The organism is Lysinibacillus sp. NPDC056185 (assembly GCF_047737915.1).
Taxonomy (GTDB): Bacteria; Bacillota; Bacilli; order Bacillales_A; family Planococcaceae; genus Lysinibacillus.
In genome coordinates, this window is record NZ_JBLLLQ010000007.1 from 124,154 (window position 1) to 166,628 (window position 42,475).

General features: G+C 37.8%; 45 protein-coding genes. 8 read left to right on the plus strand and 37 right to left on the minus strand.

The annotated features are described in order from the left end of the window. Window positions 1–443: hypothetical protein (locus ACMZ42_RS09605; RefSeq protein ID WP_415731315.1), on the plus strand; the 443-nt coding region annotated here is incomplete at its 5' end. 4 nt (window positions 444–447) lie between these two features. Here ACMZ42_RS09605 and ACMZ42_RS09610 read toward each other — a convergent pair. From ACMZ42_RS09610 to ACMZ42_RS09715, 22 genes are all read right to left on the minus strand, one after another. Then, window positions 448–705, minus strand: coding sequence for an HPr family phosphocarrier protein (locus ACMZ42_RS09610; RefSeq protein WP_370083594.1), 258 nt, complete (start codon window positions 703–705; stop codon window positions 448–450). 281 nt (window positions 706–986) lie between these two features. Continuing rightward, entirely contained in the window at window positions 987–1,934 is a 948-nt protein-coding gene (gene whiA, locus ACMZ42_RS09615; RefSeq protein WP_049668978.1) for a DNA-binding protein WhiA, read from the minus strand. Between the two features lie 65 nt (window positions 1,935–1,999). Continuing rightward, entirely contained in the window at window positions 2,000–2,983 is a 984-nt protein-coding gene (locus ACMZ42_RS09620) for a gluconeogenesis factor YvcK family protein (RefSeq protein WP_415731316.1), read from the minus strand. 4 nt (window positions 2,984–2,987) lie between these two features. Next, window positions 2,988–3,881 carry an RNase adapter RapZ gene (rapZ, locus tag ACMZ42_RS09625; RefSeq protein ID WP_370083598.1) on the minus strand — a complete coding sequence of 298 codons (894 nt, stop codon included), beginning with the start codon at window positions 3,879–3,881 and terminating at the stop codon, window positions 2,988–2,990. A gap of 9 nt (window positions 3,882–3,890) precedes the next feature. Further along, the gene (locus ACMZ42_RS09630) at window positions 3,891–4,358 is read right to left on the minus strand and encodes an NUDIX domain-containing protein (RefSeq protein ID WP_370083600.1); all 468 of its coding nucleotides are present in this window, start codon (window positions 4,356–4,358) and stop codon (window positions 3,891–3,893) included. Between the two features lie 686 nt (window positions 4,359–5,044). Then, window positions 5,045–5,989 carry a thioredoxin-disulfide reductase gene (gene trxB / locus ACMZ42_RS09635; protein WP_370083604.1) on the minus strand — a complete coding sequence of 315 codons (945 nt, stop codon included), beginning with the start codon at window positions 5,987–5,989 and terminating at the stop codon, window positions 5,045–5,047. A gap of 100 nt (window positions 5,990–6,089) precedes the next feature. After that, the gene (locus ACMZ42_RS09640) at window positions 6,090–7,613 is read right to left on the minus strand and encodes a tetratricopeptide repeat protein (RefSeq protein ID WP_415731317.1); all 1,524 of its coding nucleotides are present in this window, start codon (window positions 7,611–7,613) and stop codon (window positions 6,090–6,092) included. Window positions 7,614–7,703: 90 nt separating this feature from the next. After that, window positions 7,704–8,321 (minus strand): bifunctional phosphoribosyl-AMP cyclohydrolase/phosphoribosyl-ATP diphosphatase HisIE, encoded by a 618-nt coding sequence (gene hisIE / locus ACMZ42_RS09645; protein WP_370083607.1) that lies wholly within the window; start codon window positions 8,319–8,321, stop codon window positions 7,704–7,706. After that, window positions 8,318–9,079 carry an imidazole glycerol phosphate synthase subunit HisF gene (gene hisF / locus ACMZ42_RS09650; RefSeq protein ID WP_370083609.1) on the minus strand — a complete coding sequence of 254 codons (762 nt, stop codon included), beginning with the start codon at window positions 9,077–9,079 and terminating at the stop codon, window positions 8,318–8,320. Before hisF ends, hisIE begins: the two co-directional genes overlap by 4 nt. Continuing rightward, window positions 9,073–9,705 (minus strand): imidazole glycerol phosphate synthase subunit HisH, encoded by a 633-nt coding sequence (hisH, locus tag ACMZ42_RS09655; RefSeq protein ID WP_415731318.1) that lies wholly within the window; start codon window positions 9,703–9,705, stop codon window positions 9,073–9,075. The genes hisF and hisH overlap by 7 nt, the downstream gene beginning before the upstream one ends. Then, on the minus strand, window positions 9,702–10,301 hold the full coding sequence (hisB, locus tag ACMZ42_RS09660; RefSeq protein WP_415731319.1) for an imidazoleglycerol-phosphate dehydratase HisB: 600 nt from the start codon (window positions 10,299–10,301) through the stop codon (window positions 9,702–9,704). The genes hisH and hisB overlap by 4 nt, the downstream gene beginning before the upstream one ends. A gap of 4 nt (window positions 10,302–10,305) precedes the next feature. Next, window positions 10,306–11,580, minus strand: a complete 1,275-nt coding sequence (gene hisD / locus ACMZ42_RS09665; RefSeq protein WP_415731320.1) for a histidinol dehydrogenase — start codon at window positions 11,578–11,580, stop codon at window positions 10,306–10,308. A gap of 54 nt (window positions 11,581–11,634) precedes the next feature. Next, window positions 11,635–12,258, minus strand: a complete 624-nt coding sequence (gene hisG / locus ACMZ42_RS09670) for an ATP phosphoribosyltransferase (RefSeq protein ID WP_370083617.1) — start codon at window positions 12,256–12,258, stop codon at window positions 11,635–11,637. Continuing rightward, window positions 12,251–13,423 carry an ATP phosphoribosyltransferase regulatory subunit gene (locus tag ACMZ42_RS09675; protein ID WP_415731321.1) on the minus strand — a complete coding sequence of 391 codons (1,173 nt, stop codon included), beginning with the start codon at window positions 13,421–13,423 and terminating at the stop codon, window positions 12,251–12,253. The genes hisG and ACMZ42_RS09675 overlap by 8 nt, the downstream gene beginning before the upstream one ends. 205 nt (window positions 13,424–13,628) lie before the next feature. Further along, the gene (locus ACMZ42_RS09680; protein ID WP_415731322.1) at window positions 13,629–13,844 is read right to left on the minus strand and encodes a hypothetical protein; all 216 of its coding nucleotides are present in this window, start codon (window positions 13,842–13,844) and stop codon (window positions 13,629–13,631) included. A 105-nt stretch (window positions 13,845–13,949) separates the two neighbouring features. Then, entirely contained in the window at window positions 13,950–14,492 is a 543-nt protein-coding gene (locus ACMZ42_RS09685; RefSeq protein WP_415731323.1) for an acyltransferase, read from the minus strand. A 4-nt stretch (window positions 14,493–14,496) separates the two neighbouring features. Beyond that, on the minus strand, window positions 14,497–15,138 hold the full coding sequence (gene ppaX, locus ACMZ42_RS09690) for a pyrophosphatase PpaX (protein ID WP_415731324.1): 642 nt from the start codon (window positions 15,136–15,138) through the stop codon (window positions 14,497–14,499). A 12-nt stretch (window positions 15,139–15,150) separates the two neighbouring features. Continuing rightward, the gene (lgt, locus tag ACMZ42_RS09695) at window positions 15,151–15,972 is read right to left on the minus strand and encodes a prolipoprotein diacylglyceryl transferase (protein ID WP_415731325.1); all 822 of its coding nucleotides are present in this window, start codon (window positions 15,970–15,972) and stop codon (window positions 15,151–15,153) included. A gap of 233 nt (window positions 15,973–16,205) precedes the next feature. Further along, a complete protein-coding gene (gene hprK, locus ACMZ42_RS09700; RefSeq protein ID WP_323654922.1) occupies window positions 16,206–17,141 on the minus strand; it encodes an HPr(Ser) kinase/phosphatase in 936 nt (311 codons plus the stop codon). 200 nt (window positions 17,142–17,341) lie between these two features. After that, window positions 17,342–17,662 carry a cytochrome c551 gene (cccB, locus tag ACMZ42_RS09705; RefSeq protein WP_415731326.1) on the minus strand — a complete coding sequence of 107 codons (321 nt, stop codon included), beginning with the start codon at window positions 17,660–17,662 and terminating at the stop codon, window positions 17,342–17,344. A gap of 52 nt (window positions 17,663–17,714) precedes the next feature. Beyond that, window positions 17,715–18,563 carry a YitT family protein gene (locus tag ACMZ42_RS09710; protein WP_370083419.1) on the minus strand — a complete coding sequence of 283 codons (849 nt, stop codon included), beginning with the start codon at window positions 18,561–18,563 and terminating at the stop codon, window positions 17,715–17,717. 543 nt (window positions 18,564–19,106) lie between these two features. Further along, entirely contained in the window at window positions 19,107–20,336 is a 1,230-nt protein-coding gene (locus ACMZ42_RS09715; RefSeq protein ID WP_415731327.1) for an EAL and HDOD domain-containing protein, read from the minus strand. 414 nt (window positions 20,337–20,750) lie between these two features. Between ACMZ42_RS09715 and ACMZ42_RS09720 the strand changes: the two genes are divergently transcribed. From ACMZ42_RS09720 to ACMZ42_RS09735, 4 genes are read left to right on the plus strand one after another with little or no spacing between them, the layout of a single operon-like run. Next, on the plus strand, window positions 20,751–21,125 hold the full coding sequence (locus ACMZ42_RS09720; RefSeq protein WP_415731328.1) for a GntR family transcriptional regulator: 375 nt from the start codon (window positions 20,751–20,753) through the stop codon (window positions 21,123–21,125). Then, entirely contained in the window at window positions 21,122–22,015 is an 894-nt protein-coding gene (locus tag ACMZ42_RS09725) for an ATP-binding cassette domain-containing protein (protein ID WP_415731329.1), read from the plus strand. The genes ACMZ42_RS09720 and ACMZ42_RS09725 overlap by 4 nt, the downstream gene beginning before the upstream one ends. After that, entirely contained in the window at window positions 21,999–22,727 is a 729-nt protein-coding gene (locus ACMZ42_RS09730; RefSeq protein WP_370083423.1) for a hypothetical protein, read from the plus strand. The genes ACMZ42_RS09725 and ACMZ42_RS09730 overlap by 17 nt, the downstream gene beginning before the upstream one ends. Continuing rightward, the gene (locus tag ACMZ42_RS09735) at window positions 22,724–23,419 is read left to right on the plus strand and encodes a hypothetical protein (RefSeq protein WP_370083424.1); all 696 of its coding nucleotides are present in this window, start codon (window positions 22,724–22,726) and stop codon (window positions 23,417–23,419) included. Before ACMZ42_RS09730 ends, ACMZ42_RS09735 begins: the two co-directional genes overlap by 4 nt. A 59-nt stretch (window positions 23,420–23,478) precedes the next feature. Here ACMZ42_RS09735 and ACMZ42_RS09740 read toward each other — a convergent pair whose 3' ends face one another. From ACMZ42_RS09740 to ACMZ42_RS09775, 8 genes are all read right to left on the minus strand, one after another. Beyond that, entirely contained in the window at window positions 23,479–24,126 is a 648-nt protein-coding gene (locus ACMZ42_RS09740; protein ID WP_370083433.1) for a VTT domain-containing protein, read from the minus strand. 455 nt (window positions 24,127–24,581) lie between these two features. After that, window positions 24,582–26,129 (minus strand): fatty acid--CoA ligase family protein, encoded by a 1,548-nt coding sequence (locus ACMZ42_RS09745; RefSeq protein WP_370083425.1) that lies wholly within the window; start codon window positions 26,127–26,129, stop codon window positions 24,582–24,584. Between the two features lie 451 nt (window positions 26,130–26,580). Further along, window positions 26,581–28,515 (minus strand): FtsX-like permease family protein, encoded by a 1,935-nt coding sequence (locus ACMZ42_RS09750; RefSeq protein WP_370083426.1) that lies wholly within the window; start codon window positions 28,513–28,515, stop codon window positions 26,581–26,583. After that, complete coding sequence (locus ACMZ42_RS09755) at window positions 28,487–29,263, minus strand: ABC transporter ATP-binding protein (protein ID WP_370083427.1); 777 nt, start codon at window positions 29,261–29,263, stop codon at window positions 28,487–28,489. The genes ACMZ42_RS09750 and ACMZ42_RS09755 overlap by 29 nt, the downstream gene beginning before the upstream one ends. A gap of 12 nt (window positions 29,264–29,275) precedes the next feature. Further along, window positions 29,276–29,710, minus strand: a complete 435-nt coding sequence (locus ACMZ42_RS09760; protein ID WP_415731330.1) for a hypothetical protein — start codon at window positions 29,708–29,710, stop codon at window positions 29,276–29,278. Between the two features lie 11 nt (window positions 29,711–29,721). After that, on the minus strand, window positions 29,722–30,705 hold the full coding sequence (locus ACMZ42_RS09765) for a sensor histidine kinase (RefSeq protein WP_415731331.1): 984 nt from the start codon (window positions 30,703–30,705) through the stop codon (window positions 29,722–29,724). Further along, complete coding sequence (locus ACMZ42_RS09770; protein WP_370083430.1) at window positions 30,705–31,409, minus strand: response regulator transcription factor; 705 nt, start codon at window positions 31,407–31,409, stop codon at window positions 30,705–30,707. Before ACMZ42_RS09770 ends, ACMZ42_RS09765 begins: the two co-directional genes overlap by 1 nt. Window positions 31,410–32,047: 638 nt before the next feature. Then, window positions 32,048–33,040 carry a lipoate--protein ligase gene (locus tag ACMZ42_RS09775; RefSeq protein ID WP_415731332.1) on the minus strand — a complete coding sequence of 331 codons (993 nt, stop codon included), beginning with the start codon at window positions 33,038–33,040 and terminating at the stop codon, window positions 32,048–32,050. A gap of 144 nt (window positions 33,041–33,184) precedes the next feature. Between ACMZ42_RS09775 and yhfH the strand changes: the two genes are divergently transcribed. Together yhfH and ACMZ42_RS09785 are read left to right on the plus strand one after the other, a co-directional pair. Next, complete coding sequence (yhfH, locus tag ACMZ42_RS09780; RefSeq protein WP_132362068.1) at window positions 33,185–33,310, plus strand: protein YhfH; 126 nt, start codon at window positions 33,185–33,187, stop codon at window positions 33,308–33,310. Window positions 33,311–33,514: 204 nt separating this feature from the next. Then, window positions 33,515–34,039 (plus strand): hypothetical protein, encoded by a 525-nt coding sequence (locus tag ACMZ42_RS09785; RefSeq protein WP_415731333.1) that lies wholly within the window; start codon window positions 33,515–33,517, stop codon window positions 34,037–34,039. On the opposite strand, the gene ACMZ42_RS09790 is transcribed toward ACMZ42_RS09785, so the two are convergent. The 6 genes from ACMZ42_RS09790 to ACMZ42_RS09815 form a co-directional block, all read right to left on the minus strand. Then, window positions 34,036–36,225: a YhgE/Pip family protein gene (locus ACMZ42_RS09790; RefSeq protein ID WP_415731334.1), complete on the minus strand. Its 2,190-nt coding sequence runs from the start codon at window positions 36,223–36,225 to the stop codon at window positions 34,036–34,038. The two genes, ACMZ42_RS09785 and ACMZ42_RS09790, sit on opposite strands and share 4 nt — an antisense overlap. Window positions 36,226–36,340: 115 nt before the next feature. Further along, on the minus strand, window positions 36,341–36,913 hold the full coding sequence (locus ACMZ42_RS09795; RefSeq protein ID WP_370083685.1) for a TetR/AcrR family transcriptional regulator: 573 nt from the start codon (window positions 36,911–36,913) through the stop codon (window positions 36,341–36,343). A gap of 121 nt (window positions 36,914–37,034) precedes the next feature. Continuing rightward, on the minus strand, window positions 37,035–37,562 hold the full coding sequence (locus tag ACMZ42_RS09800) for a FixH family protein (protein WP_415731335.1): 528 nt from the start codon (window positions 37,560–37,562) through the stop codon (window positions 37,035–37,037). Window positions 37,563–37,565: 3 nt separating this feature from the next. After that, window positions 37,566–38,954: a sensor histidine kinase gene (locus ACMZ42_RS09805; RefSeq protein ID WP_415731336.1), complete on the minus strand. Its 1,389-nt coding sequence runs from the start codon at window positions 38,952–38,954 to the stop codon at window positions 37,566–37,568. After that, a complete protein-coding gene (locus ACMZ42_RS09810; RefSeq protein ID WP_370083691.1) occupies window positions 38,951–39,634 on the minus strand; it encodes a response regulator transcription factor in 684 nt (227 codons plus the stop codon). Before ACMZ42_RS09810 ends, ACMZ42_RS09805 begins: the two co-directional genes overlap by 4 nt. Window positions 39,635–39,636: 2 nt before the next feature. After that, on the minus strand, window positions 39,637–40,596 hold the full coding sequence (locus tag ACMZ42_RS09815; protein WP_370083693.1) for a YncE family protein: 960 nt from the start codon (window positions 40,594–40,596) through the stop codon (window positions 39,637–39,639). Between the two features lie 193 nt (window positions 40,597–40,789). Here ACMZ42_RS09815 and ACMZ42_RS09820 point away from each other — a divergent pair, with 193 nt between their 5' ends. Next, the gene (locus ACMZ42_RS09820) at window positions 40,790–41,869 is read left to right on the plus strand and encodes a glycosyltransferase (RefSeq protein WP_415731364.1); all 1,080 of its coding nucleotides are present in this window, start codon (window positions 40,790–40,792) and stop codon (window positions 41,867–41,869) included. A 265-nt stretch (window positions 41,870–42,134) separates the two neighbouring features. Here ACMZ42_RS09820 and ACMZ42_RS09825 read toward each other — a convergent pair. Beyond that, window positions 42,135–42,475, minus strand: a 341-nt coding sequence (locus ACMZ42_RS09825) for a hypothetical protein (protein ID WP_415731337.1), incomplete at its 5' end; no start/stop codon positions are given.

Genomic DNA, 42,475 nt, shown 5'->3' on the forward strand with positions numbered 1-42,475 from the left:
GTCTTTCCGTCGCTCTGACTTTTCCTTCCGTCACTTCGGCCTTTCTTTCCGTCGCTTTGACTCTTCTTTCCGTCTCAGCCTTTTACTTCCGTCGCTTCGACTATTCTTTCCGTCGCTTTGGCCATTCCTTCCGTCGCTCTGACTTTTCCTTCCGTCGCTTTAGCTCTTCTACCCATCATTTCAACGGTTCTATCCTGACTTTGGCCTTTCTATCCACGACTTTGGCTACTCTATCCACGATTTTGCCTACTCTTTCCACGACTTTGCCTACTCTATCCATCATTTTGACGTTTCTATCCACAACTTTGGCCTTTCTTTCCCTCGTCCCATCCTTACTTCCCATCGCTTTGACTCTATTTTCAGGACCTATTTATTCGGTGCAAAAGCGCAAAAAAACTGTCCAACATGTAAGTTTTACTGTTTGGACAGTTTTTGCATCATAGTTTTTTAATCTTCTTTTTCGATTAGTGCTGCTAATGCTGTAACCGCTTGCTCAGCATCGTTGCCATCGCCACTAAGTACAACCTCTGTTCCTTTTGCAATGGCTAAGCTCATAACACCCATAATGGATTTAGCATTTACTTTTTTCTCGTCTTTTTCCAGAAAGACATCGGCGCTAAAACGATTTGCTTCTTGTACAAATAGTGCTGCTTGTCTAGCTTGTAGTCCTAATTTTAATTTCACATGGACTCTTCTCTCGGTCATTCTTAAAACTCCCCTTTACTACCGTTCATCTATTATTTTTATCTTACCTTACTTACTAGCAAAAGAACAAGACACGAATCAATTATGCCTCCGCATAATTGCCGGCTTTCGGTACGACAGACATTTGTAACTGCCGCTTCGCTTTCGTTACATAAAACATTTGTAACTGACGTTTCGCTTTCGTTACATAAAACACCTGTAGCTCACGCTTCGCTTTCGCTACAGATAATAATTACTGAAAGAAGTTAAACATCACATTCATACCTGAAAAGTATGAAAATTTAACCACCAATTTTTTCTCCGCTTCTTAATGCATCGGCAATTTCATCTATTTTCCGTAATCGATGATTGACACCGGATTTACTAACCGTTCCACTTGATACCATTTCACCAAGTTCTTTTAGTGTTACATCTTGGTATTCTACGCGTAATCGTGCAATTTCACGCAGTTTTTCTGGCAATTGATCTAGGCCAATTGAATTTTCAATAAATCGGATATTCTCTACTTGACGTAATGCTGCGCCTATTGTTTTATTCAAGTTCGCTGTTTCACAGTTAACTATGCGATTAACACTATTTCTCATGTCGCGCAATATGCGAACGTCTTCGAATTTCATCATTGCTTGATGCGCTCCAACAATATTAAGAAAATCAGAAATTTTTTCTGCTTCTTTTAAATAAGTTACAAAGCCTTTTTTTCGTTCAATTGTTTTTGCATTTAGCTCAAATTCATTCATTAAATCCATTAAAGCCTCGCCATGCTCTTTATATAATGAATAAATTTCTAAATGGTAGGCCGATGTTTCTGGATTGTTGACAGAGCCACCAGCTAAAAACGCACCCCGTAAGTATGCTCTTTTTTGACCACTCTTTTTAATGAGCTTCCGAGAAATAGTATGATTAAATTGAAAGTCGTCTGAGATGATTTCTAAATCAATCAGTAGCTCACGGGCACCTTCTCTTACGCGGCAAATGTATACGTTATTTTTTTTCAAACGCATTTTTTTTCTAACAAGTAACTCTACATTATATGGATACAGCTTCTTCATAATCGTATAAAGTCTTCTTGCGATTGCAGCGTTTTCAGTTTGTACGTCTAAGCTTAACTGTTTATTAGCAAAGGATAATGAACCATTCATACGAATTAGGGCAGATACTTCTGCTTTCATACAATGATTGTCCGCTTCTATTTGAGTTAACTCTTTTTTCGTTTCAGAAGCAAAAGACATATCACGCCCTCCTTTCAACTTTTTGTTCTATGTATATGTTCATCTTATCATATACAATAAGCGCTTTATGGTTCACTAACTTCTTGTTTATAGATATTTGCGTAATCTACAAGCCATTTCGCAACGTTTGTAGCATTATGACGCACCGTCCCATCTGGGCGAATCGTGGCAATATCTCGTTGAATAACCTCTAATCCCATACTTTCAAGCTTTGCAACGTCAAATGTTACTGGTTCAGCACACTCTTCCTTATAAAGCTCTTTTACAGGATGAGGAAGTTTTACATCATTTACCAATATAGAATCAATGAAGGAGTCTTCCACATGCTTATATATAGCTTTAACATGATCGCCTGCTGTATAGGAAATGGTTTCACCTTTTTGAGTCATTAAATTACAAACGTAAATTTTTCTTCCTTTAGCCTTTACAACAGCATCTCCTATTCCTTTTACAAGGAGGTTTGGAATAATGCTTGTATATAAACTTCCTGGACCAATTAAAATATAGTCAGCACGATGAATTGCTCGAATAGCCTCTGGTAACGGTTTCACGTTTTCTGGAACTAAAAAAACACGACTAATTCGTTTTTTAGCCTTTGGAATTTTAGATTCCCCTTCAATGATTGAACCGTCCTCAAGTTCAGCATGTAAATTTATCTTTTTATTGGCTGCTGGTATGACGCGACCATGAACCTTTAAAACCTTTCCCATTTCACTAATAGCATGGTTAAAGTCCCCAGTAATATCTGTTAAAGCAGTCAGCATTAAATTACCTAATGAATGCCCACGTAAATCTTCCGATGCAGAAAAACGGTATTGAAACATTTGCTCTACAAGCGGCTCAACATCCGATAACGCCGCGATCACATTACGGACATCACCTGGTGGTGGAATATCATAGTCATCTCGTAAGCGTCCCGAAGAACCACCATCATCTGCTACTGTCACAATTGCAGTAATATCAAATGGGTGGTGCTTGAGCCCTCGTAGTAACGTAGAAAGCCCCGTACCACCACCAATTACAACAAGCTTTGTTCGCTTCTTTCCCATTCACTCAATCCTTTCTACGATTGATGTCACGATGTGTAATAACAGTGTTTTCCTTCCCAGCTAAATATGCCCCAAAATACTCTGCTAATGTTACTGAACGATGCTGTCCTCCAGTACATCCAAAGGCAATGACAAGTTGTGATTTGCCCTCTTGTCTATAGAGTGGAATCATAAATTCAAACAAATCCGTTAGTTTCTGAATGAGTGTTTGCGTATCTTCAAGTGCCAGAACATAAGAAGAAACCTCAGTTTGTAATCCCGTTTTATGGCGTAACTCTTCTACATAATATGGATTTTTTAAAAAACGGACATCAAATACTAAGTCGGCATCTATCGGCATACCATGTTTAAATCCAAAAGACATGATATTTACCGAGAAAATATTATCAGCATCACTGGCAAATTCTTTAGCGATTTTTTCACGTAGCTCTTTAGGCTTCATATTAGATGTATTATAGACAAATTTAGCGCGACCTTTTACTTCGGATAAAAGCTTACGTTCTTGTTTAATGCCATCTAATGGCAAACCATTTACAGCTAATGGATGTGCACGTCTTGTCTCTTTATAACGTCTAACTAAAGCTGCATCATCTGCATCTAAAAATAAAATTCGTGCAACTATATCGCCTTCTTTAAGAATATGGTCGAGAGCGCCGATAAGAGAATCAAAAAAGTCGCCACCACGCATATCCATGACAGCTGCTATACGTGTAATATTTTTACCAGAATCCCTTAGTAAGGTTAAAAATGTTGTGAGTAGCGCTGGTGGTAAATTATCAATACAGTAATACCCTAAATCCTCAAAGCTTTGAATAGCTACTGTTTTCCCAGCTCCAGACATTCCTGTAATAATAACCAATTCATGTGTACCTTTTGGTCCTTCAACCACCACTGTCATGCAGCTCCTTTATTGTTCAATTGATATTTGTATTTTCTCATGCAGTAATTCAAAATCAGTTGTGTATTCAAATGTACCGTACTGAATGCCTGTTTGTGAGATAGCAAATTGTAAGTTTGTACGATCACCTTCAGCCATTGGCAAATGTTTCAAATCCTCTACTGGGTGCCATGCAAGTTTGCCTTCTCTAGTTTCTTTAAACGGTACTCCTTCTACATCCTTTGCAACAAATGTATAAAGCATCCATTCGTCCACTACCTCATTATTTTCTTTAATAACCATCGTATAAACACCTTTTAAATGAGCATTTATTGGTGTGACATTTGTTTCTTCTTTAAACTCACGTACTGCAGCCTCATAAATCGATTCACCGCTCTCCATTTTACCGCCAGGAGCTACGAACCAGCCACGTCTCGGCTTCTGAAGTAATAACACTTGACCGTCTTTTACGGCTATTAAATTTGCAATCCTTTGCATAGGCACACCTCTAATCTCTTTTGCATTCTACCTTTTATTATAGCAAGACCAAACAAGGTTTGTCCTCAATTCTAAACTTTACTTCATTTGCAATTTTAACTTCATCGATACTGTTTTTAACCTCTACTCAAACATATGAAACTCCGCCATAAAAATTTCCGTTCATAACAAAAATAGGTTGCTCCACCTAATTTGGTGGAAACAACCTACTCAACAAAATAAAAGGGGGATTGCTAATTACAATTTATATATTACACCTTTTATATGTCATTCAAGTTACAACTATATTAAGACCGTATTAAAATTGTATTTTTTTCCTTAAAATAACGATCTTGGGCTAATCACCGTAACGTGTGGTTGATTTCCGTTCCGACCGGGCGCTTTGCCGCTGACGCTTCGCTTTCGCGCAGAGCAGAGCTTCCTGGGGGCTTCCGATGAGCCGCTTCGTTGCTGTCGCTTCGCTTTCGCACAGAAAACATCCGCTTCGCTGCAGGGTCTCGGGCCAACACGATGTTGGTCACGAAGGCGTTATCACAGGATGTGATGGTTTTAGCCTTCGTTCCTCTATTGCTAATCCCCGAGGAGTCGCCCAGTCTCCACTCCAATCAACTTATATAAATGACATACATTTCAAAAAAATGTCATCCACAACTCTGGTGATGAAACTGCCTTTAGCAATGATCACTTTAAGCATTAATTTTTTCTAATAATTCTTCCACATAGTGCTGTACTGCTTGTGCTGCGATACTTCCGTCACCTGTCGCTGTAACGATTTGACGAAGTGATTTTTCACGTACATCTCCAGCAGCGAAGATACCTGGTACTGTCGTTTCCATATTATCATTTGTCAAAATATAACCAGCCTCATTTAAAATACCTAGAGACTCAAATGGTTTTGTTAATGGGAGCATACCAATGTATACGAATACGCCATCAGTAGCAAAATTAGATTCAACACCATCTACAGTTGATTGTAATGTTACACTTCCAACTTTACCGTTTGCCTCATTAATTTCTTTGACTGTTGCATTCCAAATGAAATCAATTTTTTCGTTAGCAAAGGCACGATCTTGGAGAATTTTTTGTGCACGTAATTTATCACGACGGTGCACAATTGTTACTTTATCAGCAAAGCGAGTTAAATAAACGCCTTCTTCAACAGCTGAATCTCCGCCACCTACGACAACAAGATTTTTTTGTTTGAAGAATGCACCATCACATACTGCACAATAGCTGACACCGCGGCCACCAAGTTCTTTTTCGCCAGGCACGCCCATTTTTTTATACTCGGCACCTGTAGAAAGAATAATTGCTCGTGTTTTATATTCTTTAGCACCTGAAATTATTGTTTTATATTCCTCACCATCAATAATTTCTGTTACATCGCCATATGCATACTCTGCACCAAATTTCTTAGCATGATCGAACATTTTTGTAGATAGCTCAGGCCCTAAAATTGTATCAAACCCAGGATAGTTTTCTACTTCTTCTGTATTTGCCATTTGTCCGCCAGGGATTCCACGTTCAATCATTAAAGTTGAAAGGTTGGCACGTGATGTATAAACAGCAGCAGTCATTCCAGCTGGACCTGCACCAATTATTACTACATCATAAATTTTTTCTTCTGACATAAATACTTCCCCCTAAACAGATTTTTTACTTTTTTATAATAATGTTAGTATGTTCATCGTATGTGAAAGTAAAAAGTTATTCAACTATGTTGCTCACGGTCTAATTATGAGTGTCTGGTAAAAACATTAAAATTTCTTCAATATACTTCGATAAAGTTGACACTGATACTCCGTATTGCTGAGCAATCTCTTTTTTTGTAACCTTGAGCATTCTGGAAGAACGAAATAAGTAATCATTTGCTCCTGCAATAGCTGCTGGATTTGTAAAACGATAATTGTTCATCAATGCTTGCTCACAAAGCACAAACCACATTTGGAACATTGGTGCAATTAATGTCGTTAGCTTTTCATACTGTTCTAGTAAAATTTCTGGCACACTTACTGCTCGTATAAAGCTAGCCTCTACTTTGTTTTTCATATCAAATTGATGTTCTAGTGCATAAGCGAGGAATAGCTTTTCATACGCATTAAATTGGTCAACATCTATCCATTTTGGATGCGCAATAATTTCCTGTTTATGTGCTGTACAGCTTAGTAAAAACAACCCAAATATCCGTTCACTTGTATATTCGCTCTCTAGCTTTTCCACAATATAATCACGGTCATGTTCTAATGCATCAAGTGAATAATTGTTTTCTTCTTGACGCCACGGTTCAAAGCCTTCTTTATCGGGATCCAGCTCAAGTAGCTGCCCCCATGTACTCTTTGAAATTTCTTCATGTCCTGAGAAATAAGCGGCATGTGATAACCAAAAGTAAAAGCCAGCATCGCCTACATAGCCTCTTTTCTGCATGCTACGCAACCATTTAAATGCTAAATCATATTGTCCAACGAGCGCTAATGTAGCACCCAGCTTGTAGCGGTGTTCCCATAAGTATGGCTGAATTTTCACAAGTATTTCTAAAAGATCCTTTAAATCTTCTTCATTTTTTTCATAGTATGCGATAACCGTTAAATTACATAGTGCATGTAAATTCCCTTTATTTTCGCGTAATACAGTGTTTAGCAGAGCTTTCGCTTGTTCTGCTTCACCCACATAAAAATAGGCAAGGGCTAAGTTGTTATAAGCTGACCAAAAATCTGGTCTGTCTTCAATTAAGTCTTCTAGCATTTTAATAGCTTCAGGGAAATCTCCCTTTTCCATACAACGTCTTGCCTGTTCTTGTCGATATAAGTCTTCAGCAGAACCTTCAAGCTCCTCAAAATCATCCTGCTCAAAATCAACAAACTCTAATATTTCAGCAGCTTCATCTGCATAGGCACCTTCTGGCTCTAATTGTAAATATTGCTCTGCAAAGCGCTTAGCGTCATGTATGATACCGATACATCCTGAAACCTCTGCCATGTAAAAAATAATTTCTGGATTATCTTTATCTATCTGATAGGCACGACGAAGAAGATCATACGCTTCCTCAAAACGTTGACCCTCTAACTCTATTATCGCTAATTGTAATAAAATCATCGGATCATCAGGACTTAAATCAACTGCTCGCTGTAAATATTTATAGGCTTTATTCATTTGTCCGCTATTCATTGCTTGAATTGATTTTTTATAATAATAGTCGCCTGTTGGAATGAACGACACTATATTCGTTTGATTCTCTTTTTGACGTTTCTTTTCCAAAACATTTCCTCCGAAACAAGAAATAAGGAACGTATTATACGTTCCTTTACACAGTAACTTCTATTATAGCATACAATAAGCAATATGCCGTTATTTCTCCTCGTGACGTTTTTCTAACACATGTAACACGTCATAAACACTTACTTTTTGCTCTTGTAGTAACACTAATAGGTGATAAATTAAATCGGCAGACTCCCACTTCACTTCTTCTGCATCGCGATTTTTTGCACCTATGACAACTTCAGTTGCTTCTTCTCCAACTTTTTTACAAATTTTATCGATACCTTTATCGAATAAATATGTAGTATACGCCCCTTCTGGCATTTCTTGCTCGCGTTTTTCAATGACCTTTACGAGTTTAGAAATAATCTCAACAGATCCTACCTTGTCATTTTGCTGAATAATCTCCGTAAAGCAAGAAGTTGTTCCATTATGACAAGCCGGTCCAGCAGGAATTACTTCCACAACTAATGCGTCACTATCACAGTCCGCCTTAATAGATATCACTTTTTGCGTATGACCACTCGTTGCCCCTTTGTGCCAGAGTTCTTGACGTGAACGTGAGAAGAACCATGTTTCTCCTGATTCAAGTGTTTTCTCTAGAGATTCTTTATTCATATACGCTACAGTTAGTACTTCTTTTGTATTAGCATCTTGTACAACCGCAGTGACAAGACCTTTTTCATCAAATTTAATGCTGTCAATCATCTTATTGCCACTCCTTTTTCACGTAAGTATTCTTTTACTTGTGCTACGCTCGTTTCTTTGTAATGGAAGATGGATGCGGCAAGTGCTGCATCTGCATCGATATCTTCAGCTAATACTTCGTAAAAATGTTCAGCATTTCCTGCACCGCCGCTTGCAATAACAGGAACTGTCACAGCCTCTCTCACAGCTTTTGTTAAGGCTAAATCAAAACCAGATTTCTCACCGTCCTGATTCATACTCGTTAATAAAATTTCACCTGCACCTAAGCGAACCGCTTCCTTCGCCCATTCAGTTACTCGCCATGTTGTTTTGTTTCGGCCCCCATGCGTATAAACCATCCATGTGGCATCTTCTTCGCTATAGCGGGCATCAATAGCTACAACAATACATTGCGCACCAAAAAAGTCAGAACCTTCTTTAATGAGCTCTGGTCGCTCTAAAGCAGACGTATTCACTGATACTTTATCGGCACCTGCACGTAAAATGCGTTTCATATCATCTAATGTACGAATTCCACCACCTACTGTGAATGGAATGGCTAATGTAGCTGCAGTTTGCCGTACGACATCCACCATTGTTTCACGTCCTTCATGCGATGCCGAAATATCTAGAAACACAAGCTCATCTGCCCCTTGTTCATCATAAAACTTTGCAAGCTCAACTGGGTCACCCGCATCACGTAATGACACAAATTGTACACCTTTTACAACACGTCCCTCTTTCACATCAAGACATGGAATAATGCGCTTTGTTAACATGATGCCACCCCCTTCAACCATTGCTCTAATAAATGCACGCCTAGCTCACCTGACTTTTCGGGATGGAACTGCATGCCCGTAATAGAGCCATTTGCCACAATGCCAGGAACCTTAATACCATGATAATCCGCATAAGCGACAAGCTCCGTTTCATCGATATCAGTTGCATAAAATGAGTGCACAAAATAAACATGCTTTGCCGTTACTTCACCATTTAACCAAGAAGGACGCTCTGTCACTACGAGCTCATTCCATCCCATATGCGGTACTCGATACTCCTGCCCAGCGTTGTCACCAGTAAATCGTTTAATGCTTCCTTTAAAAAAGCCTAGACCTTTCGTTGGGGCTACCTCTTCACTTTGCTCAAATAATAATTGCATGCCTAAGCAAATTCCAAGAAGTGGTCGATTTTCTGCTTTCACCTTGTGTAAATATTGATCTAAATTCGTTTCAGCTAAACGTTTGATAGCATCTGGAAACGCTCCAACACCAGGAAGCAACAGTGCATCTGTTGTATCTAGCACTTTTTCATTAGCCGTGACAACAACCTCACAGCCAAGTCGTTTTAATGCCTGTTCAACGCTAAATAAATTCCCCATGCCATAATCAATAACACCTATTTTCACGTTAACAGCCCCTTAGTCGATGGTACACCTTTAACACGTGGATCAATTTCCACTGCTGCGTCAATGGCACGTGCTAACGCCTTAAAAATAGCTTCAATAATATGATGTGTATTATGGCCATAAGGTACGATGACATGAACATTCATCCTAGCCTCGAGTGCAAACTTCCACAAAAATTCATGTACTAATTCAGTATCAAAGCTACCGACCTTTTCCTTCAACTGTGGTACACGATATTCTAAGTGCGGACGATTCGAGCAATCCACCACGACCTGTGCAAGTGCATCATCCATTGGCACAAATGCTGTGCCGTAACGCTTTATTCCTTTTTTATCACCGAGCGCTTCGCGAATAGCTTGGCCTAATACAATTCCGAGGTCCTCTGTTGTATGATGATCATCTATATATGTATCACCATTGGCTTCTATCGTCCCATCAAAAAGCCCATGTTTGATAAATAAGTCAAGCATGTGATCCATAAAGCCAACACCCGTTTTAATATTTGCCTTCCCTTCACCATCTAAATCGATGGCTACCGAAATTTGTGTTTCGTTTGTCGTACGTTCAACTTTTGCATATCGTTTTTTTCCAGTCATTGTACTACTCCTTTTCCCATCCACGCGATTCGACTGCACGTGCATGGCCTTCTAAGCCTTCCATACGTGCTAGACGTGCAATTTTCGGTGCGTTTTCTGCCCAAGTTTTTTCACTATAAAAGACGACGCTCGATTTTTTCACAAAATCATCGACGTTTAAGCCACTTGTAAAGCGTGCAGTGCTATTCGTTGGAAGCACATGATTTGTCCCTGCGAAGTAATCACCAACTGGTTCAGAGCTATAACGACCGATGAAAATACCCCCTGCATGTCGTACTTGCTCAGCTACAGCCTCAGCATTTTTTGTGACAATTTCTAAATGCTCAGGTGCTAGAGAATTAATGGCCTCTACGGCATCTGCCATCGTTTCAGCCACATAAATGGCACCAAAGTTTTCTATAGATGCACGTGCGACCTCTTCACGCGGTAAAGTCGTTAATTGCTTCTCCACTTCATCAGCTACTTTTATAGCCAATTGCTCAGAAGTCGTTACTAAAATGGCACAAGCCAATTTATCGTGCTCAGCTTGTGATAAAAGATCAGCCGCGATTTCATCAGCAAATGCTGTGTCGTCTGCTATCACTGCAATTTCACTTGGGCCAGCAATCATATCAATCGCTACCTCACCAAAAACCTCGCGTTTTGCTAATGCTACAAAGATATTTCCTGGACCCGTTATTTTATCAACTGGAGAAATTGTCTCTGTGCCATATGCAAGAGCCGCAATCGCCTGAGCTCCACCGATTTTATATATTTCTGCTACTCCTAAAATATGCGCTGCAGCTAGTACGCCTGGAGGTAATTTTCCATCGCGACCTGCTGGAGATGTAATAACTATGCGTTTGACACCAGCTACTTGTGCAGGAATAACGTTCATCAAGACCGAAGATGGGTACGCTGCTGTACCACCAGGAACATAAAGACCTACTGCATCAAGCGCAGTAATTCGTTGCCCAAGCCATGAACCATCTTTAAGCTCTAAGCGATAACCTGAGCGCTTTTGCTGTTCGTGATAAAAGCGAATATTTTGAGCTGCTTCTGTTAAATCTGCATAAAGCTGTTGATCAATTGCATATGCGCCCTCTGCTATTTCTTCCTTCGTTACGCGTAAATGATTAGGGGCAAAGCCATCCCATTTTTCTGTATAAAAACGTATGGCTGCGTCACCTTGTGCACGAACGTCTGCTAATACTTGACGCACAACCTTTAACTGTTCTTCATTTCCACCTTCAAGTGGTCTCTTTAAAGAAATACCTTTTGCTAGCTTTGTTATTTTCATAGGATTAATCTCCTTTAAATCTAGGAATGTGCCTCTTCCAGACAGTAGACATTTTTATTTAACGCATTTTTTCAAACGTTTCACAAGATCGATAATACGGTCGCTCTTCATGCGATAGCTTACGGGATTGGCAATTAATCGTGATGATACGTCGGTAATAAATTCATACTCCACTAAGCCATTTTCTTTCAGCGTCCGGCCTGTTGAAACAATATCGACAATTCGATCTGCTAAGTCAATCATGGGCGCCAATTCAATCGAACCATTTAGCTCAATAATTTCAACCTGCTCTCCAATACCCTTATAATATTTCATTGCAATATTAGGATATTTTGTCGCTATTCTCGGTGCAATTTCATTCATCGTCGTATTAGGTAAGCCCGCTGATGCGATATAACAAGTACTTATTTTTAAATCCAGTAATTCATGAACTTCTCGTTGCTGTTCTAACAAAACATCTTTACCTGCAATACCAATATCCGCTACACCGTGCTCAACATAAACAGGAACATCCATCGGTTTTGCTAATATAAAACGAATTTTCTCTTCTGGAATTTCAAGCATTAATTTACGAGACATTTCGACTTCTTCTGGTAAATTAAAGCCAGCTTCTAAAAGCATCTGATATGCCTCGTCAAAAATGCGTCCCTTCGGCATAGCAATCGTTAATTCATTCACCGTCAACGTCCTCCTGTCCCACAACAACTACTTCTGTAAAGTGTGCTAAAAAAACTGCTTCATCGACAAGGCTAGTCCTTAACTGTAAGGTAACCTGTTTACCAGCTGCTCGTAGCGTCTGTACCTTGGCAAGAGCCGCTTCAAATTGTTCTTCTTCAAATAGTACGACTGTAGCTTCTTGTCGTTCATCAGATTGCGCATCAATTGTTTCTAATAGGCGGTCAACACGAATACTAAATCCTGTAGCACCTACTTTTGAGCCAAATACCTCCAGCAATCCGTCATAGCGTCCCCCATTGCCTAATGGAAAACCACTGCCGGTTGCAAACACTTCAAATAACATGCCTGTGTAATAGCTCATGTGACTAGAAAGTGTAAAATCAAAGGCTACATAATCCGCTAAGTTTGCCATTTCAAGTAGCTTATCGAGCTGTTGCATATATTCTAATGCGTCATTTTTCCGCACATATTTTTCAATATCTTGAATTTCTTTTAAATGTATTGCTTCTTCAATAAATTGCAATAATGCATCGGATTTTGTTTTAGGTAAATCAAATGATTCTACCGCTTCTTCAAACCCTACGTAATTGCGTTGCACAAGCAGCGTCCGAAGTATATTTTGTTGTTCAACGCTTTCTGTATAATCTTGTAAAATGCAATTTAATATACCTGCATGACCGATCGTCACTTTAAATTCCGTTAATCCAAATTGCTTTAATAACTCCATTGCTGTAACAATAACCTCAGCATCCGCAAATACAGAATTGTCTCCAATTAACTCAATCCCCATCTGATCAAATTCTGCTGGACGTCCACCTTCCGCTTCTTGTGCTCGAAAGACACTAGCAAAATAAGCAAGGCGTAAGGGAATCATCTCTTTTAATAATTTCGATGTTGCTACACGTGCAATCGGTGTTGTCATATCAGGTCGTAGTACTAACGTATTGCCCTGGCCATCTACTAATTTAAATAATTGCGCATTGGCTATCGCTGATGCTTTGCCGACTGTATCAAAATACTCTACTGCAGGCGTTTTAATAAATTCATAACCTCTTCTGCATAAAAAATCTCGCCCTGTATTTCTTACAGCCTCTACCTTTTCAAAAATTTGCGGAAATGTATCGCGCATTCCAAGTGGTTTTTCAAACATTTTAATCGACGACAATTTTGACACTTCCTCACGTTTCACTTTAACTCACTAGAGTATTAGAGAATTAGATTATGAAAGAATTCTAACTTATTTCTTCTTGCTAGTCAATGCAACTTCGTTCGAATTATCGAATAATTTCAATACTGATTATTCTGTTAATTATACTCGAAAATAAATAAATTGAAACTTTATTCAGCAGAAGAAGCGAGCTTTTCTCTCCTTAAACTTGTAAACCTTTAGACAAAAAACTATGTGAATCTTTTTGCTCCTTGGCAGGTGGATGTCGATAAATTTCAGAAGTTGGGTGATAAAACATGAAAGTTAGTAGATAAATTTCAAAAGTTGGGCGATAAAACGTGAAAGTTAGTAGATAAATTTCAAAAGTTGGGCGATAAAACTCAAAAGTTGAATGGCATTCTGTTAAAACGTATGTCATGTGAGCCCCTCGTTTTGCCAGAGAGTCATACTTTAATTTCATTGATACAATTGTTTTCAACAAAAAAACACTGTGCACGGTAAAGCATGCACAGTGTAGATTTTATTATTTTTTAGGCGTGCACCATTCCACTATTTCATCGCGTTTGCGCTCCGCCATTTGTTCAGCTGTATAAATAATTTGCATAGGATTACCGCCTGCTAGACAGCCAGCTGGTACATCCTTATGCACCAGGGTTGCAGCTGACACAATCGCACCGTCACCTATCGTAACACCTGGTAGTATCGTTGAATTGGCACCAACCATCACTTCGTTGCCAATATGAACATCTCCTAGACGATATTCCTCTATTAAATATTCATGCGCCAAAATAGTCGTACTGAAGCCTATAACGGTATTGTCACCGATATGAATACGTTCTGGAAACATTGTATCTGGCATAACCATTAAAGCTATGGAAGTTTGTTCACCAATCTCCATTTTCAAAAAAGTTCGATACAACCAGTTTTTCACACGTAAAAATGGTGTGAAGCGTCCAATTTGAATGACAACGAAACACTTCATCACCTTCCAAAAGGACACCGTATCATAAATATTCCAAAGCGAGTTTGCTCCTTCGACACGGTAGCGTTCTGTTTTACGTGCCATTTACTTACCCCGCTTTCACAATTTCAAATAAATCCGTCATATGATGCAGCATATATTCCGGCTTGAATTGCTGTAAGTATTCCTCACCTTTAAAAGCCCATGCGACACCAGCTGCTCTAACTCCAGCATTGTGCGCGGCCTCAATATCGTGAGAATTGTCACCAATCATAATCGCGTCTTCCTTGTTTATACCAAGGCGGTCAAGCGCAAGCAAAACTGGCTCTGGATCAGGCTTTACATTTTTTACATCATCCGTACCAATACGGATATCAAATAAATGACCTGCACCTAGTACAGATAGACCACGATCTATCATTCCATTACGCTTTGTAGACACAATCGCTAACTTGATACCCATAGCCTTTAATTGCTCTAAAGTAGATACAACATCAGGATATTGAGTGACAAGCTCATCGTGATGTAATTCATTATATTCACGATATTTAGCAACCATTGCATCCTCTTCACCAGGAGCAATGTCGGTAAATGTCTGTTTTAAGGACGGCCCAAGAAATTTCAGGCAATCTTTTGGCGAATATTGCCCGGGAAATCGCTCATTTAAAACATGCATAAATGTTTGAATGATTAAATCATTTGTATTGAGTAATGTACCATCAAAATCAAATAGTAATGCCTTTACAGTCATGCTTTGCACCCCTTATTTATTATCTAAATACTTTACTGCAGGTTTTACTTTTATACGTCGGTAAATAATCGCACCAAGCCCTACTACAATACCTACTATTGAAACAACCTGAGCTGAGCGTAAATCTCCTACTAAATATAGGCTATCTGTACGCAAGCCTTCTATATAGAAGCGACCTATTGAATACCAAATTAAATAGCCGAAGAATATTTCACCACGATTTAAATTTACTTTGCGTAAAACTAATAAAATAATTAGCCCAATGAAATTCCAGACGGATTCATATAAAAAAGTAGGATGTACGTATGTTCCTAATTCTTCAACATACATTTGATTAATAATCCAATCCGGCAGCATTAGATGTTCTAAAAATTGACGTGATACTGAACCACCATAAGCCTCCTGGTTCATAAAATTTCCCCATCGGCCAATTATTTGTCCAATTAAAATACTCGGTGCCGCAATATCCGCAACTCGTAAAAAGCTAATATTTCTTCTACGAGTGAATATGTAAGCTGTCAAAAAGGCGCCAATAAGAGCACCATGAATAGCGATACCACCATTCCAAATTTCAATAATCTTCCCTGGGTTTTCGCTATAATAATCCCAACGCATCGTTACATAGTAAATACGTGCACATATTATAGATATAGGAACAGCCCATAGTAATAGATCTGCAAGAAAATCCTCTGGTAAGCCTCTCTTAACAGCCTCTCTTTGTCCTACAACATAAGCTAAAATAATACCCGATACGATTAGTAACCCATACCAACGAACAGGGATAGGTCCTAAATGGAAAGCAATCGGATTAATTTGTAATAATACTAAGTCCATCTTATGCTCCTCTCAAAATCAATTCATTGCATTTGCAAATGAATCCTAATCAATTATGCCTCGGCATAATTGTAGCTTTCGCTACAGATAAACAATGCGGCGGATGTTTGTACACCCACTGAAAAGTAACTTAAAACCGCATTCATCTCACCACCTATAAAGGCAGGAGACTTCTGTACCTGTCGCTGCGCTTTCGGTACAAAAAACACTCGCTGAAAAAAAGTTAAAAACGATTAGTCATCCAACTCATCCGCCGATGAGATTACTTCATCTAATCGTCTAGAAAACTCCTCGGCTGCATTAACACCCATCTTTTTCAAACGATAGTTCATTGCTGCTACTTCAATAATAACAGACACGTTACGTCCAGGTCTTACGGGAATCGTTAACTTTGTTAATTCCGTATCAATGATTTTCATTTTTTCTTCCTCTAAACCTAGACGATCATATACTTTTTCTGGATCCCATATTTCTAATTCGATAACTAATGTGATACGTTTGTACGGTCGTACCGCACTTGCTCCAAAGAGTGTCATAATATCGATAATACCAATGCCTCGAATTTCGAGTAAATGTTCTAAAAGAGGAGGTGGACTCCCAATTAAAAAATTCTCTGATTCCTGACGGATCTCTACACAATCATCAGCCACTAAACGGTGCCCCTTCTTGACAAGCTCTAGTGCTGTTTCACTTTTCCCTACACCACTTTTTCCGATAATTAGCACACCGATACCGTATATATCAACTAAAACTCCGTGAGCAGCAGTCATTGGTGCTAAGCGACCTTCTAAATAGTTAGTTAGCCTACTCGAAAATTTCGTTGTTGTCATATGCGTTTTAAATACAGGTACATGTTTTTCATTAGACGCCTGTATAAGTTCCTTAGGTACCTCTAAATCACGAGAAATAATAATAGCTGGTGTATCCTGCGAACACAATAGACGCATGCGCTCCAGTTTCACATCTGAAGGCAGCATTTCAAAAAAAGATAGTTCGGTCTTTCCTAGCAATTGCACTCGATTTGCAGGATAATGCGTAAAATATCCCGCCATCTCAAGCCCAGGTCTTGAAATATCACTAGTAACAATCGTTCTTCCTATTCCTTCCTCACCAGCTAATAGTTCTAACTTAAATTTCTCCATAACGTCTCTTGTTAATACTACGACCAATGTTTAGTAGCCTCCATTCAAAGGAATTGAATATGTTTTGTCCTGCGTTAACTAGCAATCAGCATAATGATTGCAGTTTCACCTTATTTTAGCATGTCTATGTATAAAAGAAATGTATTTACACTCTGTCTGCCCTGACTAAAAAATCTACAAAATATAAAAAACTAGCGGTTCTCCAGCCCGCTAGTTTCATTATCGCTTTATTTTTGAGTAGCTAACCATTTGGCAACTGCTTCTGCATCTGCACCTTTAACAAGACCAGGAGGCATTGTACCTTTACCATTTTCAATAACGTTTAAAATTTCTTTTTCTGTTAAACGAGAGCCTACATCGCTAATTTTTGGTGCATTATTTTGGCCTTGTAGCTCGCCACCATGGCAAGTAATACAAGATTTCATAGCAATTGTTTCGCCATTTGGAGTAGTAGTTTTTGTACCTTCAGTTGAATTTGTTTTACCTCCGCCACAAGCAGCTAAGAAGATTGCTGAACCAATCGCTAATGTTAACATTGCCTTTTTCATTAGGGCCCCTCCTAAAAGTAAATAAGTATCTTTCCCCGACATTATACCAAATTTATGCACGTTTGAAACCTTCTCCTAACACCTCATAAGCATCAGAAACGATAACAAACGCTGATGGGTCAACGCTTTTAATGAGTTGTTTCAGCTTTGTGAATTCTGTTTGGTAAACAACAACCATCAATACTGGTCGTGCTTCTCCTGTATAGCCACCTATAGCAGGCAACTCTGTCACTCCCCGATCAATCTCAGCATAAATGGCATCACGCACTTCATCTTGTTTCATCGTAATAATGTAAACCATTTTAGACTGACTCAAGCCGAGTTGAATAATATCAATCGTTTTTGTAGTGACATAAAGTCCTATCAGGGCATACAAACCTTTCTCTAAGTCAAAAACAATTGCTGCACTAATCGCGATAATCCCATCAATTAAAAGTACACTTGTACCAAGCGATATGCCGGTATACTTTGTAATTATTTGTGCTAGTAAATCAGTGCCACCAGTAGAAGCATTCCCCTTAAAGACAAGTCCTATTCCTAAACCGACCACAATTCCCCCAAAAAGTGCACCTAGTAAAGGATTATCTGTCCAAGGTCCCCAACTGTTCGTTAGTAATACAATAAACGGTAATGTTATTGTTCCAATAAACGATTTGATTCCAAATTTTTTCCCAAGTACTACTACACCTGCTATAAATAATGGAATATTGAATGCATATTGTACAAAACCTGGATTCCAACCAAATAAACCGTGTAAAATTGTACTAATCCCGCTTACTCCACCAGAAGCTACTTGATTGGGCAGTAAAAATACATTGAAGCCAATCGCAATAATTGCTGCTCCTACTATGACGTACATATACTCCAAAATGCTTTCCCTTACATCACGAATTTGACTCATTTCCCCCACCCGCTCCAACTATCAGAATCTTTTAAATACGAGATGATTATAGCAAATAGTCTTCGCATTGAGAACTTCGTCTTGATGAAGGAACATGTATTTTTACAATTTTGTTCATCACCATAATGTGTGGTTGATTTCCGTTCCGACTGGGCGCTTTTTTGCTGACGCTTCGCTTTCGCACAGAGCAAAGCTTCCTGGGGGCATACGATGAGCCGCTTGGGCCACACGATGTTGGTCACGAAGGCGTTATCACAGGATGTGATGCTTTTAGCCTTCGTTTCCCTATGTGCTCGCTGCAGGGTCTCATCTGTGACGCTGATCCCCAAGGAGTCGCCCAGTCTCCACTCCAATCAACTATACACATGGCATAAGTTTTAACAATGTCATCCCCTACTATAAATGATGAGCCCAATAATGTATAAAACATAAAAAAATAAGCTACCTTAAAAAGAATTTTAAGATAGCTTATTTTTTACTTTTCACTAAAATATATACTTAACTGCAAATTCTACTATAGGACATTAAGAGCAAATCCTTGATTTATAAAGATTTTTCTGCCCACTCCATTGCTTCATTGTATAAAAGATCAATATTTGTAAAATTCATATTGAGCTGAGGAGCTAATTTTTCTAAAGTAGACCAGTCTAACTTACCTAACGCGATACTGAATTCCAGATAAGGTGTCATTTCAGTTTGATTACCTAAAAGCGTTTCTATTATTTCTTCTGAAAAAGGTAGCTGCTGTAAAATAACATCCAGCGGTCTTTGCAACAAAGTGTCTATCAACGAAAACATCCCGACTAAAAAATATTCAGAGAAGTTTTTCTTGTAGGATAGCTTGGCTAATTTCTCACATACTTTTGCTCTAAATAAAGAAGTTCGCATGACTTCTTTAAAAAGATCACTCTCAGCATTTCTGTCAATTTCTCGCATTGCCAATAAATAAATCCACTTTCGTAAATTTGAAACGCCGAGTAATATAATTGCTTGTTTTATCGAACGAACCTTGGATTTAGACCGCAGCTCTGAATTATTAACCATTTGCAATAATTTATACGTTAAAGAAATATCACGCTCGATGTTATCAGCTAATAATTGTATATTAGGTTCCTCTTCTTTTAATAGCGTAATAATATATAAATATTGAATAGTATTAGCAGGTATATCTGTAGCTGTAATTATTTGAGGTTGTTCAAAAAAATAGCCTTGAAATAATTCATAGCCAGAATGCTTTGCCACTTCAAATTGATTTCGTGTCTCGACCTTCTCAGCTAGCAGTTTTATGTGAGGGAAATTTTCTTTCACTTTATTTTCAATTTCCATGCGCTCCAGTAATGGTGATAATAAAAAATCAACTTTTATAAAATCGATATAAGGAAATAACTCATCATAAACTTGTACTTCATCATCCAAAATAAAATCATCTAATGCTATTTTGAACCCATACGATTTCAGCTCAATGACTCTCTCGACTAACTGAGTTGTAATAGGGACATCTTCTAAAATCTCAATAACAACTTGCGATGGATTTAAATATTCATGTATGGGACTCATAAGTAAGTTTTCTGTAAAATTAACAAAACTAGGTTTACCTTTTGTTACCTCTTCAATGCCAATTGAAAGAAATGAGTTTACTAGTACATCGATTGTTGCAGCATCTGAATCGACTATCGGAAAAGCATTCACGTTTTTGCTACGATATAATAATTCATACGCAACGACTTGTTCATGAAGGTTAAAAATAGGCTGTCTTCCGATAAATACTTCCATTTCATCGCCCCCCCCATTTCTCCATAATCTAGTAATTAATATTATAGCACCTTTCATTACTCTCTGCTTACCATTCAAATAACTGTCTAAAAGTCGCCTAACATTCACTAACATTCTATACAAGACATTGATTTATCACTTTTATGACGCTATCCAAGGAGTAACCCCGCCGTACACCAATGCTCTTTAACCCCAACTTTCGGTGACTAGCCCCTAAAAATCATTACCTAAAACACCAAACTACTCATATTTCATTTATTCCTTTTCCAGAGAAATCTATTTCAATTTCATTTAATCCTTTTCAAATATTTTTGTAAAAAATTTCATTTCATATTGACATTTTCCAATTTTAAATATACAGTACATTACAACACTAATGTACTATGTTACGTAGGAATGAATGGAGGTTTTTCGATGCACGTTCATCTAGATGGTACAACACCGATTTATATTCAAATTGCTGAATGGCTACAGCACGAAATCATCGCCGATCGATTACAGACAGACGCGAAGGTCTATTCACAATACCAACTAGCTGAATTATTTAATATAAATCCTGCTACAGCTGGTAAAGGGCTGACAATTTTGCTTGAAGAGCAACTTATATATAAAAAACGGGGGTTAGGTATGTTTGTCGCTACGGATGCAAAGGAACGAATTTTATTGAAACGTCGAAACGAAATATTGACGAAAATGGCACAAGAGATCGTATTAGAGGCAAAACGTTTACTTGTATCTGATGAAGAATTGCTAGTGCTTATTCGTAAAACGCAGGAGGGATTGGAATGAATATAATTCAATGTGAGGCGTTATCTAAAAGCTTTGGACGCCATAATGCACTACAGCGCGTAACCTGCGCTATTGATGCAGAAAAAATTATCGGCATTATTGGTCGCAACGGTGCTGGTAAGTCGACATTACTTAATATTTTTGCTGGCTATATAAAGCCTACAACTGGATCATGCAAAGTGTTTAATGAAAATCCCTTTAATAATATTCAAACTGCTGCCAATATGATTTTTATCGATGATCGATTAAGCTTCTCTGATTACTTGTCGCTCGAAGATATTCTAAAGATGGGTGCTGATTTTTATCCTAATTGGCAAAATGAGTTAGCTTATCGCATGCTCGATTATGCAGGTATAGATCTCACAGTAAAGCATCAGCAACTTTCTAAGGGTCAATTAGCAACCTTTAACCTTGTTTACGGATTAGTAAGTCGCTGTGCACTGACAATTTTAGACGAACCGATGAATGGCATGGATGAAGTGATTCGTACAGATTTTTACAGGGCGATTCTAAAGGAATACCTAGCCTTTCCACGAACATTTTTAATAACTAGTCACCATTTGCAAGAGATGGAATCTATTTTAGAAGAAATTTTATTGATAGATGAAGGCTCAGTCATTGCCCACGCGCCATTGGATGAATTTAAGGAACAGCTTATATCACTTAGCGGACCAAGTGATGCACTTGCGGATCTGCTGTCCGAGACAGAAGTTTACGCACAAAAAATTGTGACAGGGATGACCACAGCAATAGTAGATGCTAGTAAACTTTTTGTCTCAGAAGAAATACTTCGAGCAAAAGGCATTACGGTATCATCCCTTACTGCAAGTGACGTGTGCAAGTATTTAACAAGTAAAAAAGGAAGTGATATTGATGCAATCTTTGACTAATCTTTCACTGAAAACCATTGTAAAAAAACAGGTGAAATGGAAAGCAAAATTATATATTTCTGCCCTTAGTTCCTTAGTTATTGTACAAATCATTATTGGAATTTTAACATCTAGCTCAGGGAGTGGGTCTTCTGGTCATGGAGGAGGAAATTTATATGTTCAGTTCTCTATTTACTCACTCGATATCTTTCTTATTGTTACAGCAATTTGGGCATTTATTGTAGCACTTCTCTTTACGACAAAAGCGTATCGTATTGATGACTTATCCGTTATTTCTAGTCGAACATCTAGTGCCATAGCCAATATATTTGTCATGATTATTTACAGTTTTATTGCGGTCATCATTATGATTTCGACTTACTATTTACAAGTATTCGGAGTTTTATTAGTGGAAAAAAAATCTTTTGTAATAGAAAATCTATTTATTTCACCATCAATATTACTACTATGTTTCAGTAGCCTCTGTTTATTTGGCGCAATCGGCCTACTATTAGGTACCAGCTTCAAGGGGCCAGCAGTGTTCAAAATATTTGTATCTACTTTTATGCTGCTTGGCTTTATATTATTTTTTATGTCACCACAGTCTATAAATCTTAGGTCATTAATAATGTTATCCAATCTTATGATTAGTGTTCTTAATTTGCTTATGGCTCTACTATGCTTTAGCCTCACTATTTGGATTGCTGATAAATCGGAGGTGACTCGCAAATGACGGCGACTACACTATTCTTTTTTACTACAATACTACTTGTAATTGCTATTTTTCTAATACTGAGTAAATTAATGAAAAAAGTTAAAAATATTTGGACCCCTAAGCGTATTATAATTGGCATTACTAGCTATATCGTACTTGGACTTACTGCCTTCCTTTATATTAGCTTTTTTTCAGAATCAAAAATACCAATACTTTCTCCTTCTGAAATTAAACAACTTGAGAAAAAATTAGATCAAATACAAAAGTACGATCAAGAAGACGATTCTTCTTATTTAACAGAGGAGTACAAAAAGAAAACGTGGGAGCTAAGATATGAAGGAGATACATTACCTGTTGTTATAAATGAAGGTGACAGTGGTTCAAACATTAATATTCGAGTGCGTTATAATGACAACATCGAATCTGGAAAAGCTCTTGTTACCTATTATCAATTCCCTGTCATTATAGAAGGTATTGATCTTGATGACGAAGTACCGTTACCTAACGTATACGTGGCGGAAAACCAATTATTTATTGAATCTCTTTCTAGACAACAAGTAAGTTATTTTCGTATAAATGCAACATTAGGTATTTTAGATATGAATCGTGAGATAGAACGTGAACACGCAATGAACTATTCCTATTCAAATGTCGTCGTTATCGACATTCCAAGAAGTACAGTTTTGGAAGATTCCCAAGGTCTTTTTTAGATAGCAAAAAAACAAGGACAGTCCTCAGTGATTTTTTATCACTTTTAGACTGTCCTTTTTTATTTTCTACTAGTTTTTGATTTAATAGCACCAATAACAGCTGGTACAACTGAAATCAAGATAATTAATATAAGAACCGTTGAGAAGTTATCTTTAATAATCGGAATATTACCAAAGAAATAACCTAGTAATGTACAGCTGAGTACCCATAACACTGCACCTAAAACATTATACATAATGAAGTAGCCATACTTCATTTTACTAGCCCCTGCAACAAATGGTATGAATGTACGGATGAAAGGCATAAAACGCGCGATGACGATCGTTTTTCCACCGTGTTTATTAAAGAACTTTTCTGCCGCTTCCATACGTTCTTTTTTTACGACTCTACCAAGGAAGCTCTTTGGTGGAATGGATGTCCCTACTTTATGACCAATATGATAGTTCATCGTATCCCCTAAAATTGCAGCCGCTAAAAACACAGGAATTAATATCCACATATTAAATGCGCCCATTGCTGCTGCTAATGTACCACTTGCAAAAAGCAATGAATCACCTGGCAGGAATGGGAAAATTACGACACCTGTTTCAACAAAAACAATTGCAAATAGAACAAAATAACTCAAATTACCAAACTTATGAATGATTTCCTCTAAATGCACATCAATATGCATAATAAAACTAATTAACTCCTTGATGAGTTCTATCATTTTTCCGTATGCTCTCTTTCAATTAAATTTTCTAAAGGCTTTGACGTAGCTAGACACCAAAGGGTTCCATTCTTGTTTACTGTCTATAGTGTTACTTCTCCCTCACTATATGACAAGCCTTTATAAAGTATGTAGATTTCACAAGTTTGATTTTATCACTTACAGACATACACACTCAACTTATTTAAATAAGTTGCCATGCTTTTTTACATTGCTGTAATATTGGCCAAAGTGATGCTTCAATCAATGGGTGTTCTTCGTCCTTCACTAAACTAACACCCTGCTACTACGTTTGCACTGCGCTTTCGCACAGAAATTGTTGCCCCTAATCAATTGAACTTGTACGGGCAGTTGATCTCCCACTTCTATTTATTCCTTCTCTTAAATCTTGAAAGGTGAATCTATTATAGGGATAAAAAAAGCTACTATTTTTCAATAGTAGCTACTGTTTCTTATACTTTTTCTTTTAATGTACGACGCAAAATTTTTCCTGTCGTATTTTTCGGTAATTCATCCAAAATCTCAATTACTTTAGGAACCTTGTATTTCACCATATGCTTTGCACAGTATGCGAGAAGATCTTCTGTTGAAGTTGCATCTGCATCTTTTAAAACAACATATGCATGAACTGCTTCACCTAGGTTAGGGTCAGGGTAACCTACAACTGCCGCTTCAACGATATTATTATGCGCAAATAGTACTTCTTCAACCTCTCTTGGATAGACGTTAAATCCGCCTACAATAATCATATCTTTTTTACGGTCAACGATGTAGAAGTATCCTTCTTCGTCAACTCTAGCTAAGTCTCCAGTGTATAACCAGCCATCACGTATAGCCATCGCTGTTTCTTCAGGTAATTTATAATAGCCCTTCATAACATTTGGCCCTCGTACAATTAGCTCCCCTACTTCTCCAACGGGCACTTCCTGACCATTAACATCCACCACCCTATTTTCAACATTGGAAATGGATGTCCCAATAGAACCTGCCTTACGCTCACGATCCAATGGATTAAAGCAAGTTACTGGTGAAGCTTCCGATAAGCCAAAGCCCTCTGAAACACGCACATTAAATTTCTTCTCGAAATTATGTAATAGTGCTACCGGTAAAGACGCGCCACCTGAAATTGCTAAACGTATTGTTGAGAAATCTTCAGGGTTGCTTTCAGGTAATTGATACAAGAAGTTATACATAGTTGGCACACCAGCAAAGACTGTTGCCTTTTGTTCCTTCGTTAATTTAAAGATTTCAGTTGGACTAAAACGTGGTACAAGTAAAACCGTTGCTCCACTCAATAAAGGCGCATTGGCTACGACAGTTAACGCAAATACATGGAAAACTGGTAACGTAGCAATAATACGATCATCTGCTTTATAGCCTAAATAATGTGCTACATCTCGTGCATTTGAATAGATATTTTTATGAGTCAGCATTGCACCCTTTGGAGTACCTGTCGTTCCTGAAGTATACAAAATAATTGCATTATCATCGTCAGCTACTTCTACTGGTTGGAAAGAGTCCGATGCACTAGCAATTACTTGTGAAAATAAATGAATTTTTGCCTTTGCTTCTTCGGATAAAGTCGCTACTTTTTCAGCAACATCTGCTGTTGTTTCACAAACAACAAATGTTTTTACTTTTGGAAAAGCATGTACACCCATTTCTACTAATGGAAGAAGTGCATCAAGTGCAATTACAGCTTTTACATCACCATTATGCAAAATATATGAAATTTCATCCGGTGTATAGATTGGATTAACAGGAATTGCCGTTGCCCCTAAACGCATTGTTGCATATAACGCAATTAAATAATGTGGTGTATTGCCGAGTAAAAACGCCACATGGTCCCCTTTTTCTACCCCTAAATCTTGTAACCCCTTTGCAAAACGACCAACCGTGTGTTCAAACTCACCGTACGTCGTATCTTTCCCCATAAAATGATACGCAATTTTATCCGGTTGCTCTAATGCTTGTTGACGAACGCTTGAAACTAAATTCAATTACACCATCCCCTTATCGTATCAATTTCGCCTTGGCGTAATTGAGGTCAGGATTTTGAATTGTGCCTAGGCCTGCACGAGGGCCGACACGATGTCGGTCATTTCGGTAATGCCACAGGACGTGGCGTTATTACCGATGCAGGTCAGTTAGCCGTTTTCGCAGGATACGAAGGTTTTAGGCTAACATCCTTTAAGCATTCCTTTGAAAATCCGTGACATCCGCCGGAGGCTTTATCTTCATTCAGTAGATGCATGGACATCCCTTAAAAAGGAATCACACCCGAATCCATCTCACCAACCCTGAGGTGGAAGTCTTCTACTGAATAGAGATAAAATGAATCATTATTCAGTAATATTATATAAGAAACACATCTAAAAGACAACGAAACTTTTTATTTCATGTCGTAAATTACGTCAAATAATTCATTTTTTTCTCCATCGCACATTTTGATTACGAACGAATATGCGAGATGTATCGCCAACGAATCAAATAAAAATAGACTACTTGTATTAAAACAAAAAACCCAAAAGCAAAGACAACTTCTTTGACAATGGAAATATTAGCAATATCCTTTAAGATCCCTTGAACCATAAGAAAAGCAAAGGCGCTATGCATCATTGCAACACCCCATGGCAAGAAAAATTGTGGGAATAAATGTCGATTTACAAGCTTTTTGAGCTCTGTATCTGTTAAGCCCATGCGCTTTAAGACATCGAATTTACGCTTTTCTCTTTCAAGAGAAGTATGCAGTTTAAAGTAAACGAAGCTACCTGCTGCTAATAAAAATACAGTTGCTACTAAGACCCCTACTAATGTGAATAAAGAGTAAGTAGCTAATACATAAGAATAATCTAACCCTGCATTTACAAAGAAAAATGGGCTAAATCTATTCTTCTTAGAAAAATATTGAGATCCTTTTAACTCTTCTATGTCTTTGCCGATATCTTTCGTTTCCATCCACTGAGGGATATAGAAGGTAAATAGATGATAGATTGGCTGTGCAACATCTTTATCAGCAATCGGCTTTCTAAGCTTACTAAAATCCTCATCGCTAATTACTATAGAATTCACACTAACAATAGACCCTGGGAATACTATTTTAGGATATACGCTATCAATTGTTATCGGGATAGAGTTTTCCTCTAATACTGTATGCACAACTTTATCTTTTAGTTTTTTTAGAGAATCTTCCGAGTATGGTATAAACACTGCCTCTCCTGAAGCCAAATCAAGTAATGGGTAACTATAAGAAGAAAGCAATACATTCATATCCGATTCCCTAAAAACTTCAACTTCATTGTGGGTATATGAAGATGTTTGCTTGATGACAACAAAGCGCGATAAATGATAGGACAAACCCTTCTCCTCTAATTGAATCCGTAAAGAGGAGATATGATTTCGCTCATATGGATTGTCAACATCTCCCTTATAGACAAGCCCTAATGGATTTAAACGATCATATTGAATCGTATAGGAAGACATCGTCGCTAATACACCGACCGATAAAAAGGCCATTGTTGACACCATCGTTACTACAAAAAACATTTTCACATTGTCCATCATAATATGCGTTTGCTCAGCTAACGAAAGAAGGCGATAACGTTGCCAGTGAAATTTACGTTTGTCCCGTGCTTTATCTAAAAAGCAAGGTAAAGAATCACTGAAAAAATAATATGTTCCAAAGGTCGCTAAAAACGGGATTACTACTGTTAAACCAATCCAAGATGTATTCGATACGATAAACGTTAGTACATATGCTGATAAGATAAGGGTAATACCAAATACTGCACGAATTTTAGAATACGTTGAAACACTGTTTAAATAGTCATTTCCCTTAAGGAGATCGCGCAATTTTCTTTCACGTGTAAAATACACACTAATAAAGGAAATGACTACAAAAGCACTTGTGAAGACGCCAATCGTTAGTAAAAATGGCTGCCATGAAACATATAAGGGCAAACTATCTAAATGTAAAATTTCTCGAACAATCATGAAAAAGAATTTCGAAAATGAGAAACCAAATATAATCCCCACAAAAATAGAGCCCGATCCAATAATCATTGTCTCCAAAAAGACAAGCTTATTCATCTGGCGTTTTTCCATTCCTAAATGTAATAAAATTGCGAACTCATGTGATCTAGCCTCTAAAAAAGCACTCATCGAATAATATAAAAAGAATAAGGTAAAAAGGACGAGTACGGTTTCCGCACCAACCATTCCAATTAACGATGCTTCTCCTAAAATCCCTTGTTCAATATCCGGATGAAACATGAGCATTGAATAGATGAAAAACACAGCAACAGAAAAAAAGCTTGCCATGAAAAAGGCACCGTAAATACGGCTGTTCCGTACGACATTACGGTAAGCGAATTGTCGAAAGGTCACCTACTTGTCCTCCTCCTAGTAAGCTCAAAACATTTAATATTCGTTGGAAAAACATTTGACGACGGTCATCTTTGTAAATTTCATTGAAAAATTCACCATCTTTAATAAATAACACGCGATCGCAGTAGCTAGCTGCAATAGGATCATGTGTTACCATTACAATCGTTGTTCGTTTTTCCTGATTAATTTTTGTTAAAAGTTCAAGTACATCACGCGAAGAATTCGAATCCAAATTCCCTGTTGGCTCATCTGCTAAAATGAGACTTGGATTATGAATAAGTGCCCGCCCAATGGCAGTTCTTTGTGCTTGTCCACCTGATATTTCATTTGGGCGTTTATGCAAGAACGAAGTTAAATCGAGCTTTTCCACAATACTTGCAAGACGCTCCTCCATTACTTCTAATGGTTGTTGATCTAATGTAAGTGGTAGCACAATATTCTCTTCCACTGTCAGCATATGCAACAGATTAAAATCCTGGAAAATAAAACCGAGCTGTCTTCTTCTAAAGTAGGCTAGCTCGGTTGCTTTCAGCATATGAGGATTCATGCCATCTAAAATGATTTCTCCACTCGTTGGTTCATCAATCGTAGAAATGATATTCAATAATGTTGTTTTTCCACTTCCTGATGGACCCATGACTGCTAAAAACTCGCCTTCCTCCACATCAAAACTTAGTTGATTTAACGCACGATGAGTTACTTTGCCTTCATACACCTTCGTTACGTCTTTTATTTGTAAAATAGGCATACCTTGTTCACCTTATTTCTTATTTAATTCCATGGATTCTGGTAAAAGCCATTGTAATACTACCTCAAAGCCAATTTGAAAATGCGGCTCTGTTAATGATTCAGCTGACTGATTACCATCCTCCTCCACTAGACTAAAGCAATGCGACCCAACAATTACATCCCAGGCATCCATTTCGCCTTCAATGATTTCTCCACAAATCGTATAATGCCCACTGTACATCACTTGTTCACCTTCTACAGGAAAAGCGTTAAGTAAAGTTGGTTTATGTAAGTCTAGCCCAAGCTTATTCGAAAAATGCATTACTTCTTCATTAACCAAAAGACTAGCTTTACGAAAATTTTTACAGGATAAACAATCACAAACATCGTTTTTCGATTCGTATAATGCCTCTGTTTTTTCTGTCTCTACATGTAAAACCCATTCATCCAAACATACTTCTGTCATTTCTGATCCCCCTAATTCGTAAATGTCACTGTAACAATTGTTCCTTTTCCTACCTCTGATGTAATGTTTAATTCGTGACCGAGTTTTTCACAGATTTCTTTTGCTAAATATAAGCCCATTCCTGTGGATTCCCCAGTTTTACGCCCATTCTCACCAGTAAAGAAGGCTTTAGTGACACGAGAAAGATCGGAAGTTGGAATACCGATACCTTCATCACGAATGGCTAATTGTACGTAGTCATTCTTTTTAATGGCGGAAATGACTATTTTCTTATTTGATTCAAACGTATATTTAACCGCATTCGTTACGAATTGCCCGAGAATAAAGCGCAGCCACTTTGAATCACTTGCTACGATGATGTCATCCTCAATATGAATTTCTGGGAAAACACGCTTTGTAATAAATAAACGTTTATTTTCATTTACAGTTGCAGTCACAATCGTTTTTAAAGCAACCTGTTCTACTTGCATATCCTCTTCAAAATTTTCTAATCGAGCATTCACCAACACCATATCCAAGCCTCTTCGTAAGCGGTCAATTTCCTCCTGCACATTCTTTTTATCAAGAGGACGTTCATCCTGCAATAAAAGCTCAATAACAGAAATTGGCGTTTTCATCTGATGCACCCATTGATTAATAAACTGATCATGTCGTTTTTGGCCTGCATATAATGCTTGAAGCTCATGCTTATATAGTCGATATAGTTCATGCATATATTGCTCAGCCTTCATCGCCTCAGGTGTTTTAGCATTTTTTTGTAACACATCCTCCATTGTTTTAGGAAGCTGTGATATTTTTAATAAATAACGTTGGCGCATTAAATAACGGATAAGTAAAAACGAGGCTAACAACACTAAACTAATACAGAAGGAATAAATAGCAGTGTCAACATTTCGAAAGCCGTCCAACCAATATAAGACCATGATGAAGCCGACTAATATGATCTGGAATACAATGAACGATGCGTAATCACGCAAAAATAATTTCCAGCCCACTATAACTCACCTGCATTTAAAATAAAGCGATAGCCTGCTCCGCGTACCGTTTCAATAGAAGACGCAATATGATAATCAGCCAACTTTTTCCGCACTCGTGTCATATTGACGTTCAGCGTATTCTCATCAACAAATGCCTGATCGTCCCAAAGCTCTTCTAACAGTTGCTCACGTGTCACTACTTTTGGAGCATTCCCCATTAACAATTCTAAAATGATACATTCTTTTTTCTGAAGTGGAATCTCTAAATCATTTTTATGAAGCTCCATTCTTTCTAAATGAAGAATAAGCTGTCCTTGTTTAATCGTCCGCTCCTCTTGTCTTGCCGCATATTCACCATATGTACGACGCAAGTGACTACGGATTTTAGCCAGTACAATTTCATAATTAAATGGCTTCGTAATGAAATCGTCGCCCCCATTTTCTAGCGCAAAAATTTGATCCATTTCGCCAGAACGAGCGGAAATGAAAATAATTGGACAAGTTGTATGTTGACGTAGTTGGCGACACCAATAGTAGCCATCGTACGAAGGTAAATTTATATCAAGCAACACCATATGTGGATTAAATGCTGTAAATTCTTCAACGAGATGATCAAATTCTTTGATCGTTTCAACTTCGTATTGATATTTTCTAAGCGTTTCTGCGAGCAATGACGCAATCTTTACATCATCTTCGACAATAAATATTCGATGCTTCTCCATACCAACACTCCTTTCTATCCTATATTGTATCAAAAAAAGGTTCGATGACATAACTGTCAGCAAACCTTTTGTAGCAAAAGTTAACACGAATTATTAGCTAGAAATATTTGTCTCAAAATGCCTCTGCCTTAATAAGGGGTATCACCATAACGTGGGGGCTGATTTCCGTTCCGGCTAGGCGCTTTCCTAGGGTGTACGATGAGCTGCTTTTTTGTTCCTGTTGCTTCGCTTTCGCACAGAAAACATCTGCTTCGTTGCAGGTCCCGGGCCAACAGATGTTTTTTGCACGAAAGCGTAGTGGCACGATGTTGGGCACGAAGGCGTTATCCAAGGAGTTACCGAGCTTCCATACCAATCAACTTATCCGCATGACATGCGTTTTAACAAAATGTCATCCAACTTTGTTTATCGGAACACTTTTACGTTTATCGTCCAACTTTTGAATTTTATCTACTAACTTTCTCGTTTTATCACCCAACTTTTAATTTTTACCGACTTCCACCTTCCAAAGAACAAAAAAAGGATTCATACACAAAACTGTGTGTGAACCCTTTTACTTTATTATGTCGCCTAGCCAGAACGAAGATCAACTTAAAATCCTCAATAAGGACATTTGCCAATTTCTACACAAGCTTTTCTTAATAAATTAATTGTAAAAACTCTTCTGTCGTAATTCCACCAAAGTATGTTGGAATATCAATATTTGTTAACGCCTCAGCAATTGCAGTTCGATCATAGTTTGTCCCAACTAATCGTTGTTCAACATCAGCCATGTCGCCCACGCCGAAGAAATCACCAAAAATATGCGCTTCTTCAATAACTCCATGATTCACCTCTAAGCGAATATCAATGCCTCCTGTTGGGAAACGATGTGTTTTTTGAATGTTAAAGCGTGGTGATTTCCCATAGTTCCATTCCCATGTTTGATAACGCTCAGCAGATAGCTTATGGATATTTGCCCAATCTTCCTCCGTTAACTCATAATAGCGAATATTTTCTTCACCACCGAAAATGGATTTTAAAATTTCTAGGCGGAATTCTTCGACTGTCATCTTGTCCTTTAAGAACTCTGAAATATTAGCTACTCGTGAACGAATCGATTTAATGCCCTTTGATTCAATTTTATCTTTCTTCACCTTCAATGCGGATACAACAGCATCAATTTCTGTATCAAACATTAAAGTACCGTGGCTAAACATACGGCCCTTTGTAGAAAACTGTGCATTCCCAGAAACTTTACGTCCTTCCGCTAAAATATCGTTGCGGCCTGAAAGCTCAGCATGAACGCCCATTTTTGCAAGTGCATCTACAACAGGCTGAGTGAATTTTTTATAATTCATAAAACTATCGCCATCGTCTTTAGTGATAAAACTGTAGTTAAGATTCCCTAAATCATGATACACCGCGCCCCCACCAGAAAGACGTCGCACAACGATAATGCCATTATCCTCTACATAATCTGTATTAATCTCTTCGATAGTATTTTGATTTTTACCAATGATGATTGAAGGCTGATTAATGTAAAAAAGTAGCACTGGCTCCTTCTCAACATCCATCGTTTTTAATAAATACTCCTCAATGGCAAGGTTAATGCGTGGATCATGAATCCCTTTATTATCAACGAATATCATAAATTACGTTTCCTCCTTCACAAAATATCCATATTTATTTTATCGTAAATTAGGCATTTTGTGTTGACGAAACGCTTCTGTTATAATACACTAGGAAATATCAAAACAGTAATAGTACAGATGAACTTAAAGGAGGAGTCCACAATGTTAGAAAATGTAGTTGAATTTTTCAAGAACCTACCTGCAAAGCAATGCACAGAATGCGGTGAAAAAATTGAAGAACAAAGTGAATGCTACAGCAACACTTGTGAAAACTGTAACCACCTATAAGCATTTGCCTATTCTGTGAAGTAGTCATATACGTGCCCCACACGTACTAATAATGACAACCCTCATCATATTTTGATGAACCCTTAATTAAATCTCTTACACTTACAAAACAGCAGCTGATACGCTCATATCGGCTGTTGTTTTTTGTGTGATTTTGTTGCATATGAGCGATTTTCCGTTGGAGCCGAGCAGTTCTTTTTGGTAATGGAGCGATTTTCACCCGTACCCGAGCAGTTCTATTCTCTACCTGATCAGTTTGCGGGGATACCCGAGCTGTTCTTCTCTCTACCTGATCAGTTTGCGGGGATACCCGAGCTGTTCTTCTCTCTACCTGATCAGTTTGCGGGGATACCCGAGCAGTTTTATTCTCTACCTGATCAGTTTTCAAAGATACCCGAGCAGTTTTATTCTCTACCTGATCAGTTTTTAAAGATACCCGAGCAGTTTTATTCTCTACCTGATCAGTTTTCAAAGATACCTGAGCAGCTCTATTCTCTACCTGAGCAGTTTTCGGCGATACCCGAGCAGTTTTATTCTCTACCTGATCAGTTTTCAAAGATACCCGAGCAGTTCTTCTCTCTACCTGATCAGTTTTCAAAGATACCCGAGCAGTTTTCTTCTCTACCTGATCAGTTTTTGGCAGCTCTTCCTCCTCCCTATTTAAAGCAATCATTCAACCACAAAAAACACCCACCAATATTGGTGGGTGTAAAAAATTCCTATTTTTAGTTTTCTTCAGCTACTTTTGAGTAACGTTTTGTGTGTAGTAACATGAAATAACCGAAAGTAATAGCTAAGAATGCTACTAGGAAGCCTGCTAGAACTCCGTAGTTTTGCATTAAGTATGATGTATCACCAGTTGAAATACTAGCTTTAAATGCTGAAACAGTATATGTCATTGGTAATAGTTTATTAAATACTTGTAATGGTGATGGGATTAACTCAAGTGGGAATGTACCCGCACTTGTTGTAAGTTGTAAAATTAATACAACAATCGCCATGAAGCGTCCTGGATCACCGAAAATAGATACTAACATTTGAATTAAAGCTAAGAAAACATAACTTGTTAATAATGCTGTTAGGAAGAAGTATCCAAAATTGTCTACTTCAAGGCCTAAGCTCCATTTTACAATAACCACTGTTAATATAGTTTGAATTAAGCCGACTATTGCTAAAACTGAGACTTTACTTGCAAACCAAGTTGCTCCATTTTTTGGACGAATCGCTGGTTCCACAAGTGGGAAAACGATAGAGATTAATAACGCACCAACGAATAAACCAAGAGAAATAAAGTATGGTGAGAAACCTGTACCATAGTTAGGTACATGGTTTACAGATTCTTTATCAACCTCAACCGGGCTACCTACCATATCATATGTGTCTTTGCTTGCATGAACTTCTTTTGCTTTTTCACTTGCTTCACCTAGTTTGCTAGATAAAGTTGATGTACCATCTACAAGTTCAGTAGTACCATCAGCAAGCGTTTTAGAACCTTCTGCTAATTCACCTGATTTAGAGGCAAGTGTTGATGTACCTTGATTTAATGTTGTTGAACCACTCGCTAGCTCATTTAAACCTGAAGCCAATGTTTTAGAACCTGTTACGGCTGTCTTAACACCAGCATTTAATTCACCTAATTTTTGAGCAAGTGTTGCATTACCAGCTTGAAGACCTTTTGCTCCTTGGACTAACGCACCACTTTTTGATGTTAACTCATTAGCACCTGCTAACACTTGTGATTGACCTGCTGCAATTTGTGATGCACCAGAACTTACTTGATTAGCACCAGCTTGTAATTTTTCTGTACCAGCAGTTAAAGAACCTAAGCCATTATGCACGCTTGCACTTCCTGCTTGTAGCTCTGCTAATGTTTGTTTTAATACTGCCGCTTGCTCTTCAGGCAATGAAGCCATCATGCCTTGTAATTGATTAGATAAAGCTGTGATGCCTTCTGCTACTTTTGCAGAACCCGCTGTTAATTGGCCTGCTGCACCATTTAATGCGCCTGCATTTTCAGCAATTGAAGCTGCACCTGCACTAATTTGTTTTTGTTTATCGCTAATTGTAGCTAAACCTGATTGAACCTTTGCTACACCCTGTGTATATTGTGATACACCTTGCTCAAGTGTTGTTGCTCCAGATGCTGCTTGCTGTGCACCTTGTTGTAACTGTCCAGCGCCGTCTTGTATTTTTACTAGACCAGTAGTTAAGTCATTTGCACCTTTTGCAGCGTCTCCAGCACCTTTAGTAATTTTATCTGCACCATTTGACAATTCAACTGTACTTGATGCTAGTTGCTCAAGATAACCTTTTAAATCCTTTGTACCATCAGCTAAAGTTTTAGCACCTTCATCTAGCTTATTCGAGCCATCAGCAGCCTCTGTAAAGCCATCTCCAAGAGTTGTAATAGAATCAAATAACTTTTCAGCATAAGTTGCTGAAACTTGTGAATTTACTTCCGCACGTACACGGTCCATTGCTGTTTCACCAATTTGTGCACCAAGGAAGTTCAATCCTTCATTCGGAATATAATTCATAACTAGTTTAGAAGGTTTGTCATCTAATAAAGTAGTTGCGTGCTCAGAGAAATTTGTTGGAATTTCTAGAATCATATAGTAATCACGGCCATGTAAGCCTTTTTCAGCTTCTTCTTTGGAAACGTCAATAAACTTAAACTCGTTACTCTCGACAAGCTTATCGACTAAATCGTTCCCTAAATCTAATTTAACTCCTTCCATTTCAGCGCCCTTATCTTCATTGACAACAGCTACTGGCAAGTTCGGAAGACCTTCATACGGATCCCAGAATGCCCATAAAAACATACCGGCATACATGACTGGGATAAATAATACAGCGATTATTGAAACAAGCATTTTTCTTGTTTTAAAGATTTTCAGCCACTCAGCTTTAATCATAAGTTTTCTTCACTCCTATAATTTTTGACCGAAAACGTCAGTCGGTCATTTTTATTCAAAAAAAAATCTAAATCCTCACTAGACTGTCATTGATTCACCTTTTAACTAAGCCAAATCAAGTTAAAATTAGCCCACGGAAGATTGTTTCCTTGAAAAGATTTAAGATCTTTTCTTCAGGAATAATGTCGCCATGTAGCTCATGCCAATCAACGACAAACGCTAGATACGCCTTTAACAATAGAAAGCTTACTAGTTCTGCATCACAATCTCTAACTTCTCCTTTATCGATACGTCTTTGAATTAATTCCGTAACGTAGGATAAAATTTCAGTTTCAATGCGAGCTAAAACTTGTTTAACTGCTGGCGTTCGTAGCTCCTTTTCTTCCTCTAATAACTTCGCAAATAAAAGATGTTTTTCACGGAACTGTAGCATTTTCATTAAAGCATTATGTGCATTGTCCATAAAGCTCGCTGATGCATCCAACACTGCATCTGCTTCTGCTTGCATTTCTCGTACAAGTGACATAGCTATCTCTTGAAATAAAATTTCTTTATTTGCAAAGAATGTGTAAATCGTCCCTTTACCGACATTGGCGATTTTAGCCACTTGCTCCATTGTTGTGGCCTTGTAACCAAACAATGTAAAGGATTTTGCAGCTGCTTCAAGAATTTCCTGCCTACGATCCATTAGTAACATCCTTTCCTGTTCTGTTTTGTACATGCCTTTGTACACGAAAATGATAATGACCAGAAAACCATTTCGGTCATCTGGTCATTATCATATTCCTATTTTAAAAATTATGCAAGCATTAATTGTGATTTTTTTCACTTTTTTCATGATCACTATGCTCAGAAGTATCATTACCGTGATTCATCATGCTATGATCCATACTGTTATTATTTGCTTTTTCATCCTCTGGTAAAACGTTCGTCATATCAGGACTACCGGCAGTAATTTGTTGCTTCGGCATACTATGAACACCACTGCCTGAAGTAGTATGAGCATACATATAATATACCCCATCGTGGTCAAATGTAGTCGTCGCTTTATAAACGCCATCTTTCTCTAATTTACCGTCCATCATTTGCCCTTGATCACGTTTACCAGATTCCCAAACCTCAAATTGTACAACTGCGTCATCAACTTTTTTGCCACCTTCTACAACCTGCGCAGCAAGATCAATTGTTTCATTGATTGCTACTTCTTTCGGTGTTAAAATTTCAACTTCTGGTATTTGAGCTATCTCAGGCTCTGGTAAAGCTGCTGACTCTTTCTTTTCTCCGCAACCTACTAATAATGCAGGTACTGCGACTAATGCTAATAACCATTTTTTCATGTTTTATTCCTCCATTAACGGCAATGTAATTTTTACAACTGTGCCTTTTTCAACTTCACTTTCAATCTCTATCTTGCCATGTAACTGCTTCAGCAATTGTTCTACAATCGACAAGCCTAATCCACTGCCACCATCTGCTCGGCTCCGCGCTTTGTTAACACGATAAAAGCGCTCCGTTACATGCAATAAATCCTCTTGAGGAATACCCATTCCATAATCCTTAATGATAATTTGTGCACTAGCATTATTCTCTAAGGCAGTAATTTCAACCTTTGACTGTTCATACGAGTAATTAATGGCATTTTCAATAATATTAATAAAAATTTGTTTCAACTTTACTTCATCCGCTTTGATGATTAATGCATCATCAGCATCTAAATGGAGTGCAATGCTCTTCTTCTCTGCCTGATGAGTTAATATTTTTTGAACCTCACGTAATGTTTCGGCAAGAGGGATTGGATATAAAGTAATTTCTGCTTGTTCATTTTCCATACGAGCAAGTTGAAGCAATTCATTCGTTAAACGTTCCATACGATTTGCCTCACGTACAATGAGCTGGATCGTTTCCTCTTTTTGATGTTCTGGAATAATACCATTCTGCATTGCTTCGCTATAGCCTTTTACATAGCTAATGGGTGTCCGTAATTCATGTGAAACTGTCGCCAAAAACGTTTTTTGAGCCTCGTCCTCTTGTTGGATCGCCTCTGCCATTTGATTAAAGGTGCTCGATAGCCTTCCGATTTCATCTTTCGAATGAACTGGCACACGCGTCCCATAGTTTCCGTATGACATTTGCTCAACAGCTCTTTGTAAATTACTTAATGGTCGCATAATATGACGAATTCCCTTATAAATTAAATAGCTGATAACAAGTAAAAATATAAAGGCACTGACAAATAAGAAAATGACTTCATTATTCGCTAACTCACTAATTTTTGCTAGAGGGAAGTATATATAAATAATTCCTTCAAGCCTATTTTGATCCACTAGCGGAAGTACTACCGAAATTAGCTGTCTATCAAATCGGGGTTCATATCCTATTTTTTGTACATATTCACCCGCAAGTAATTGCTGTCGCTCTTCTGGACCAATTAATGTCTCGAAATCAATATCAAACGGCACACAGGCACTTAGTTCTCGCGGATTTCTTACTGCAAAGATATTCAAATTCGAATAATTAGCATACTGTTCAATATCTGCAATAAATTCATCCGTTACCTTACTACCGGTATACATCGTTTGTAGCTTTGTCCCTACTTCTACCATCATCTCTTCCGTGTCTTCTACATAAAGTCTTTCATATAGATAATCAGTCAGGACATACATAAAGACAACGGTAATGATCAAAAATGCAAAGATTAATAGCCAAATGCGTGTTGAAATCTTTTTCATTCGCCAGGATCAAAGCGATAGCCCACTCCCCAGACGGTTTGAATATGCCCCGCCGCTTCCTTTCCAAGCTTTATACGTAAGGTTTTTATATGAGTGTCCACAGTTCTTGTTCCCCCTACATAATCAATATCCCAAATACGTTCTAGTAATTGCTCCCTAGTATAAGCATTTCCAGGGTTATTCATAAATAAATGTAATAGTTCAAATTCCTTTAAAGTAAGCGGGACACTCTTTCCATCTACAGATACTTTTCGTGCAATCTCATCTATTTTAATAGGTCCAAGTATCACATATTTTTGCTGCAAGTCTTCAATATTAGTGCCACTTCTTCTTAGCACAGCATGGATTCGAGCAACTAGTTCATCATTTGTAAAGGGTTTTACAATATAATCATCTCCGCCAATTGTTAAGCCTTTAACCTTATCCTCATTTGCATCACGTGCTGTCAGGAAAATAATTGGTATATTCGACATCGCACGTATACTTTGACAAACCGCAAAGCCATCTTCGTGTGGCATCATCACATCAAGTAGAACTAAATCGATTTTTTCGCGCACGATCATATCGTAGGCTTCTGTACCACTCGCTGCTGTTACGGTCTCAATTTTTGCATTATGGAGCATCATTTCTATTAAATTACGCATATCTTGCTCATCATCAACAATTAATACAGTTGTCACATTTATTCCTCCCTCACTAACAATTGAAATGCACCTTTCCCCACATCAACTGTTTTTTTCACCTGACCTTCTTTTATGAAATACAAAGTATGGTCATCATAACCAGCGACAACAATATAATCTTTAAACTGATTTACGACAAACGGATTAGCTCCTACCTCTTGCTGCCATTTCACATTTCCATCAAAGTCGGCAACATATAATTCATTACGGCCATGACTAACAACGAGAACAGCATCCTTTGTTTTGGTTAATCCAACAGGCATTAAAGGCATTGCTATCTCCCCATGTTTGATGCCTGTTATAAGATCATATTTTTTAACAGAGCTATTCGGTTTACTTCCTTCTCCATGGCCACCAATCCATAGTTCATTTTTCTCTTCAAGAATTGCTATTCCATGTGATGATTTTTGAATCGGCCACTCTTGTTCAATTTCTAGATTCTCAATATTTAACACCGATAATTTCGTATCTTTATAATTAATCACATATAGCTTATCTTTATAGGCTGCCATTGACATAGGATAATTACCAATCTTCTGTGTTGCTAGTTCGTTGCCCTCTTCATCAAAGCTTGTCACTGTATTCGTTTTGCTATTCGTAATAAAAAACTGTTTTCTATTTTCAGCATAATACGCATTCGTTGAACCAAGCTGTACTTTTTTAGAATAGAGCTTCTTTCCGGTTGATAATGTATAGACGTCAATTTCATTTAATTGATGACCATACAATAACACACGATCATTTCCGAGGAGTACTGCCCCTGAGTAAGCTTTATCTAATAACCATGTTGCTATCACATCACCTTGTTCATCTATAAAATCTAGAGAAGGCTCTTGTATATTTAAGGATGCAATAAAATTCTGATCGCGTTCAATAGGCTCAAACGATTTCTCCGTACACCCTACTAGCAATACAAGCTGTACTAAAGAAAAAATGAAGAATGCCCATTTTTTCAACATCATCACCTCTGTTTCTTAACTATACTTCACAATTGTGAAATTCACGTGAAACTTGAGAGGTAAATTTATGACAAAGAAAACAAGCAAATTTCACAGTTATTATTATGTAATGCTACATTTACGAGCATTTATCCAATCCAAAATTATAGTAGCACATATACTACATAGATTATGGTTAGGAGGAATCAACGTTATGGTGTCCATTAGCTTATGTATGATTGTGAAAAATGAAGAAGATGTCATCGGTAGATGTCTAGCATCTGTAAAAGACTTAGTCGATGAGATTAATATCATCGATACTGGCTCTACCGACAATACGAAGCAAATTGTTAATGAGTTTACAGATCGTATTTTTGATTTTGAGTGGATTCATCATTTTGCAGCTGCAAGAAATTTTTCATTCCAACAAGCAACAAAGGAGTACATTTTATGGCTAGATGCAGACGACGTTTTATTAGAAGAGGATCAGGAAAAATTGAAAGCACTAAAAGAATCCTTGCCCCTTGATATAGATGCTATTTCTATGAATTATAATTTAAGCTTTGATAATGAAGGAAATGTAAGTTCTCTATTAAAAAGATATCGCTTAGTAAGAAGAAATAAACAATTCCAATGGATAGGTGCTGTACACGAATATTTAGAAGTCGGTGGAAATCTATTGGATAGTAATATCGCTGTCAGTCATTTACCACTTAATCACGATCATTCGCGGAATATTAACATCTATAAGCAGTTAGTTGACTCAGGAGAACAGCTCTCTCCACGAGATACATTTTATTACGCAAATGAATTACTGGATCACGGACAATTTGAGGATGCAATATTTTACTATGAGACATTTTTAACTTCTAAATTAGGCTGGGTAGAAGATAATGTTCGAGCCTGTTTCAAATTAGCAGATTGTTATTCTCATTTAAATGATCCAGAAAATAATCTGAGCTCCATTCTAAGAAGCTTTGAATACGATATTCCACGTCCAGAAGCGTGTTGTAGACTTGGTTTTCATTTTATGGAACAAGCCAGAAATTATGAAGCAATATTTTGGTATGAGCAAGCGCTTGTCATCAAGCAAAATCCTAACGCTCCTTTTCAAAACAAAACCTTTACGACATGGTTACCCCACTTACAACTTTGTGTCCTCTTTGATCGGTTACAACAATATGAAACTGCCAACGCGCATAATGAATTAGCCAGATCCTTTTTACCAAATGATGAAAAAATACTGCACAATAAAACATATTTTGATCGTATTTTAAAAAAGGGTAATGAATAATCTTAATCTCTTCTATAGTAATGGATTAGTACATTGAAGTAATTTCTTAATTCTAGTATTAGGTTTTAACTATACATTGATTAAAAATACTTTTTCCGCTATCGATATTTTTAGAAAAGCCAAGGAGTTAACTGTCTATTTCATCTTCTCTCTCTATGAATACGATATTTGAGAGAGGAGGTGAAACAATGCAATTTGGAAATTTTAAAGAAAGAGTTTGCAGTAAATGTAATACATTCCCATGTTGTTGTAATCCTTGCGCCGCTCAAAGCTGTCCTATTTTCCCTGTTAAACCTACTGGAAAAACTGGTCCTACTGGCGCTACCGGGGCTACTGGGGCTACAGGTTCTGCTGGTGCGACTGGGGCTACTGGAGCTACCGGAGTTACCGGTTCTACTGGTGTGACTGGGGCTACTGGAGCTATTGGTGACACTGGCGCTACTGGTTCTACTGGTTCTACTGGGGCTACTGGGGCTACTGGTTCTACTGGTTCTACTGGCGCTACCGGTTCTACTGGGGCTACTGGGGCTACTGGGGCTACTGGGGCTACTGGGGCTACTGGGGCTACTGGGGCTACTGGGGCTACTGGGGCTACTGGGGCTACTG

Bases quoted from the DNA above. Each gene is read 5' to 3' on its own strand.
- ACMZ42_RS09610 (WP_370083594.1), bottom strand. From the start codon at position 705: ATGACCGAGAGAAGAGTCCATGTGAAATTAAAATTAGGACTACAAGCT.
- whiA (WP_049668978.1), bottom strand. From the start codon at position 1,934: ATGTCTTTTGCTTCTGAAACGAAAAAAGAGTTAACTCAAATAGAAGCG.
- ACMZ42_RS09620 (WP_415731316.1), bottom strand. From the start codon at position 2,983: ATGGGAAAGAAGCGAACAAAGCTTGTTGTAATTGGTGGTGGTACGGGG.
- rapZ (WP_370083598.1), bottom strand. From the start codon at position 3,881: ATGACAGTGGTGGTTGAAGGACCAAAAGGTACACATGAATTGGTTATT.
- ACMZ42_RS09630 (WP_370083600.1), bottom strand. From the start codon at position 4,358: ATGCAAAGGATTGCAAATTTAATAGCCGTAAAAGACGGTCAAGTGTTA.
- trxB (WP_370083604.1), bottom strand. From the start codon at position 5,989: ATGTCAGAAGAAAAAATTTATGATGTAGTAATAATTGGTGCAGGTCCA.
- hisIE (WP_370083607.1), bottom strand. From the start codon at position 8,321: ATGATTGACAGCATTAAATTTGATGAAAAAGGTCTTGTCACTGCGGTT.
- hisF (WP_370083609.1), bottom strand. From the start codon at position 9,079: ATGTTAACAAAGCGCATTATTCCATGTCTTGATGTGAAAGAGGGACGT.
- hisB (WP_415731319.1), bottom strand. From the start codon at position 10,301: ATGACTGGAAAAAAACGATATGCAAAAGTTGAACGTACGACAAACGAA.
- hisD (WP_415731320.1), bottom strand. From the start codon at position 11,580: ATGAAAATAACAAAGCTAGCAAAAGGTATTTCTTTAAAGAGACCACTT.
- ACMZ42_RS09680 (WP_415731322.1), bottom strand. From the start codon at position 13,844: ATGACATACGTTTTAACAGAATGCCATTCAACTTTTGAGTTTTATCGC.
- ACMZ42_RS09685 (WP_415731323.1), bottom strand. From the start codon at position 14,492: ATGGCACGTAAAACAGAACGCTACCGTGTCGAAGGAGCAAACTCGCTT.
- ppaX (WP_415731324.1), bottom strand. From the start codon at position 15,138: ATGACTGTAAAGGCATTACTATTTGATTTTGATGGTACATTACTCAAT.
- lgt (WP_415731325.1), bottom strand. From the start codon at position 15,972: ATGGACTTAGTATTATTACAAATTAATCCGATTGCTTTCCATTTAGGA.
- cccB (WP_415731326.1), bottom strand. From the start codon at position 17,662: ATGAAAAAGGCAATGTTAACATTAGCGATTGGTTCAGCAATCTTCTTA.
- ACMZ42_RS09710 (WP_370083419.1), bottom strand. From the start codon at position 18,563: ATGAGTCAAATTCGTGATGTAAGGGAAAGCATTTTGGAGTATATGTAC.
- ACMZ42_RS09715 (WP_415731327.1), bottom strand. From the start codon at position 20,336: ATGGAAGTATTTATCGGAAGACAGCCTATTTTTAACCTTCATGAACAA.
- ACMZ42_RS09720 (WP_415731328.1), top strand. From the start codon at position 20,751: ATGCACGTTCATCTAGATGGTACAACACCGATTTATATTCAAATTGCT.
- ACMZ42_RS09725 (WP_415731329.1), top strand. From the start codon at position 21,122: ATGAATATAATTCAATGTGAGGCGTTATCTAAAAGCTTTGGACGCCAT.
- ACMZ42_RS09730 (WP_370083423.1), top strand. From the start codon at position 21,999: ATGCAATCTTTGACTAATCTTTCACTGAAAACCATTGTAAAAAAACAG.
- ACMZ42_RS09735 (WP_370083424.1), top strand. From the start codon at position 22,724: ATGACGGCGACTACACTATTCTTTTTTACTACAATACTACTTGTAATT.
- ACMZ42_RS09755 (WP_370083427.1), bottom strand. From the start codon at position 29,263: ATGCCTATTTTACAAATAAAAGACGTAACGAAGGTGTATGAAGGCAAA.
- ACMZ42_RS09760 (WP_415731330.1), bottom strand. From the start codon at position 29,710: ATGACAGAAGTATGTTTGGATGAATGGGTTTTACATGTAGAGACAGAA.
- ACMZ42_RS09770 (WP_370083430.1), bottom strand. From the start codon at position 31,409: ATGGAGAAGCATCGAATATTTATTGTCGAAGATGATGTAAAGATTGCG.
- ACMZ42_RS09775 (WP_415731332.1), bottom strand. From the start codon at position 33,040: ATGATATTCGTTGATAATAAAGGGATTCATGATCCACGCATTAACCTT.
- yhfH (WP_132362068.1), top strand. From the start codon at position 33,185: ATGTTAGAAAATGTAGTTGAATTTTTCAAGAACCTACCTGCAAAGCAA.
- ACMZ42_RS09785 (WP_415731333.1), top strand. From the start codon at position 33,515: ATGGAGCGATTTTCACCCGTACCCGAGCAGTTCTATTCTCTACCTGAT.
- ACMZ42_RS09790 (WP_415731334.1), bottom strand. From the start codon at position 36,225: ATGATTAAAGCTGAGTGGCTGAAAATCTTTAAAACAAGAAAAATGCTT.
- ACMZ42_RS09795 (WP_370083685.1), bottom strand. From the start codon at position 36,913: ATGGATCGTAGGCAGGAAATTCTTGAAGCAGCTGCAAAATCCTTTACA.
- ACMZ42_RS09800 (WP_415731335.1), bottom strand. From the start codon at position 37,562: ATGAAAAAATGGTTATTAGCATTAGTCGCAGTACCTGCATTATTAGTA.
- ACMZ42_RS09805 (WP_415731336.1), bottom strand. From the start codon at position 38,954: ATGAAAAAGATTTCAACACGCATTTGGCTATTAATCTTTGCATTTTTG.
- ACMZ42_RS09815 (WP_370083693.1), bottom strand. From the start codon at position 40,596: ATGTTGAAAAAATGGGCATTCTTCATTTTTTCTTTAGTACAGCTTGTA.
- ACMZ42_RS09820 (WP_415731364.1), top strand. From the start codon at position 40,790: ATGGTGTCCATTAGCTTATGTATGATTGTGAAAAATGAAGAAGATGTC.